Raw genomic sequence first — 57,671 nt, forward strand, 5'->3', positions numbered from 1 at the left:
CAGATAGAACAATGCACCTGTTCCATGTTCCACAATCATTTTCATCGACTGGTGGAGTTGAAATCCGCAATCACAACGCTTGCTACCAAAAATATCTCCAGTATGACAAATACTATGCATGCGAACTAATGCATTTTCGGACTGTTGGAGATCCCCGTACACCAATACACTTGATTGTTGTCCCTCCGCCAAGTTCAGTGTGGACAATCGCTTCACGATCGTCTCAGCATTGGCATTCAGTAAGTTCTGGCGATCTTCCTCGTCCCGTACAGGTAGCCAGCAATACCATTGAAAAACAACCGTTTCCCCTTCTAAATTAACTGGCAGCTTGATCGGTCCTACCAAAATTGTCGAGGATTGCTCTCCACGAACAGTTTGAATTTTATCGTTAAGTAGCGTAGCTACATCTTTAATATTCATCTCTCTGCACCATCCTTTATATAAACTCTATATATGAAATGCCTCACATTTCTCAGGCTAATCGTTGTTGTCGGGGTTTTATATCATTTAACTATGTGTAAGAAATGTTCATGAAACGTGGACTCCAAGATTAGTTGACGCTCCTGAAGCTCGGTGACAGCCTGCCGTCGTCCATCTTCGAAAGCCTTCAGGTCTTCTGCGGTATATACCTGCTGGCGTAAACGAAGAAGCTCACTGGCCAGCACATCGGCATCCTTCAAAGCAGCGTTTAAGCCAAAAGCTCCCGTAGGTGTCATGGTATGCGCCGCATCTCCAATCAGGACCAGTCCACTCTGTGCCCATGTGTCACTGCGGCTGCTGAAAATATCCAACGCTACGAAGTCCTTCCATGAATGAATGTGATCATGCACACTATGCTTTAAATCTGGAAAAGCCTCCGTAAACAGCTGTATAAATGGTTCAAAAGATTGCTTAAACAGGGTGGAAAAGCTCCCCTCCTCCACATTCCAGCCAATTTGAATATAGCCCTCAGCCTGCGAGAATAAAGCCAACTGACCTCCGTTGACCAGAGCCAGACGAGTGACGGGCTCCCACCCGGCAGGTGCCGTGATTTTGGCCCATAGCAGATCATAACCGTGGCGAATGTTCGTCACAGGCATCTGCGCCAGCTTGCGCACAGTCGAATAGCGTCCGTCTGCCCCCACAATCAAAGAACTGTGAATCGTAATCTCATGACCGTTCTTATCGCGGGCCGTCAAGCCCCTGTACCCCTGCTCGCTGTCACCCTCCAACGCAGTCACAGTTGTACCTGCCAGGTAACGGAAAGACTCGTAGGTGGACGCCTGCTTGAGCAGAGCTTCCAAAAATCGAGGTTGTGGAATATGCACCCCTACATTACCATGGATTGAAGCTGGCTCAACCGTCTTGACCTGCTGCTGATGCTGCCAATATTCGATTCTTGTGGAGGCGAGAATATGATCCTCATGAATTTGTTCGAGCAGTTTATGTTTGCGGATCACTTCCTGACCCTCATCGTTTAAAATTTCACCGCGGAAAGCCTTTCCGGGCACGCTCTGCCGCTCAACCAATATCGTTGAAACACCCTGCTCCGCCAGTAGACAGGATAACAAAGTCCCTGCGGGTCCCCCTCCAACTACGCACACTTCACATTCCAGCTTCATCCGACTTCCCCCTGCACCCAAACCATAACCTCAACGATTCGTCCGTATCTGTTCATTTAATTACATCATTAATCATATCAAATCAAGTTCAAATTTTAAGCATTTACATCTTAAACTCCGTATCAAAGCTAACAAGTTACTTTATGTAACAAAGTATATTTATATCATTCGATTTCGTCAAGTAATAAATTTATGTAAAGTAAAATCATTTACTTTTAACAGTGAATCATTAATAATAGGAGCATGAGGTGATCACATGAATATTCCGCAGATGTGCCCACGGTTTGAAAAGGCTATGGAGCTACTGAGCAAGCGTTGGACGGTGTTGATCGTATTTCAACTAACGAATGGTCCGCAACGTTTCGTCGCTATTGAGAATTCAATTCCTAACTTAAGTGGAAAAGTCCTTTCGGACCGTTTGAAAGAGCTGGAGGAAGAAGGAATCATTCAACGTATGGTTTATCCTGAAAAGCCTGTGCGGATTGAATACTCCCTTACGGATAAGGGACGCGATTTAGCTCCTTTATTTGACCATATTGGTACTTGGGCTACACGCTGGATTGAGGTTTTACCAGCACTTGAACAGCAATGATCCATATGGGCTACAGCTATTTTTCCTAGACTAACATGATCCACACACAGACTGCTAACATGCCAAAGAACGCCTTTGCTCTAGGTACAATTCGTACTCATCGTGCAAGGCGTTCTATTTTTTTATATGACGGAGTGTTAAAGGTCCATCTAAGATCGCATCCAAGATTTAAACATTTCCCTCACTGCTGCGTTGCATTTCCTCACGGATGGATTGCACCCGTTTTTTCCCCCAGTCATACATCATCTCCACAATCGGTAAAATCGTCATCCCCAGCTCAGTCATCGAATACTCCACCTTTGGAGGCACTTCGGGATACACTTCCCGGTGTACAATACCGTCCTCCATCAACTCCCGTAGCTGGTTGGTCAGCACTTTATGCGACAGCTTCGGAAACAACCTTTGCAGGTCACTGAACCGGTGCGGCCCTTCGACACCCAGATGCCATAAAATAACAACCTTCCATTTCCCGCTCAGCACAGATAGCGTTAATTCCTTTTCGCAGTTGTAGTCTCCGTTTACAATTTTCTCCCGTATTTCTTCTCTCAGCGTATCAGACATATATCAATTAACTCCTTCGAAATCATCATGATCTTCCACATGAATAGTAACCTGCAGGTAACCTCCGTACTTGAAAGTGCATTCTTCACAGCCCGACGAAGCCACCCTACAATAGTAAATAACGTTACACACTCAAGGAGGAATAGAGTATGAGTAAAAAAGCTCTTTTTATTATACCCCCAGAGCGCTTTAATGAGGATGAATTGTTTAAACCAAAAGAAGCGCTGGAGCAAGCAGGTGTTACTGTAACATTAGCCAGTACAAAAACAGGCGAAATCATGGGTGACTACAACGGTAAAGCGACGGCTGATCTTGTCTTTACAGATGCTGTGCCGGCTGAGTATGATGTGGTATCTGTAATCGGCGGATCAGGAACAAATGATCATCTGTGGAATAACGCGGATCTCCAAGCTCTGCTGAAACAAGCTCATGAGCAAAAGACTTTAGTGGCTGGCATCTGCGCAGGCTCTGTAGCTGTGGCTCAAACCGGTCTGCTCTCTGGCAGAACGGCTACATGCTACCCTGTGGATGTGCAAAAGGACCAACTCCAATCGCATCAAGCCGACTATGTCGCTCAGCATGTCGTCGCTCATAGCGATATTATTACAGCCGACGGCCCAGATGGTGCACAGGAGTTTGGTAAAGCACTCGTTCAAGCTCTGCAATAAGCATATTCTCGAAGTTCCAGATGGCACTTTAAGCAGCACTCCAACAAGCCGCATCACGTCCTTTCTATTGTATGGGACCTGATGTGGCTTCTTTGTGTCATTTTCATGCTTAAGTGATTAATTTAATTGTATGGTCCTGGATTTTCGTGTTAGCTTTAAAGAATCGACGTTTAGTATAGGAGGCTTATATGCCGTGTTTATGAAAGGCAAAATCCATTTACATCAGGTAACGTCCGAATCGTTACGACTGGGCGCCTTACTATCATTAGTAGGGGGCTTTTTGGACACATATACCTTTGTTGGAAGAGGCGGTGTTTTCGCCAACGCACAGACAGGCAATATCGTCCTGCTGGCTGTCAAAGTCATTCAGGGGCACTGGGTTCAGGCATTATCCTATATCCCGCCTCTGATCGCCTTTTCACTGGGGGTTTTTGTTGCTGAAGGGATTAAACGCAAATCAACCCACCGTTTAACTCCAGACTGGACCCGCACAATTCTTTTACTGGAAATCGCGATTTTTTTCATCGTGGGATTGATTCCGCAAGGAGTTCCCAATACGGTAGTAGTGGTGATCGTCTCATTCGTCGCTTCCGTGCAAATGACTTCCTTCCGCAAGCTCATTGATGTGCCGTACACCTCCACGGTCAGCACCGGTAACCTTCGATCAGCTATCGAGGCTGTGTATGTCGCTGTAACGACCAAGGACACGAACGCTGCCATTCGAGCGATGCGTTATGGTGTCATCCTGGCTGCCTTCTTGGTAGGAGCCTTGCTGGGGGGATTTCTGACTTTGACGATTGGGGATAAAGCCGTTTGGGGCGCTGTTGTTGCACTTATTTTTTCTTTTATTTTATTTACAGAAGAGGAAAAGTGGAAGCTACCGCTGCGTCACTAATCCTCCATTATATTAGCCCTGAATGAACTGCCGCTGGGCCGTTTCAAAGAAATTCAAGAGGTTCTCGCGGGACGAAAATGCTGCCTGAGCAGATTGGTTGCTACCGCCCCCCTTGCCCTGAAACGCGCCCAGATTCTCTTTCAAAAACGCTCCGCAGCTAACGGATTGGGTACCATTATGTGCCAGAATGATTTTGTTTTCGGCTGTTGTGGCAAATAAAACAAGCAAATCATGCTCAGCGGTCAGCTTGGCAGCCAATTGCTGCATCTCCTGAATGGATTTTTGTTCAAATACATGAGCAAGAACATGCCCCTGTACAGCAGACAGCAGCTCTTTCGCTTGGTACGATGCATTTTCCTCTTGTAGAAACTCCACTTGCGCCTTGAGCTGCTTATGCTCCTGCTCCCACTTTTCGAATCGAGTCAAAATATCCTTTCGCCCAGTATTGAACTTCGTAGATAACACGTCCAAAATCCGAGCACTCTCATTAAAGTCTTGGAGTGCGCGAGCACCACATTTGAAATGGATTCTCGCCATCCCTTTTTGCTTTTCCCATTTCAAGCATTTAATCATTCCAATTTCCCCGGTTTGAGCCACATGTGTACCGCCGCAAGCATTATATTCAATGCCTTCGATCTCAACAATCCGAATATTTTCTGTTACTTTAGGCATTTTCACAAGCGGAATGTCCTTCAATTGCTCATGGGTTACAAAATAACTTTTTATGCTGCGGTTATTGTAGATTTGCCGATTTGCTTCCTGCTCGATTGCCGATAGCTGCGCGGATGTTATATCAGAACAGTTGACATCAATTGTGGCGTACTCTTGTCCCAAATGAAAGCTTTCTGTACGCGCACCTAACAGTTCCAGACAAATCGCTGACAGCAAATGCTGCCCGCTATGCTGCTGCATATGATCAAATCTGCGCTCCCAATCCAATTGGCAGGCCACTTTCTCCTCCTCCGGCAAACGTTCTACCTGATGCCAAATGTCCCCATCCTCAAGAACCACATCTAATACACGGATGCCCTGAATCGTTCCTGTATCACATGGCTGACCTCCACCATGCGGATAAAAGGCCGTTTCCTTGAGCATAACAAAAAATGCTTCGTCTCTTTCCATGCTCTGTGTAATATGAGTGTCCCACTCCGTAAGATTTGGAGCGGTGTAATATAATTTTGTCGCCATGTCAGGTCCCTCACTTTTGGGTATCTTTGTCTCGTGCGATATCCACTTATTATCAAGCACTTCACTGTAAATATCAATGTAGTGGATAGCTTAAACTACTGCACGGACAACCTCCATATAGTGAAAAATCTGCATGACGATTAACAAAATTTAGCTTGAAATTCATTTTTGAATCGATTAAGATTAGTCGGCTAACTAATTTGTCGACTGGAACACAATGTAAGAAGAAAGGAGAACCTTATGGATTTTGATTTACGGGATTTGCCCACTCGTGAAGCGCTGCAAGAATTTTCTATGCGTATCCCAGAGATTGATGTAAGAGCGACAGAAGCGATGCTATTTTTTATGCGCGTATCCTCCAGTCTTTTTAAAGTGAGCTTTGAAGGCTTTGAGAAGTTTGGTATATCTCACGGAAAATTTTCAATATTAATTCTCCTGTATCGCAACATTCAAACAGGGTTGCTGGCTACAGAGCTTGCGGAGAAAGTAGGGGTTAGCAAGCCTACCGTTACCGGTCTGCTTGACCGTCTGGAACGCGATGGGCTTATTATGAGATCCGTTCACCCTTCCGACCGCCGTATGAGTATTGTTAAACTGACCGAACAAGGAACAGAAATGATGGAGAGACTGCTGCCTGTACATTTTACATGCACTTCCACACTGATGAGCCATCTATCCAACGATGAAAAAGAACTGCTCCTGACATTACTGAAAAAAATAGAAAGCGGCATCCCTCAAGCAAAAGAGATATATGAAGCAGCAAAGCCAGAGTAAGTTTTAATTTTTGCATTTTAGTTAGCCGGCTAACATCTAAATTATTAAATAATAGAATAAATAAAATGTACATAATCAGGATATTTATTCGAGTCTAGGTTGAATCCATTTTATGAACTTAAGGGACATATTACCCATGAATCGCACACAAGTCACCAGCTTTATCATCCCTGTCATTTCTATTGCCTGTCTGATCGGCGGGGGGTTCCTGCTTCAGACTAACGGACAAGATCAAGTCACTGCTTCGCGATCCGTTAAAGGCACAACGCTCAATGCTGATAGCATTCATGTATCTTTTGAACAAGTAGGCGGCAAAGTCCTAAACATCCCGGTAACAGAAGAAACGAAAGTGAAAAAAGGAACTGTCCTTATGGCTTTGGATTCCAAAGATGTGGATTTGCAAATTGAGCAGCTGCGGACACAAATCGCGCAGTTCAATACACAGATCAGCCAACAGCAACAATCCATCCAATTAGGGTACACACGAGCAACAACTCAGGAAAAACAAGCACAGCTGGATATCGCGCAAGCTCAAGTCACTGAGAGCAAAAGCCAAGCGGCACTGCTGCGGGCACAGGCAGCTGAGCGTCAAGCCACTGCTGCGGAACAACAGGTCAATAATGGTGCTCGGGATGAAGATGTTCAGCAGCAACGAATTGCCGTAGCTTCTGCCACCAAAAACGTTCAGACGTCTCAGACTAACTACAAACGTAATAAAGCACTTTATGATGCAGGAAGTGCATCCAAAGCAGTGTTGGATGATGCTGAATCCTCATTGACTTTAGCGACAAATCAGTTGAGCCAGCAAAAGGAGTCTCTTCAAAAGCTGCTCCATGGCGCTACTCCTGAAGAACGTATGCAGGCCAGTGAACAGACCACACAAGCAGCGGTTGCGGTAAAACAAGCCGAGGAGGAAATCCGTGGTGCCCAATTGTCCGTCGATCGTTCCAGAACCCAACTGGAAACCATTCAGCAAAGCCGTCAACAGCTGGCAGATCAGAAGTTGGCTATCGACCTTTTAAAGCAACAAAAAGACACACAGGAAGTTCAGCTTAAAACATTGTTGCTCAAAAAAGAGCGACTGGTATTAAAGGCACCACAGGATGGCAAGGTTACTTCGATTAGTACAAAAGTCGGGGAAAATGTCGCGCAAGGAGCGCCTGTGATTACCCTGGAAACCAACGATTTATATTACGATCTGTATGTCAATGAGGAACAAGCGGGTAAATTCAAGGCCACTCAAGAAGTGAAAACCCGAGTATCTGCTCTCAACAAGGACTTGAAAGGTACCGTACGTTATGTGACCGCTGCGCCGCAATTCGCTAATGTAAAGATGTCCCGTGAAAAAGGTGAGGCAGACACCGCCACATTCCAAGTACGTGTATATGTAACAAGAGAAGCCGCTTTGCTACCAGGCATGACAGTTGAGGTGAATACGAATGAAATCACTTCGTGATGAATGGACGTATCTGGTTCACTCCAAGTATCCGATCATAGCTATCATCTTCCCGCTGATTGCAGTGCTGGGGTACTCCCTGCTGCTCCCAAGCAGCCAAATTAACGACGCTAACGTGGTCGTGGTGGATCAAGATAACACAGCTTACAGCCGTGAGTTCATTCAGAAAATAGATGCTTCTCCATATATGAACGTAGCTGAGATTGTTTCGTATACGGACAACCCTGAACAGTATTTTTATCATGAGCAATATTTGGCTGTTATTTCCTTGCCGCATGGTTTAGAGGATAATCACAATCGTTCCCTTTCTAGCCGCGTGGGTCTCATTCTCGATAATACCAATGTTCAATCTATTACTTCCATTCGTACAGCTATGCAGGAAATTAGCGTTTCTGAGAATATGGAACTGTCTGTTCCAGCTATGTTGAAAACGGGGATGAACGCCGAACAGGCTCAGGGAGCTCTCAATGGTATTGCCTTGGAGGTGCGTTCCCTGTTTAACCCAACCAATGATTATCAGAATACGACGATACTTGCATTCACTTGTATGTTCTCTTTTATGATACTCAATATCAATAGCTTACCTATCGTCGCCAGACTAAGGGTTTCCAAGAGACTGGCTGCCGAACTGCAAAATCCGTTCAACATCCTACTGCGTATTCTTCCTTATACGCTGTTTTCGACGGCTGGCTTAATCTTCTCTCTCGGGATGCTTAAAATGTTTGGGGGAGGTCGTTTCGAAGCCAATCCGATCCTCTTCATGATTCCGGTTGTCCTGTATGTATTCGGTACCGTTTGTATCAATGTTCTGGTTGCATGGGGTGCTGCACATCCGGGAATAGCCATCGGCAGAATGGTGATGATACTCATGCCTGCTTTTGTTTTATCAGGGGCTGTTCTTTCCAGATCACTGTTTCCACCTTTAGCGATTCAAATCGGTGATTTCTTTCCCTTCGTATGGATGTACAAATTCCTCCGCACCATGGGACTGCGCGGTGCATCTTTTCAGGAGATGCTTCCGGAACTCGGATCTTTGTTACTATATGTCGGTGTACTCTCCATGCTGGTGATCGCCAGAGCACTGTGGGAAAAACAGAAGCTGACCAATCAGACTGCAGGCGCTGCTTCTGAAAAGGGATCGCCACATCCCGTTATTCCAGCAAGCTCAACTGGCGGCGGGTTATCTATGCAAGGGGCACCATCAGCACCTATGCACGAGCCTATAAAAGGATAGAGTCTCGTCTGTAAAATAAAAAGGGTTAAGTGTCGTCTAACGAGCTTTAACCCTTTTTCATTAACATGAAGATCTTCTATTTCAAAAATGCCAAACAAACACCGCCCTTTTAAGGAAGTATGCCTGAGTTCGCCCTTCCTAAGCCGTGTACTGGTTTATTCACCGGTCTCCGCAAATTTGCGAATACGAGCCCCTACTTCATCCCGTACACGCTGGAATACGCTCCATTTCTCTTCTTCTGTTCCTTGTGCTTTAGCCGGATCGTCAAATCCCCAATGTTCACGACGAACGTGCGGAGGTGTAGTAGGACATTTATCGGCAGCATCTCCGCATAAGGTCACAACTAAGTCCGCGCTATTCAGCAAAACAGAATCAATAATATCTGAAGTTTGACCGGAAATATCCATCCCAACTTCATTCATCGCTTGCACCGCTTTAGGGTTGAGGCCGTGTGCTTCAATGCCCGCACTGTATACATTCCAACGGTCTCCCAAGTATTGTTTAGCCCAGCCTTCTGCCATTTGACTGCGGCAAGAATTACCAGTGCACAAAAAATAAATTGTCTTCTTGTCCATCATCAGCGTCTCCTTCAATTGTCCATTATGAAATGATTAACCACAGATATAAGCCCAGTAGGGTAATAAAAAGTGTAGGAATAGTTAAGATGATGCCTGTTTTAAAATAAGTCCCCCATGAAATTTTCACGTTTTTCGAACGAAGCACATGCAACCACAATAAGGTAGCTAACGAACCAATTGGGGTTATCTTCGGTCCGAGATCCGACCCTATAACGTTAGCATAAATCAGTGCCTCTTTGACTATACCAGTTGTATGGGTGGCATCAATGGCAAGCGCATTAATCATGACCGTAGGTAAGTTATTCATACCCGACGAGATAATCGCCGCAATAAATCCCATGACCATGGTGGCCACAAACATACCTTGATCAGCAGCCGCTTGAATCACATGGGACAGCAGATCCGTCAAACCGGCATTACGCACACCATACACCACCACATACATTCCGATAGAGAAAAACACGATGGCCCATGGAGCGCCCTTGATGACTTCTTTCATGGGTACCACAGGGCTTCTTCTAGCCATCAGCAAGAAAAAGATGGCAATGATACCGGCCACCACCGAGACGGGAATGTCTAAAAATTCGCTTGCAAAGTAGCCAACCAACAATATTGTGAGAACAACCCAGGACATACGGAACATCTTTGGATCTTTTATCGCATTTGCAGGCGTGATTAACTGTGTCGTATCAAACGTTTTAGGAATTCTTTTGCGAAAAAAGAGATACAGTACCACGATACTAGCCAATAAGGAAAACAGATTAGGTACAATCATACGACTCGCATATTCCATAAAACTGATTCCAAAAAAGTCGGCTGACACAATATTAACGAGGTTGCTGACTACAAGCGGAAGCGACGTCGTATCTGCAATAAATCCGCTCGCAATGATAAAAGGAAATACCATTTTCTCATCCAATTTCAGTGCCCGAACCATCGCCAGTACAATTGGTGTCAAAATTAAGGCCGCACCGTCATTGGCAAAAAAGGCAGCAACTACGGCACCCAGCAGGCTCACATAGACAAACATCCGGGTTCCGCTTCCACGGGCTATCCGTGCCATGTGAAGTGCTGCCCATTCGAAGAAGCCGATTTTATCAAGGACTAACGAAATCAGAATAATGGCGACAAAAGCTAGTGTGGCATTCCAGACAATTTGAGTAACTTCCCAAACATCATGCAAATCCACTACACCTACCAGCAAGGCGAGTAAGGCACCGCCGCAGGCAGACCATCCAATGGACAGATGTTTAGGCTGCCAGATCACCAATACTAAAGTAACTAAGAATATAATGCATGCCAACAAAATCAATGTTCTAAACCTCCATTACATTACCTTATAAACATATACTTATATTAAAAACACCGTTATTCCACAAAGAGATAAACGGAATAGGCTTTAGGATGAACAAGCTGAGGCATCCGGTCCACAAGATGCGATCGGTTCCTCTTTATTTAGCGATTTCAAAATATGCTTGGAGCCTGGCATGCTCTCAAGAACAGCTTGAATATGCGGTTTGTCGTCTACGTTTAAGGAATAGTATACCCACTGACTTCGCCGTTCTTCTTTTACAATTCCTTGCGACTTTAATTTTCTAAGATGTTGGCTGATTGCTGGCTGCGACATATCAAAAATATCTACAAATTCGCAAACACACCATTCTCTTTCTCTTAGCAGGGATAACATGATCAATCGGGTTTTATCCCCCAATAGTTTTAAATGATCGGCTATACAACTTAGTTGATCCAATGTATGACCTCCTTCCAATTAAATATAACAATATGCTTATATACTAATAAATCTTAACTTTAATATCAAGAACGATCAATACTTATTCATTCACCAATTGCAGGAGCCAATCTTTTATGTCCACGATTCGCAGTGTTTTGGGCCGTGTATTCGTCCCAGAAATTATTAACGGGACAAGGGAATCTTGTTCATGCAGCGATCCATGAGCTCCCCCACCGATGTGGGTAGGAGAACTTTCGCTGACGAGTTCATATCCCGATTGGACCGTGACAACAACGTATCTTCCTTCATGTGAATTCATTGCCCCGTGTAGCCTCGCCAAAACGTCTGGATATTTTCCATATTTGATCCGGTTGTTATTGATCGTAATATCCACAAGATTCGTTTCGCCCGATAATGTCCATGATTGTCCATATTCATCGGTAAATTTCCCACCGGGATGATAAGAAAACAGGCTACCATTTCTCCCCTTTGTAACCTGGATATTATTTTTACCGTCTTTCATAGCAATAATGTCGAGCTTATTCTCATGCTGTAAAAGCTTCACCACGTCAGACAAATCTACGTTATTGTCAATTGCATAGATATAGGCCATCCGTTCATTAGCGGCAATCACGATTTGGTCATCACTTCTTACGGGTTGATTTAATTTTGCAATCCGGTAATGGCCCAAAAGAGGCCTTATATCAACAGTGGCTGCCTGTCGATCATTATAAACCGCACTTTGCCCACTGTCCCCCAAGACGATCCATGTAGCATTTTGTACAGCCTCTTCCCAAGAACCGTATGCGTTCAACACAGTTTGCAGTGCTTGATCGGCTTTTTCAATTCCCTCCAGTTGAGTCGGGCCTTTTCTATGCGCCAAATTATCATTCCCTGGAAAGTATGTGATGGTTAGGTTTGGAAGTTTTTTTTGATTGATTAGAAAAGCGGTTTCTTTTGCAGAAAATTCGTCGTTCATCCCAAGTTTTTTCCACGGAGAAGTATTCCAGCTATTCCCCGGATCCAGTTGAGCAAAAGTTGCATATGAAAACCATTTAGGTCCTGTTATTTTCACTTGTTCTGGCACACGGTTACTGTTTGCAATAAAACGAGGCACCTTTAAGGAATGTTCCGTTCTTCCTCTAAAAACAATAGCATTGATGGACGCGGATTCTTTTCCTTTGTCAGCTAATGCTTCATGTATTGTTTTCGTTTTTTTGTTCAATTGAACTTGGTTTAATTGGTAAATAGCATCATTAAATACTTGCAGTTGGTCGATTTTCAAGGCTTCTTTGGCACCATTGCCGTAGAGAATCATGCGTTTCTTTTGATCACTGTACCAAACGAGTCCAGGCACATGATGTTGGTCTGCATACGTCCCCGTTAATAATGTGCTGTCGATGGTCACAGACATTGTGGGAAATGAGCTGACTACCTGCGGGAAATATTGCCCTTGATGAAGGAGAAATCGCATGGCGGGTGCACGCCCCTCTTGAATCGCTTCTTGCAAAGGCTTATCCATTAAAGAATCAATCAAGATTACAATGACAGGTTTTTTGCCCATTTGATTTGCTGTGTGATGTGGGTTCACACTCTGTTGCTTTAGCTGTTGACTGGAGTCCGCTCTACAGCCCAAGATCAACAACAATAAACTTAACATTAGTACAACGGTAACTTTATTTTTCATGCTCATGTGTGTGTCCCCTTCTTAGAAAAACAGTGCCCTTGATCCTCTTATTTTTTCATATACAAAAAAAATTATTCCTACATTGGATCTTCGGGAAAAGAGAGAACTCCTGCATTCAAAGTTACAACTCCATGAATTTTTTGAATCTAATAAGCCAAATTTAAGATCAAAACCATTCAGGGAGAGAGCATAGCAATGACCACAACAAACATACACGAATATTTCATGCACTATATAGATTCCGGGGAAGGAACGGCCATCCTATTCATTCACCCTCCGGTACTTACAAGCTCAAATTTCACATACCAAATCCAAGGGTTATCGCCCTATTTTCGTACTATAGCTTTTGACATCAGAGGACACGGTAAAAGTCAGACTTCCAAACAAACGGTTACTTACCCTCTCATCGCCCAGGATATTAAATATTTGATGGATCGGTTGAGCTTGGATAAAGTATTTTTGTGTGGATATTCTACCGGAGGTTCAATAGTACTTGAATTTCTCTTGACTTATCCGGATCGGGCATGGGGAGGGATTGTTGTCAGTGGAATGTCGGAGGTTAACGAATGGCGACTAAGAAACAAAATTTCTTTGGGCATTGCGCTATCCAAAATCGGCGCAGTCGGTACGATTGCGCTTTCTAATGCTTGGTCACAAACGAAACAATTATCTTTGTTCCGCAAGTTACTCAACGACGCGAAGCAGGGAAACCCTAGGAATGTCGAACAATATTATCGTTACAGCTTGAAGTATAACTGTACCTCACGGCTAGGGGAAATCAATCTTCCTGTTCTGCTCGTTTATGGTGAAGAGGATAAACACTTTCATCCATATGCCAACATATTGCATCAGCATTTACCGAAGAGTGAGCTTGTTTTCATTAAAAAAGCCGATCACCGCCTTCCTACGAAGGCCGCTGGAACATTGAATGAACTGATCAAGCAGTTCATAGATCGCTTCAGCCTTTAAGGCACATCCTACAGGAAAAGTCGCATACACATCTACATCCCACTCCTGATCTTATATCTTTGTCTGTATATGGCCTTGCATATGAGTTGCTCATCAAAGTAAAAAAAATTATATAATATTTTATACAATGTAAATATACAAATTATGCTAAAGTCATATATAGTTTAGGTTGGATAGGTATGTAAGTTCTGCTTCTAAATCTAAAGGGGTGTAAAAATGAAATGCTAAAGCGTATTCAAAATCTTTTCTTTATCCCTAACTACCCACTATTCATGATCTGTATGTTATTGCAAGGTATGGCTATTTCCATAAGCGCACCTTTTTTAGCTGTATATTTTACAAGTACACTTGGCGTATCGGTGGGAACCTTTGGTGTGTTTACAGCGGTGACTTTGATTTGTGGTATATGGATCAGCTCCCTTATTGCCAAACGCTCCGATACCGGATTGGATCGCAAACAAATTTTAGTGATTTGTACGTTATTTAATGCTGTCGCCTTTGCAGGATATCTTGTAATCCAAAACTTTTATGTGCTTTTTATTTATATGACGGTCTTTACAGCGATTGGCGCCCCTGGGATGCCGCAGTTATTTGCCAGTGCACGTGAAGCGGTAGATCGCAGTAAATCTGCGGATCATGCCTTTGCGAATTCAACGCTTCGTTCTATGTTTTCTCTTGGCTTTATTACCGGGCCGCTCTTGGGTTCCTTCTTGATTGCACATACGGGCTTTAAAGGTATTTTTGTTGGTACGACCTCTATTTTTGTACTTATTGCCGTTCTTCTATTCTTTTTTATCAAGCAGCGTCCTGTTCAGGCTAAAAATAAGGATCAACTTTCACTTCATCACATTACATTACATAAAAATATGAAAATCCTGATCCCTTTTGTAGTTCTTACTCTGCTTTATACGTCTCACTGGATGAATAGTTTAAATATTTCCTTGTTCATCATTCACAATTTAAAAGGTGACACGAATGACGTTGCCCTCGTATCCAGTATTTGCGCAATCTTAGAAATACCCCTGATGCTCATGCTGGGCGTACTAGCAGCCAAATACTCCAACCGTTTGCTTATATTTTTAGGGGCTTTAACAGGCGTTGTCTATTACCTCCTCGTTCTTATGTCTACGGAGATGTGGCAACTATTTGCGGGACAGCTTCTCCTAGCCTTCTTTGTTGCAGTGATATCAGCCATTGGTATTAGCTATATGCAGGATTTGTTGCCATCTCTGCCCGGATACGCCTCGACACTGTATTCCAATGCGACAACGATCGGAAGATTGGCGGGGAGCTTGATGGGCGGATTGTTTGCTCAATGGATGGGTTATCGAAACTCCTATTGGATATGCTTATTCCTGATTCTCTGTTGCCTTGGTCTGCTGGCGATATCAAAAAAATTAGAGTTTGACCAATCGGCTGCTCTACAAGAAAGAAATCACAGCCTATAGAGCACCATCAATAAAAGAAACAGCACGTAATCTGGACGAGAACCTAAAGTCCGATTACGTGCTGCTTTGTTATGATTGTGCCACGCATAGCCCAGATTGATTAAAATCGTGAGCCTCCGCACACGCACCCTATTTTTTTATAGTAGAGAAACGGCTCATAATTGCATCGGCCGCATACGTATAACCGCCAGCCTGACGGAGTGATTCGCCAATTACATGCGCCTGTTGTTTATAGATGGCTTGATTTAAAACCTCTACCAAAGCAGCTTTTAAGATAGCAGGGGTAAGCTCATTTTTATTCACAGCAATCCCTGCTCCCAGCTCTTGGACCCGATTGGCCACAAGCGGCTGATCCGATGTCATGGGAACCAGAACCATTGGCACGTTGTAATACAAGGCTTCGCTTGCACTGTTCATTCCCCCATGTGTGATAAATGCATCTACACGCTGGAGCATTTCCAGTTGCGGAATATAGGGCTTGATCATAAAATTGTCCGGGATACCATCCGCCAATAACTCCATCTCCGCATATTGGCCTGATGAGAGTACAAATTGCACAGGCAAATCACGAAATGCTTCAAAGCAAAGCTTGTAAAACTCCAAATCTCTATTAAGAATAGTTCCCAATGATATATAAACAACCTGCGGATACAAAGCACGAAGCTGGTCGAACGGAAAAGAGGGCGCATCTTTACGAGGTACAATAGATGGACCTGCAAAAATATAGCTGTCATCCAGCTTTTCATCTTGCGGTTGAAAATAACGGCTTGTATACACGACCTTTAGGCTGTGGGAATGTGAATCGAGTTCATCAATTGCAGGGACGGCAACCTGAAACTCATCAGCTAATTGATGTACTACTTTCATCGTATCATCATAAAGCGCTCTCACTTTTATGTCATGATCATCCCCGCCTTGGTCAGAACCCAGAGGCTCTACGAAAGCAAACGAACAGACCGTACATACCGCAGGTATTCCCAGCCTCTCTGCTATAATTTTGCCTCCCCAACCCATCAAATAGTCATAAATCAAATAATCATACACCTTATTTTCAATTGCTTTCATAACCTTTGGAATAATCGGTTCAATCAAACCTTTAACGATCATATTCACGAATTGATAATGATGTTTATATTCAGCCGGCTTTAATACAGGATTGTGAATAAATGCATCCACACTAAATGGATAGGTGATCAGGTTTGCTCCCGTTTGTTGAATTCTCGTACCAAATTCCTCTGAACACACATAATCTACTTCCTCTCCCCTATCGACCAATTGCTTAATTAATCCTAATGACGGGTTAACATGGCCTTCAGCAGGCGTGATCACAACCAACACACGTGCCATCCTACACCTCCGACAACATAATGTATTTAAGAAAAAATGTTAGTTTTGTCCTTGATGATTTACACACTTCCCTCATTCAATATATAAAATATTTACCATAAAAACAAATGATTTCAATTTTAGATTATGTATGCATCACATCCAAAATTGCTCACAAACACGCACATAAGCGGGGGAAAACGCTTGAAGCGCATCCCCCGCTTATCTATTGAACATACAATTATAGACGCCAATTCCAATGATCTGTCCCGCTCAGAACAGCTTCAACAGTGTACTGGTTTGCTTCGTCAGCCGTAAGCTGTTTGGCCCAAGGTACACGCCCGCTGCTTTCTGCACCTGGTCCAAAGTTATCGTACTCTCCAAATCTTGCAGTCTGCTCATTGGATTCCTTACCCCAATTGTTCCAACCACCTGGCTTGATATGGTCATCCATATAGGTTTTCAAAAAAGTAACATGTGCGTAAGGACGCCATGGTCGCCCAAGATCCACCTTGCCTGTCAAGCCAGCTTCGGTTGTCAGACGACACTGAATAAATACAAAACCTGGCTGGTTCTCTTCCGTTGAAGCGGCTGTTACGTATCCGGCACGCAGGCTGTGTATGATCGAATTATCAAACACGGCAGGGGCATTGCCAAATATAAAATCTACACTGCCACTGATGTAACTGTCCTTAAAATATTGTCTGCCACGGTTCACGAGCAGTGTATCCTGTAGGCCAGTAATTTTGACATTGTGATACTTTCCACGATCACCTTCGGCATATAACGCTACAGCCTGCACCTGCCCGGTCCCTTCTGTGTTGGCGACCGTCACATTTTCCAACACAAAGTCAGGACTTTGCACACGCATAGTATAGCTATTGCTCGTTCCTAATTCTTTTCCGTCCACTACGGTCTTGGCCGTATCATCAAAAGCAATGATCGTTTTGTCCCGATCTTCCCCGATAATACTCAGATTTTTTTTGGAGGAATTCACCTTTATTTTTTCACGGTACGTGCCGTTTTTGAGATGGATAACAGTCCTTGTGTTGCTGTTGTCAGGGACTGCATCAATAGCTGCCTGGAGAGAGGTGTAGTCAGCAGGGCCATAGGTCGATACAACCACACTGGTGGGAGAAGTTCCTCCTGAGTCTGTTAGCTTGCGGACCTTAACATTGCTGAATTCCGACGTATTGTAATTCCACACTTCATTTTGTTGTTTGGATGCATCAGTAGCTAACCCGAACAATAGCGGTTGATGATCCGGCAAATCTATAACGGTTTCACCAACCTTCTCCCAGTTCGTCACACCGTCTGCGGATACCCATCCGGTAAGCTTTTGTCCCTGTCGCACCAGACGAACCGAATATGGCGTTGGAATAAACGTCTCCATTGACGCACGCGTGGTTTTACCATCTGTTTGATCACGACTGATAAGAATCCCCTGTTTACCATATTTAACAAATGCTAAAGACATAAAGGCCATTTTTGATCCAGGCTTCAGCGATTCACGAATCATTACCCCTGCCTCGGCATTATCATCCACAGGGGTAATCTTCTCCACACGAGCTGTAATTTCACCGTCTCCCTCCCATTTCTGATAAGCGTAATGGAAAAGATCAGCTTTTCCGTCAATATCCCCCGCGGATTTCAGTCGGATACTGCTGCCGTTTGCATCTTCTTTTAATACCTGAGTATGCCCTTTGATATAGCCATCGTTACCATCAGAGCCAACCTCTTCGCTGAGCCAGTTCCCCGTTGGTGCAGTCGTGTTGACATGGATGGTGACAGGATTGGAAAATGTAGCAGTCCCCTTGCGGTCTGTCACCCGTGCAATAATGTAATGGGTGCCGTCCGTCACATGATTCCAACTGATTTGATAAGGCGCACCCTCTACTTTTCCAGCAAGTTTACCGTCAATGACAAATTCAACGTGAGCAATGCCATCTTGATCCTTGGCCGTTGCAGTTATGGTCGCACCACGTCCGGCTTCCAAAATATCGTTATGCTTCAGTGAACGTCCACCTTCATCCGATACCTGAACGAAGGCCTCCGGATTATCCACCTCACTGCCATTGGACAGCTTCTCAATGAGATCATTTAAATAAACCTCTAAATTCGTATAGCCCTTGGCAAAATGAGCATACTCGCCTGTACCGGCAAGCTCCTGACCGTTGCGGTCGTCAGCATTATTGGGGTCCAGCCCATGAGCGCGTTCCCATTCATCCGGTATACCATCATGATCACTGTCAGTAAGCTCCGTGGTGGTTACGCTATAATCATCGTAAATCCAGCCTGCTTCACGCGGGGAGTTGATAAACGCACCCGTTCCATTCTTCACATCATTCATAATTCGAGCGTCCACCGCATCTCTTCTTGGCAGCGTGGCTCCTGAGCCGGCGAGCACCTCAGTATATGCGGTCTGCGCATCTGTCGCCTGATATGGTCCATACGCATCTGGTGAAATTCCGTTGTCGTATTCCCCTCTGACTTCAATCGGCTCTGCCAAACGAGTGGAAGGGTCAATAATCGATCCAATGGATGTTCCAAGCTGCCAGTTGTCTTGAGTAACCGATTCGTTGCCGTACATGTAGTTGCCACCAATATAAATGCGTGTTTTATATTTTTTACTCCCCACGTCTACAAAGATTTGACTACGCACGTCCTTATATGTGTTGGGGCCATACTTATAATAGTTATTCAGCACATTATACGATCCTTCACCGCCACCGTAGGAAGAGAAAAATCCCCAGTTATATATGACATTATTGGTCATTTCCACAGCGTCGATTTGTTTTTTATCGGTTGGGAACCGTGGATTGCGACTTGCATTGTGTGCCAGCAAGTTATGATGATAGGTGGAATTCCGACCACCCCATATACCGCCATAGCCGTGGCGGCCTTTCTGGTGCGTAGTCATTAGCATACTTTCGGATGCAATAGACCATTGTACTGTCGTATTTACGTTATCGTACAGACTTAGCACCTCATCCACCGACCAGCTAAAGGAACAGTGATCAATCATAATGTTTTTATGGTACCTAGCTCCTAACGCGTCATCCTCACTGGGGTAACGATCAGTTAATCGAAAACGCAGGTAACGGAGAATGACGTTATCTGCATCAATCCCTGTTGTGTAATCGCTTACAGTTATGCCGTCGCCAGGAGCTGTCTGACCTGCAACCGTCAGATTGTTGCCCAGGATTTTAAGTGGCTCCTTCAGATGAATGGTTCCACCCACCCGGAATACGACCGTCCGATTATCGGAGCTGACCGCTGCACGAAGAGATCCGGGGATCACCTGCTCACCTTTGCCGTAGTCTGCCAGCGTGGTAACTTCGTATACTTCACCTCCGCGTCCACCGGTAACATATTTACCGCCACCTTCAGCCCCCGGAAACGCCGGAATATTCGTCGCTATATTTTCTACTTTCTCCACTTTCCCCATCTCTGTCCCTACCGCAGTCTCTGCTTGGATCAATGGTGGGCACAAGGTCAACAACATTGAACCCACAACCACATTACATAGCACCTTTCTCCATGTACGCTGCTTGCTCATATTCTGTTTCCTCCCTAAGATTTTCTTTCACATCAGCGCATACTTTTATAAAAGAATGATCCGAGACGTTCAGAAGTGTCTTCACCTCCTTTCATCAATCTTTTCCGCTTTTACCGTGGGCAGGTGTCATATATACTATGGATATATGAATGCGCTTACTTATCTTAATTGGCAAAGGAAGAAGCACATGAATGAAATAAAGGAAGACAAATATGTCATCGGAGAACAACAATTCTCCATTCATCACATCTACCGTACCGGCTTCACCGTTATGCCCAGACCTCATGTTCATGACAACTATGAGCTGTATTTTTTGCTGCAGGGCGAACGCATCTACTTTATGAACGGCAAGGTATACACCGCTCGCAAGGGCGATCTGATATTCATCCTCCCTCATGACTTACACTCTACCGCCAGTACACAATTGGAGGAAACAGAACGCATTTTGATTCATTTTTCCCCGACGTTTCTCCCGCAGCAGGATCATGACATTCTGGATCTACCGCCGTACCAGCAATCTGCGTTGCTTCGCTTACCGGCTAGAGAGCAAGTCGAAGTTGAACGGCTGTTCCTACAAATGAATACCGAATGTAGGAATAAGCAGCCTCTGCATGACCGCTGTGTACAGCATTTGCTGCTGGAAATGCTTATCCTGGTGCACCGATCGGAAGCGGCCGAGCGTAGTGAACTTGTTTCCTCTCATCCCATGCATCAGAAAATCACAGAAATCTCGTCTTTTATTCAGGACCATTTCAATGAGCCGTTAACTCTCGAACAAGTGGCCGCCTGCTTTTTTATTAGTCCGGCTTACCTAAGCCGCATCTTTCTAAAATTGACTGGCTTTCATTTCAGCGAGTACATCCGCGTAGTGAGGGTCAGGGCGGCTCAAACCAGACTGCGAACCACCAAAGACAAAATCCAGCACATTGCGGAGGATGTCGGCTTCGGTCATGCCTCCCATTTTAATAAAATCTTTAAAAAAATAACCGGACTCTCCCCTCTTCAATACCGTAAACAGGTTCGATAGGTATTCAGTGTAAATAATTAGGCGTTAATTTTATACATCCACTCTTGTCTTGTTTTTCCATTTTTATATCTGCTTGCTCTTTCATGGAACTAAAGACAAGCCACTTGGATTAGGTAAATTACATAACAAAAAAGCCATACTTCGCTGCAATGTATGCAATGAAGTATGGCTTATTACATCATCTATTCTACAACTTCAAGATGATATTCATCGTTTATCCATGACCTTTATTGTAATGCTTTGATATCCTGTAGCAGCATTTCAATATTTTCTTTCTTTGTGGCCCAACTAGTGCAGAATCGAACAGCAGTATGGGTATCATCAGCCTTTTCCCAAAAGGAGTAAGTATATTTTTCGCTCAATGCCTGTAATATACGATCTGCTATAATCGGAAACTGCTGATTGGTTGTTGAATGATATTGGAAAGAAAATCCTTGCTCGGATAATCCTTTTTGCAGCAGCATGGCCATATCTATGGCGTGTTTGGAAATCTCAAAGTATAAACCGTCTTCAAACAGCGTTTCAAACTGAATGCCCAACATTCTCCCCTTAGCCAGCAGCCCTCCTTTTTGCTTGATCATGTATCTGAAATCTTGTTTCAAAGCATCATTTAGGATAACTACGGCTTCGCCCATCATTGCTCCAATTTTAGTGCCGCCAATATAAAATACATCGCACAGCTTGGCTATATCTGCCAAGGATGCATCACTATCCTCTGCAACCAAACCATAGCCTAAACGGGCCCCGTCTATAAACAGTGGTAAACCACATTCACGACACACTCCACTTAGCACTTCCAGCTCGGATCGGCTATAAATCGTTCCATTCTCGGTAGGTTGAGAAATATAAACCATCCCGGGCTGTACACAATGCTCAGGAGCAGAATCACCCCAGTGAGCGTCGTACAGTTCCTTTACCTGTTCACCCCGGATTTTCCCATCCTCGCTTGGCAATGTCAGTACTTTATGTCCAGTAGCCTCAATTGCTCCGGTCTCATGCACAGCGATATGCCCAGAAGTTGCCGCAATGACACCTTGATGCGGACGCAAAATCGAAGAAATGACCGTTGTATTGGTCTGTGTACCTCCAACCAAAAAGTGTACATCCGCATTTTCGGAGTCACATGCTTTTTTAATATAAGATTTGGCTTTTTCACAATGATCGTCCACACCATAGCCTGGGGTTTGTTCCTCATTCGTCTCCAGTAGTCGCTTTAAAATACGCTCATGAGCACCTTCGGTATAGTCGCATTCAAATCGTATCATTCTGTATCCTCTCCGAAATATCCAATTTCTTCTGAATTAACAACATAGATGCATGTAATTCTGTAATCTCTTCTTCTGAAAGTCCTTGAACTAATCTTAGAATTTGTTCATCAGATCTTTCATTCAATTGGTTGTAGAACGTTTTTCCTTTGGGTGTCAGACGAATTAGATTTGTTCTATTATCCAACGTTGAATTTTCCTTAACAAGAAAGCCCTCTTTGCAAAATTTAGCAATGATCCTGCTCATATAGCTGCGATCAATTTGAAGAGATTCGACCAGAGTATTCGCAATACACGGTTCGATCAACCCGATCTCTATAATGACACGTGCCTCGGTAAAGGAATATCCGCTATCCAGCACATGTCTATCTAAAACACCAAGTAAATTCGTATAGAACCGATTAAAACGCCTCATATCCGCTATGATATTAGCATCGATATTGACCATAACTCCCCCTATTTAGTGGACTTTTGCAACAATTATAGTAATGATATTTGTTGACTCTGTCAACAAATAAAAAGATCGTACATAAAGACATTCGCCTCATGTACGATCCGTATTTATAAGAAAAATTGCAGTATATTCTTATCTGTATTTACCTACATGGTCAATGAGCTATCGGTATTTATAGACTTTTCCTGCTTCTGCTTCCGCTTCAGCTTCAGATGAGCTACGACCATATACAGAGTCGGTACAACAAACAAGGTTAAAATGGTCGAAAAGATCAGTCCAAAAATAATGGTCGTTGCCAACGGTTTGAAGAGGATTTCCCCTATTGTGGCAATAGGGATCATACCCACAATCGCAGTTAGCGAAGTAAGCAAGATCGGACGGAAACGGGCAGAACATGCCATAAGAATTGCGTCTGTCAGTTCGGCTCCTTCACGCCGCGCATCTTCAATAAACTCTATCAACACAATACCGTTGCGCACGACGATACCGGCCAGTGAAATGATACCCATAATACTCATGAATCCAATTGGCATGCCTGAAATAAAGCTTCCAAGAATTCCACCTGCCGCTGCCAGATACACAGTGGTCATAATAATGAGCGGTGTGGAGACGGAGTAAAACTGCATCGTGATCAAGAGCAGGATGAGAAACACAACAATAATAGCTAACTTGCCCAAATCTGTAAAAATATCAGATTGCGCGGATGTTTCTCCGCCCATCTCCCAGGTATAGCCTGGTTCAAACTGTGTATGGGTTAGTTTGCTACGGATGTCATTAGTGAGTTCTGTAGCCGTACGCCCATTTGCATTGGCTGAGATCGTTACTGTCCGCTCCAAATCATAGCGGTGGATTTGCTGAATGGAAAAGTCCGGTTTCATCGTGACTAACTGGGATAAGGGAATTTGCTCTTTTGCCGCATTGGTTACACTTAATTGCTGGAACAATACCTCAGGATCATCGTTTGGTTTATTCATGTATATATTGATATCCAGTAGTTCCTTACCTGTATCAAAATCCGTTACATTAACTCCGTCACCCATTAACAGCAGCGTACGTGTCAAATTGGAATAGCTAACCCGATATTTATCCAATGCTTGTGGATTGACTTGGAAATTCAGATTATAGCTTTGCATTCCCATATTATCGGTCACATCAACAGCTCCGGGGGTCGCCGCAACCATTTCTTTGACTTTAGCTGTCATGTTTTGCAGTTTATCAATGTCTTCTCCCTTCATACGGATAGACACCGCACTGCCGACCGGGATACCTAATTGAGGAACCCGAATGCTGATCAATGCAGATGGATATTTGGCTTGAAGCGTATGAGTCCAGCTATCCACTGTTTTTTGGAGATCGAATAGCCCCTCTTTTCCAACGATAGCAAGTTGACCGTTGACCGCTCCCCCGGAGCCGTGACCGCCTGCAACATCGCTATACATCTGAGGCGCTCCTCCACCTGCCGTTGCCGACAACCGTTCTGTTTCTGGTTGTTTTTTGACCCACATGCCAATCTCGTTAATAACCCGATTGGTTGCCTGCAACGACGTTCCTTCGGGCATCGTTACGCTGATGGTGGCATCTGCTTGATCGGATTCTGGGAATAGTTGAATAGGAACAACCGCAAGTAGTCCATAAGCGGCTGTACCAATCATAAGACCAACCAGCGCTGTTAAAAGTGGACGCCGTAGTATTCTTGGCATCCAGTTTTTAGAGTACACATTGGATAGAGACTGGATTTGATGCCCCAGAAGCCCAGGTGGCTTAACGGTTTGGTTCCTCTCTTTTCCTTTACGACGTTGATCATACCATTGGCGGAAAATAGGAATAATCGTTAGCGACATAATCATGGAAGCCAGCATGGTTAACGAAATAACGGTAGGGATCGGTTTAATAAAGTCTCCGATATTACCCGGCAGAAATAGCAGCGGGGCAAATGCTGCAACCGTAGCTAGCGTAGCTGTAATGATCGATAAGGACACCTCTTTGGTTCCTTTAATGGCTGCCTCCGTAGCATTTTCCCCAAATTCAGAGCGTCGGCGTTCAATGTTGTCATTGACCACGACCGCATCATCAACCAATATCCCTAGCACGATGATGAGTCCGATGACTGATATTTGATTCAGCGTAGTTCCTGTCATGGGCAAGAAAATAAAGCCGATGGCGATGGAAACAGGAATGGCCAACGCTACAAATGCAGAAGTTAGCAAATTCAAACCTAAAGTACATATCACAATGACCGATAAAATAGCAATAATCATCTCTTTGGTCAGATTTCCAAATATTTCACTCACTCGATCATTTTGTGCAAAAAGCAGTTCAAAATGTACATTCTTCGGCAAACTGCTCGCAAGTTCATTGATTTTAGCTGTTGTTGCCTTGGAAACTGTAGGCACGTCTGTGCCTATATCTCCACTCACACTGATCGAAATAGCAGGCTTGGTATTCACATACGTATAACTAGCTGCTTTTTTAAAAACAAGCGAGGCAGTACCTATATCTTTCAAAGATATCGGAAATCCATCGTCATTGCTTGAAATCTGGACGTTATTCAGAATCGATGGGTCCGTTGAGGCATTTACCGTCAGCTGATAAGTACGCTCATTGAAATCCATACTTCCTGTAGGTACTCTATCATTCTCATCCTTGATCGCTTGGACAACCTGCTCCCAGGAGAGGTTATATTGTTGCATCTTTTGCGTGTCTAAACTAACTCGTACCTCTTGCTCGGGTACTCCTTGAATATTGACCTGCGAAATACCAGGGACTGTTTTTAATTGATCTTTCCATTTGTTCATTAATTCATTTAACGAATATAAATCCTCCACCTTATCAGAAGTAATCGCATATGAACCAATGAAAGAGCTAGTCATGCTATCATTGATCATAGGCTGCATCGCGTCCTCTGGAAGCTCAGATTGTGCATCCTGCACCTTTGTACGAAGATCAGCCCATACTTTGGTCGGGTCCGCATCATTCAAAGCTTCTATGATGATACTGGATTGGCCTTTCGATGAAGTAGAGGAAATCGTTTTGACACCTTGTACAGCTTTAATTTTCTGTTCCATGATCTTAGTAATGGTTTGCTCGATTCTTTCAGGTGAGGCACCCGGATAGATCGTTGTAACACTAGCTGTCATAGGAATAACATCAGGCTGCTCCTGTTTGGGTAATGATGTAAAATTGAAGAGCCCTAGCAGTATGCACATGCCAAAGAAAATAAGCGTAATTTTCTGCTTTTTAACAATATATTTAATCATTCGGACGACTCCTCCGATTTCCCAAGCACATCATTCCCAATTAAATCGCCATTAAATAAGGTTCCTGCTCCTTGTGTAACGATTTGATCGCCTGCCTGTAGTCCGGAGAGAACTTCGAATTGATTATTCGTCACTTTTCCCACTTTAATCGTGGTTTTAACAGCCTTACCATTCACAGCTTTAAATATATAAGGGTCACTTCCATTGCTAATCACGGCTTCCACAGGCACTAACAGTGCTTCCGCTTGATTCACACTTTTAGATGCGCTGATGACTTGACCAGGTTTCCAATTCAGTTCAGGATTAGGAATGCTAACTTCCACATTAATACTGCCCGTTTTGGTATTCGTGGATGGATAGATTTGAGTAACAGTCCCTGTTCTAATTTCATCATAGAGAGAAATATTTACTTTTTGGTTTTTCTTCCATGATAAGATTTCGCTGTCCGGTACGGGCAGAAGTACTTTTAAGGTCTTGATATTCCCGACAATGAATGCCTCACTTCCACTGGAGCCCAGTTGACCATCGGCTACTTTTTTTTCAATGACCACGCCAGTGATCGGGGAGGTTAAAGTCGCTTTTTTAAGTGACAAGGATGACTGTTCATAAGCAGCCAATGCATCCTCATAGGTAGCCTGCGCTTGAGCTTTACTGGCTAGCCCTTGCTGTTTCGTAGCAATAGCGGTCTCCAGCCCTGCTCTGGCCTGCTCTATACCAGCTGAAGCCTGGGTACGTTGTTCCTGCGAGGCGCCTGCAAGCAAGAGAGACAGCTGCTCTTGTGCGTCACTTAAACTTTTTTGTGCATTCGTTAATTCCAGCTGTGCATTCTCATTTTCCGACAATGATGCTGCGCCTGCCTGGAACAGGCTCTGTGTCCGTGCGGCATCCGCCTTTTTCTTATTGTAAGCATTGGTTGCCGCAGTAACCGCATTTTGTGACTGGGCAATTTCCTGTTTTTTGGCGCCATTGTTCAATTCCTGCAATTTCGATTGGGCCGCATCGACCTGGGATTGCGAACTATGGATACCCGCCTGTGCCGATTGAATGGAAGCCTCCGCTTGGCTAAGACCAGCCTTTGCCTTCTCCATGGTTGCCTTGGCCCGATCCAGTTGCAACTGGTAAGCAGATGTATCCAACTTCGCAAGGACGCTCCCTTTTTCTACGGAGTCCCCTACCTCCACCATAGTGTTCAATATACGTCCATCCGCTTCAAAGGAAACACTAGCTTCATTACTTGCCTGCAATGTTCCTGCCAAATTAAAATCATTGGCCAAAGGTTTCATTACAAGCTTCTCTACTTTTACCGGGTGACTGGCTTGTGTTACAGAGTTCTCCGCTGCACTGGAGCAACCGGAAGCTACTATAGCTAATGCAATCCCTGTAATCATGATCCTGATTTCTTTTCTCTTCAACTTCATGTCATCCTCCCTGATTCTCTCTTCTAAAGGTGCTATCAGCAACCCGTGGGTCAAGTAATTTTTTTCATTTCTTGTTTCATGTTATAACAATGAACACACAAAAAAATCGTACAAAGGGGCAAGCACCTTATGTACGACTGGGCAATGAAATAACATATATTTAGTTAACATCTCTAAAGCTGTAAAATACCACGCTCCAACGAAACGGCAACGGCTTCGGATCTAGAATCAACACCAAGCTTGTTATAAATATTCGTTAAATGCGCTTTGACGGTACGCTCGGAAATCCCCATATCAAAGGCAATTTCTTTGCTTTTAAAACCGTGTGCAACCGACTTTAATATGTGCCTTTCCTTATCAGTAAGAACTAAGCTACTTTCGTGCGGCTCTGGCTTGGCTTCTTTCTTATTCGTTGCAGCGAACACCCTAGCTGTTATTTCTGGCTGAAGCAACGTTTCGCCTCTAAGTGCTGACTCAATCGTGCGAAATAAGTTTTCCCGACTGGTATCTTTTAATAAATATCCCTTTGCCCCTAAAGAAAGTCCTTTAATCATGAGATCATCTTCGTTATAGGTAGTCAGGATAATGACTGGCGTTTCATTTTGTTTTTCTCTGAGGGCTTTCATAGTTTCCAAACCACTCATTTGTGGCATATATAAATCCAGCAATATAACATCCGGTTGAAGTTCTTCGATTAATTTAAGAGCTGTTATACCCTCTCCGGCCTCGCCAATAACTTCATAGCTGTCATTGGTCTCCAACACCAGCTTTAACCCTTCTCTAACGACCCAATGATCATCGACGATTAAAATCTTGTATTTCATGATAGGTCTCCTTTAGTAAGAGGCGCCTCTATTTTTATAGCTGTACCTTCTTGAACTATACTGTTGATATTTATGTTTCCACCCAGCATCCGTACACGTTCATGCATACCTATAATTCCGTAATGTCCTGTCTGCTTGGCAATAATATCCTTATCAAATCCTTTGCCATCATCGCGAATCTCGATTTCAATCTTGCCTTCGTTATCTAAAATATGAATCCATACGGTATTCGCATGTGAATGCTTTGCTACATTGGTTAAACATTCGCTTATTATAAACAATCCATGTTCGAACAACAGTCTGGGGACGGAAGCTTTAATTTTGATGTTGCGTATTACTCGAATGCTCGTAGCCATAGTAAATCGCTGTATTTCTTCCTCCACGGCCTCTGCAAAATCAACTTCCGAGATGGTTTTCGAACGCAGATTGTCTATAGCTCGTCTCGAATCAGACAACGTCCTTCGCACTTGTGACATCGATTGTTGGACGATCTCCTGAGCCCTTTGCGTACTTCCTTTGCTCAGATGAGCATCAATAGCTTCAAGCTGCATGATTAGCCCAGCAAGCCCTTGAGCCAGCGTATCATGCAGATCACGAGCCATACGTTGTCGTTCATTGGCAATTGTAAGTTCTTCCACCTTTTGATGTGCGGCTTCAAGCTCTTTCAGAACATTTTGCGTGCGGATTCGTGCTTTGACTTGTTTGAGAAAAAGAACGGCATAAGCTACTATAACAACGACAATTAGAAAAAATAACGGGATGAACAACACAAATTGCCTGCCCTCATTGTGAGAGACCACAGCCACACAAAAAAGCACATAGGAGATCAAAAATACAAGAATAACCTTGAGCGGCTTATAATAAATACCTATACTCTGACCCACCAAAACGGGCATTAGCCCAACCAGTACTATGGAGAAACTGTCAGGTAGAAGAAATGCACTTGCAAAGATCAAGCCCCCTTGTACAACAAAATAAGCCCATGAAAAATATTTTGCAACTCTATGAGCATGCAAGTACAAGAGGATGTGCAATATGATGATTACAGTAAACAAGGAACTTTGCAGCAGATATAAACCACCGAACAAATGTTGAAGAATGACAGACTCACTATAAATTATAAAAATCCATATAATAGTTAATATTTTCGAAATGTCCTTGTTCTCAACTTCACCTGCACTTATTTCCGGATCTAGATTTTGAACCTGTACATTGAATTCATCGTTCATAATTCCCTCCTACAATTCTGAATTCATGCTTTTCAACTTATTAGAGACAATGCCGCTATGAGCAGCGGGTCCATTTCGTTTGAACAGAAATCATGTATAACTTATTTTACAAAAAAACGAAAAGAAAAAAACGTACACACGGGCAGCTTCACTTGTACGTTTGGGCATTGAATACTTTTTGTTCGATACAATCCAATTATACGTCATATAAAAAGCACGCAACAGGTTATCCTGTGCGCGCTTGTCCACTCCCTATTCTTCTTCCAACTCATCTGGTACATCATATTTATTGATATGCGAGGTCATTGCTGCAACAGCTTCGCTGGCATCTGTTGTGGCCGGTACTTCTCTGACCACATCGTCCGTCTGATCACGAAAATTCAAACGATCTGCCTCGATCTCTTTCTGTTGATTGGGTTTCACTTTTCATGTCGCTCCTTTCTATTCAAGGGTTTGATCTCGTTCTGTTAACGCGTACAAAGGCACTTCCCGTTCCTCTTCCGGATTGTTCAGCGCATAGATCCGTGCCGTCTCACGTTGTTCGTTCACATGCTGAATGTAGATGGGTAACCCATCGCACAACACATTTGCCATGATGGAAGAGGACGCTATTTCTTGTGCTCTTTGGACATTCATTTAGAAAAAACCTCCCTCGCTAAATAGGTTCGTCTTTACTATGCACGAGGTAAATATTTGTTATACACATTTCATGCCAACATGTCCTTGTCTTATTCTTTTGAATTATGTTGACTGTTTTAAAACGCAATCATGAAAGGATATCATTTGAAAAAATAAATATTATTGTTATTATGGATTGAGAGATTCAGTTAAAACTGCATCTTAAATGAAAGAGAAGGAAAGGAGTAAGGATGGATGTTAAATGTATTAATGGTTAATTTTCCGGCAGAAGGACATGTAAACCCCACGCTTGGGATCACGCAAGCCTTTGCAGCACGAGGGGACCAGGTTCATTACATTACAACTGAGAAATACAAGAATAGACTCGAAGCAGTTGGAGCGAAGGTTCACCTGCATCCTGATCTGGTCAGGACTGCTTCCATTGATACCAACACTCCGGCAGGACTGAACGCATTTTTGAATATTCATATCCAGACTTCGATGGACATCTTAGCCATCACTCAGGAGCTGTCCGAGCGTATTCAATTTGACTTGGTGTTCTATGATCGATTCGGAGCTGGTGAATTAGTAAGAGATTATTTGAATATCCCAGGCATCTCTTCATCCCCATCTTTTCTCATTTCAAATCATCTGATGGCTGCCAATCTCTTCCGCTCCGACGCTAAAGTACCGTTTCAGCCTGATGAACAAGTAACGTCTTCACTGCAACTCATGAAAGAAAGGTTCGGTGTTGCTCCCAAAGATCTGGTTCAATTTATGAACAATTCAGGAGCTTTGAATGTCGTATATACGAGCAGATATTTTCAACCGAATGGTGAACAATTTGGGGACGAGCATCTTTTTATTGGCCCCAGCTTCCCGGAGCGCAAAAGAGAAAATTCATTCCCGCTAGACAGACTACAGGGTAAAAAGGTTTTGTATATTTCGATGGGAACTGTTCTAGACCATACTGAGGACTTTTTTAACACCTGCATTGAGGCTTTTTCCGATTTTGAAGGCATCGTCGTGATTGCAGCTGGCGAAAAAGCTGACTTTACGAAAATTAATCCTGCCCCTGGGCACTTTATCATCTCACCCTATGTACCTCAATTGGAGGTATTACGTCATACAGATGTATTTATTACTCATGGTGGAATGAACAGTGTGAATGAAGGAATTCACTTTAATGTCCCCTTGGTAGTGCTGCCTCAGGACAAAGATCAGCCCATGGTCGCACAGCGGTTAACTGAACTTCAGGCTGGCTATCGAATAACTAAAGATCAAATCAATGCACAATCGTTAAGAGATGCCGTACGTGAGGTCGTGTCAAACGCAGCGTATAAAGAGGGCGTACAAAAAATAAATAATAGCTTCCAGCAATCCGGCGGTACAGAAGAAGCCCTCATCAAAATTGATGCTTATCTTGATGCTTATCTGCAAAATAAGCGCGCCTAAAATCCCACGAGCAAAATGGCCACAAAAAACAGGAGCCTGACCATCAACGGTTAGGTTCCTGTTTGTGATGCGATTCTATGTGAGGATATCCCACTTCTGGAACGAGGACATCGTACATTTTCCGCTCGCAAACGCACGAATACCTGTTGATTCCATTCCGGGATACACTCTTCCTGTGAGGACGTATTCACCGTCACCGATGAATATTTCTACAGAGCTTTTATCGACGAAAATACGCAGCTCCAAACGTCCCTCTTGTAAGCCCAAGGGTACTCTTCTCTCTCCGCCCGGTCCGATACCAGCACGCTCACGGTTAAAACGGAATAGACCGTCATCGGGACGATACGACAGTACCGTTTCCTCTTCGTCGCCCACTCTCAGCTTCAAGCCGAATTCATCAGTATTACCAGCCTCGAACTCAAATACCGCCTTCAGTTCGTAGCTATCTCCGAACGTGTCCATGATCTGCTCGCCTGTCAGCAAGATATCCCGCTGCTCGAACAGATTGGATCGGTAATTTTCAACCTCATCAAGCGGACGGAATAGCAATCTGTCGTGATCGATCACGGCTTGTCGCGGAAGACTCATCGCACCTGCCCAATGATGTCCCTGCTGGGTTGGCATCTCCGACTCCCACATATCCATCCATCCGATGATGATACGCCGCCCTTGATCATCCAAGGTTGACTGCGGGGCATAGAAATCGAATCCGTGATCTACCTGAGCATACCGCTCTGCCGTAAATGTTCCAGCCTCCGCATTGAAATCACCTATACCGTACATGGTGGAATGCAGATTACGGTAAGCTTCTCCCTGAGCAGGCATGCGCTGTGGAGACAACATGAATACGTGCCGATCGCCGAGCGGGAACAAATCCGGACATTCCCAATTATCACCGAAGCGACCGTCACTCACAGCCAGCACATTGACATACGTCCAGCTTCTCAGGTCTTCAGATCGGTAAAGCAGTACAAGCCCGTTCCCTTGGGCGTCATTAGAACCAAGCACGACGTAGTATTGGTCCTCATGCCTGAACACCTTAGGATCACGAAAATCTTTGCGGCTGACCCTGTCCGGTATGGCGTCATAACCGATGACCGGGTTGCCCTCCCACTTTTCGAATGTCACTCCGTCTTCTGATACTGCAATTCCCTGTGACTGCTTGTAATCCTGATCTTTGTCGGGGCCGGTTACAACATGTCCGGTATACATCAGGACAAGCTTCCCGTCCTGCTCAACCGCACTGCCGGAGAAGCAGCCATCCCGGTCGAACTCACCGTCCGGGGCCAAAGCAACCGGTAGATAGTCCCACTTCATAAGATCGCGGCTGACTGCGTGTCCCCAGTGCATCGGTCCCCACACCGATTTATACGGATAATGTTGATAGAACAAGTGATACTGCCCGTTATATTGAATGAAACCGTTCGGATCATTCATCCAGCCAAATTCAGCCATTAAATGATAGTTCAGCCGATAATCCGGCCGAAGCATATGCTTGGATTGGGAAATAAATTGATCAGCATTTTCTCTCGTATACACTCTAGTATGTTTGATAAGGCATCCTACTCCTACAGTTATTTAATCGAACCTTGCATAACACCCTGAATAATATATTTCTGGGCGAACAGATAGATGATAATGATCGGAAATATCGTGAGTACCAAACTTGCCATCAATGGCCCATAATCCACTGTGTAGGTTCCATAAAAGTTGTATGTGGACAGCGGAAGTGTCCTTTGCTCAGGATCGACCAGAATGAGCGAAGGCAGCAGAAAATCATTCCAGATCCACAGTACATTGAGAATGGAAATAGTGGCTGTCGTAGGCATCAATACCGGAAACACGATGCGGAAGAAGGTCTGAATCCGCGTGCAGCCGTCAATCAGCGCTGCTTCCTCCAATTCCTTCGGAATACTCTTTACGAATCCATGATAAATGAAGACGGCCAGCGAGCTACCAAAACCGATATACATGTAAATCAGCGACCATTTGCTGTTCAGCAGATCAAGTGAGCCGTAAATTTTCACCAATGGAATCATGATGGCCTGGAATGGAATAATCATGGAAGCTACCATCAGCATAAATGTATATTGGTTGAACTTGGTGTTGTTTCTGACAAAATAATGAGCCGTCATCGCCGCAAACAGGGAGATAAACAAGACACTTAACACCGTTATGACCAATGAGTTAGTGAATGCAGTGATATAATTCATTTTATCAAATGCATTCATATAGTTGGTCATATTGAAGCTCTCTGGAAGCGATAACGGATTCGAGGTAATCGCCATATTTTCCTTGAACGAATTGATCAGCAGAAAGACGAACGGTACGATGAATAATATGAGTAGGACTGTTAGCACAATGAATTTGATCATGGAGGAAGCGATTTTTTTGTTTGCCATTACGCCTCCACCTCCAACTTCTTGCTAAAATAAACCTGGAGCAGAGTGATGAGAGCAACCATCAGGAACAGTACGAATGCTTCTGCCTGCCCCACACCATAGTCACGGGAAAGGAATGCCTTTTCATACACATGCATCGACACCATTTGAGTACTACTGAACGGTCCACCTTTCGTGAGCGCAAGGTTGACGTCATAGACCATAAATCCACGCTGCAGGGACAAAAATATACATACGATGAAAGAAGGAACCATCAAGGGCAGCACCATTTTCCGCAGTCTGGTCCAGCTGCTCGCCCCGTCAATGCTTGCAGCCTCCATAATATCATTCGGCACACCCGTCAAACCTGCAATATAAATGACCATCATGTAACCCGCGTTCTGCCACACGGTTACAATCACGAGTGTCCAGAACGCTTTGTCAGGATCAGCCAGCCAAGTCGTGCTGAGCGCCTGAATGTCGGCATGTTGTCCCAAATAGACAAGCACGTTGTTGAAGATGAACTGCCAGATAAAACCGAGTACAATACCGCCGACAAGGTTGGGCAGGAAAAACCCTGCCCGAAAAATACTCTGTCCTTTTAACCCTTTAGTCAGCACATAAGCCAGCATAAAAGCGATGACATTGATAAGAACAACGGTATAAAATACATATTTGAGCGTCAAGGCGAACGATTTCCAAAACTCAATATCCCGAAAAACGGCCAGATAGTTTTGGATGCCAACCAGCGTTAGTGTCGTGGAAATACCATCCCAGTTTGTGAACGTCAAATAAATGCCGTACAAAAATGGAATGATCATTACCGTTATGAAGGCAAACAAGGTTGGTCCGGTGAACAGCAGCCGTGTCCGTAGCCGGTTCCATACTCCTTTTTCCGCAATCATGGTGATCCCTCTCTTTGTTTCGGATTTCTCTCTCTATTTCCGGGTAATTTGAAATAAGCCTTATTTTACGCTTTTCCAGTAGTTTTCGATTTCCTTAGCCAGTGTTGCGCGATCGCCCTGCTTCGCCAGATATTTTTGCATGGAAGATCCTAGCTTAGACCAGTGATCGGCCGGCAGCAAGCTCATCGACTGCTCTGACTTGCCTTTTGCAATATAATCCTGAATGGATTTGCCAAGTGGATCGGCCGCAGGCAGTGTAATATTTTTGAACGCTGGGATAATGTTCGCTTTGTTTACGAGGAAATCCTGACCTTTCGCATCATAGACGATCCAGTTCAGGAACTTCTTCGCTGCCTCTTGCTGCTCCGGCGTACTCTTCTCCTTGTCAATGACAATACGTTTGGAAACAGCGGATGAAATTTCCTGATTGCCGTAGTCATCAGCATTGTTGCTGATGGGTACAGGCAAGAAACCATATTCTTTGTTAGCCGTATCAAAACCGCTGATTTGCGGCCATGCCCAGTTGCCCATGAACCAAATACCAACTTCGCCTTTGCCAAGCAGTTCTGGTCCACGCTCATAAGCGCCTGCCAGTGGGGAAGCCTGATCGATATTGTATTTCATCATGACGTCGAATGTATCCATAAGTCCGTTAAATACTGGATTGGTAGCCAAGTTAGCCTGGCCCGCTTTCAGTGATGCCATAAATTTGTCCACTTCAGCCATGTCTTTGTTCTGGCCTGCATAAGCAAGTGGCAAATAATGAGCGCCTAGGGACCAATCCATTGGTGAAATCACCAATGCTTTCTTCCCAGATGCCTCGATTTGCTGAAACAGCTTTTCAAGATCATTTCGGGTTTTAATTGTGGTGGGGTCAAAGCTTCCGCCTACCGCTTTATCAACAACCGCTTTGTTATAGATGAATCCGTAGCCTTCAACAGCCAGCGGAAACGCGTAATTTTTACCGTCAAACGTCGTCGTTGTGGTAGCGTTTTCAACAGTGTCCGCATTCCACTTTTCTCCGCTTAGATCGAGGATACGATCCTTGAATTTCTCCACATCACCTGTATCAAGCATGATCATGGTCGGCGGGTTTCCGGATGCATACAATGCAGAGGCACGCTCAAAAGGCGATCCACCGGCCGGAACCGGCTGGATTTCAACAGTAATGCCGGGATTGTCTTTCTGGAACGCCTTGGCGGCATCCTCAAGTTGTGAAAGGATTTCACCCTTAGAGTTCAAAAGTGTAATTTTCACATTTCCTGAATCCGCTGATCCCCCTCCAGAAGCTGAATTGCCTTCTCCTCCGGAGCCGCCGCATGCAGACACCACCATAACCAAAAGAAGCAGCATTACCATCCATTGAACTCTTTTGAATTTCCTCACTGTTGTCATCCCCCTATTTCTGTAATGGCTCTGAACGCTTAAATAAAACGCTTACAAACGGATTATATGTCAAAGAATCATTCTATGTCAATCGTTTGACATGTTAAACCTTTAACATTCTCTAAAAAAAATCTGTTCCCCTTGTTAGAGGAACAGATTTCATTCAGGTCGTTGCACGCTCAATCAGTTCAACAGGCAGCCGATTAACAGGCTGTACCTGCTCTCCCTCTGCCTGTCTACGAATCAGCTCGACCGCCAACCTGCCGATCTCTGCAATTGGCTGTCTTACCGATGTAAGTTCAGGCGTCAGCCAGGAAGCAGCGCTCACGTCATCGAAGCCTACAATACGCACATTCTCCGGTACATGCCGTCCGGCGCGGATATATTCTTTCAGCGCAAAAGCTGCAATAATATCGCTTGTTGCAAACACCCCATCCACATCTGGATGTTCATGAACGAGTTTGGAGATCAATCGCTCGTACTCCTTTTGGTCGAACACATTCAGGTCTGTTTGAACGATTACATGCTCGACACTATTCTTGTTCACGACATCCCGGAAAGCTGTGGTCCGCTCATTGGACAGCATGTTCAGCTCCAGATTTCCACATATATGCGCAATTTTCCGGCACCCTTTGCGAATGAGCAGTTCCGTAGCCAGCTCACCTCCGCGATAATTGTCCGAAGATATGTACGGGATTTGTGGATCAATCTGTCTGTCAAATGTCACAATTGGTGAATTCAAATGTCGGTACTCTTCTACTTCCAAGGTATGGCTACCCATAATGATGCCGTCTACCCGGTTTCGTTTTAACATATCGATATACACTTTTTCCTTCACAGGGTCCATATGCGAATTGCAGAGTAGAACCTTGCACCCCTGCTGATAGGCGTAATACTCCACCTGATTAGCAAGCTCACTAAAGAAAGGATGCGAGACATTGGGAATAATAAGACCGATGATATTGGACTGCTTGCGTAGCAGGGATCGTGCTATTTCATTTGGTTGATAATTAAGCTCTTCCATTGCATCGAACACTTTTTTGCGTGTAACTTCGCTGATATAGCCCCGATTATTCATTACACGGGATACTGTAGTGACCGACACGCCCGCTTTTAACGCCACATCATGAATTGTTGCCATATAAACCTCTTTCCGAGCAAAATACATACATATAAACTATACCCCCTCCTCATCTTTTCGACAACCTTAGGTATTGTGTGCTTCTCAGACATGAAAACAGCGACAGCCGTAGACGAGAAATCGTCCTCAACTGTCGCTGTTTCATTAACTACCGTATCCCTTTAGTCTCCGTAACAATCCCAACACCATTCCTTTACATTGCCAGACATATCGCAAATTCCTAATTCGTTGGGTTTTCGTGTACCGATCGATTTTGTTTTATTATTGTTGCTCTCTATGATAGCCCAGTTCCAGTTTCCAGATAAGTATTTGTCTCCCGCGTTATTACCTTGTTTATGTTGTAATACGGTTATGAGCCCTCATCCTGCTTTCCCCGTGACGAAATGCCAATCGCTCCCGTTCGTTGAACCGTTTGCAGTTGAGTGGTTACCACACCGTTACGTTAGAGCTTCCACTACTCTGATATCCTTCTGTTGCTAACACTTGGTAAGACCAGTTGTTCCCCAGATGCATTCCTTTGCTCGCCCATGCGTTCACGTGGTTGCTGAAAGTGATCGTGGAGTTGCCCCCGGTCGGTCTCTTCGTCTGTCGAACACTCCAGTACTGAATAAACGTCGTTTTTTGGCCTTCAATGGAAGGTGCGTCGTATCGCATTGTTGTGTAGATGTCATATGTGCCTCCATCACTGGTCACCGTACCTTTATACGTTCCGGTAGGTCGATAAGTTCCCCAGCTATCCACGACGTAGTATTCGATGAGTGAGTTTCTCGTCCACCCGTAGAGAGCCAAATATCCATTACCAGACGGCGCCCAGACACCGGCATTGTAGTTAATCGTTCTGTTGGGCGATCCAGTAGTCCAGCCTTTACCGACAACAAAATTCCCGGTATCCTTCCATGTTACGCTGTAATTACCGCCTGATCCATTAACAGCATTGACCGTCCCACCGCCATCGGTCCAATTTTGCCAATAGTCTGTCGCTGCACTTGAGGTTGTTGCAAACACCCCAAAACTCATGGAAGCTGCAAGAACTACTGTTAACATTTTCTTACTAAATTTAATCATACTTTACCTCCTGAAATTTTTATATTTGCATTCTACACCTGCTTTTCAGTCGATTCTCTGTTGCAGTACATCGCTTATGTGTACCATATTCCGTATTTTCTTACTTTCACCTCCTTTCTAAGTAAAATTATATAATGATAGCGTTTACATAAAAACTCGACAAATTAAACATTAAACTCTATTATGTTTAGATTTCCTTAAGTTTTATAGAGCCCGTCGAGCGTATATCCGATTCTACAACTTAGTAGAGAGTCTTAACTTTAAAGTGACTATTTTCTTGTCCTTCAACACTCTTGCATCTTTGGATTATGAAAACTAACAATGTATAACTAATAGTAAAAATAAAGAGACTGCTTTAAAAGAGTCTCATTATTTTGATAGGTTCTATTCTGAACGGTTTATTACTCGTTTACTCCATTATATGAAGATTAATTCTTTAACCTTATAGATTCCTATCTAATAAAATCTCCAATTTCTTTAGCCATGACTTGGTAGAAGGATGCATTCCATACTATAACTTCGTTTTTAATACTCCTTACATAAGCATTTAAGTGAATTTAACAAAAAACTTTTTTATTTAGACTATGTTTCTTTCTTTTATTATGTCCACTTCATTTTGAATTCCTCACGTTGGAAGCATCCATGATTAATATTGATGTTATGAATTAATAAGAAGCAGTTGTTGGTTGAGCACTCGAAATATATGATATTAGAATGAGCAGTAAGGGTGCAATATACGAATACAATAAACCATGTCATAACTGCTGAAAAATATTATTCTAAGGCGGCAATTAAAATTTGAACTCTTATAAAAAAATGCGTTTCCCTAGAAGAACTGCCACCTCGTTACGCGTAACTGAATTGTTCGTGAGACAAGTAAGATTGCTAGAAGGCTAAGAACACTAATGTCCACAAACATTAAATTTCAATGTATACTGTGGACATGATACGCCATTGGTAACTGTTACAATAATGAAAGGATAATTAATATCTCATTTTTCATAACCATTTTGTTACTTATGCTATAGCCCTTCTAAGCATGGTCGTCTGGTTCAACTCTGCAGTATAACCTAGTCAGGGTCATGTTTAGCCTCTTAGCTTCCTTCATACAGTTAGGCATAACTAAAGCCACTGAAATTTGAGATACTTCCGCACGAAGCACATTAACTCTATCGGTCTGCTAAATTGGGATAAAATCAGTCGCAATTACAGCAATTATTACGGCCATGTCATAGTCATAACAGGAAACTGACGAAATAAGCTAATGGAGAGGTACTAAGCGTATACAGGCATTAACGATTAATGAACATTAACGGATAGTATAAATTTCAAAAAAACTGCTGGGCATATAAAAGAAAAACAACTCAATAAATGAAAACAGATTATGTAGTAATATTAGGCCAGTGTTTATTATTAGCATAGGAAAGCATCAAGATGTAAATATTCTCAAACTATTATGATTTGCGGACTGTGATAAAAGCTTAACGAGGAGTTATTAAAAATTCGTTAGTAAGCATCGCCTTTAATATGCTTTTTAGTCTTTAAACTGAACTGTCATTAGCTTAATAATGGTAAGTAAATAAAAAAACCGATTGTCCTAATTAGGATAACCGGTTTTATGTCACTAAACTGTAACGCATAATTCTTAATCAACTTAATTTTAATTAGTGTTAGAAATGAATCTAAGCTTTTTCTATAATTATTTTGCTAAAAGATTCAACATTTGTTATAACATTTGAGAAAAGTAATTCTCTCTCTTTGCGCTTATTTTGAGCAGAATACTGTAATGAATACTTATATTGAGGAACATCTTTGTAAATATCAATAATTGCTTGATGATAGTCATAAGTAGTTATCCAATGATAGTTATTTATCTGTCTAATAGCTTTATATAAGGCTACATGGTCTTGATGACCAAATGAATTCGTGTACAAGTTCTTTCCTTGCTTATAGTAAGGAGGATCAAAAAAAACAAACGTTCTATTAGGATCAAGATATTTTATATGTTGATCGATTAATATTTTAGCATCAATATTATATAACGTTATATTGTCATACATGGAAGCAATATTTCTTATTTTTTTTATAAGATTTTGCTTATTATAGCGACAATCTAGTTTATATTTTCCTTCTTGATTCCTTCCACCTATAACACCTCCAGAAATAATTCCGCTTCTGTTAGTACGATTCAAAAAGAATGTTGAAAAACCATTTTCTATTGAATAGGGGTTATTCCTATATATTTCGTTTATCTCTTTTTGTCTATTCCAAGATTCCATTGTCACATCTGTATTTTCTATTAGTGAAATAAATTGCTCACAATAATTTAAAATAGAATACCAAAATGCATGTATGGATGGATCGATATCATTAATTACAATCTTGTCCACAAGTCCCCTTAATAATAAAGATATTGAAATTCCAGCCCCTCCGGAAAAGGGTTCAACATAAATTGAATTACTTAAATTATTTCTCATTAACAAATTACTAATAAATTTGAATAATTGCGTTTTTCCACCTGGGTATCTTAATGGGGTATCAGTTACTGGCATATTGTTCACTCTCAAATAAGTACTTTTTTCTTTTCCATGCTGAAGAAGGAATATTATAGGCTACAAAAGTTTTCCTAAAAACACTATGCAAATCATTATAAAAGTCTACTATTTCTTTTCTGTTATCTCGATCATTAAACCATTCCATGAAAATTATTTCGAAAAAATACTTATATTCACGATATATTTTTTTATTTTTTTGTCTTCTGATTCCCTTGATAGTACCTTCTTGTTCTCTAATTTTAGAGATATTATCTTCTAACTCATTTATTTTTTCGAGAATATCTTTTGCATAATCAAATGTATAGCCCTTTTTTACATGTTCTCGGTTTATACTCCAAAATTCTTGATATTTGGGTTCTTTAATAAGTCGCTTTAAATATAAAAAAATAAGTTCTTCAGGATTTTTTTGGCCTGGTAAAGTAATAATATTCCTATTCAATTCCTTTTGTGCATCTCCGTCAAGTATACAAATGGCCTTCAATACACTCTCAGTAAGCAGTGAATCATGAAAGATACTTTTAAGATTATCACAACCCATATTGCCATCTACTAAATGGAAATTACCCTTGATATTATTAAAATTCCCGTCTATATCTGAGTACATCATAAATAATATATTAAGCAAATCTCTTGCTTCCTGATCCTCTGTAAAGACGGGGATTTTATTGTTATCCATTTGCTCCATTGTAATTTGTCTTAAGTACATATTAATAGTAAACATATCTATGTCATTAATTATGTTTACTTTATTTTGTTCATTTAACAAATAAATAACCTGAGCCTTTTGCTTTAATCCATAATCAATTAAATTCAAACTATGAGTTGTACAAACTATCTGTATCCCAAATTCACTAGTGTACTTTTGAAATAGTTGAAATAATTTTATTTGATAAGAAGGGTGTAAGGTAGCATCGAGTTCGTCTATTAATAGTAGACTCTCTATTTTAGAGCTATTCATTCTACTACATTTTTGCAGTTCGTCATAATAATATTGAAGTGATACTAATGCAGTGATAATAATATATAAATTATCCTCACCTGCTGAAATAGTATTAGAATCAATACCCGTGAAACTTGTATTAAATTCCGCTCTTTTTTTGAGATTTCCAATACTATTATATGTTTGATGGCTAACTTCAATATTTGTAAATCCCGCGTATACTTTGTTAATAATTGAAATATACTTATCCGGCAGTTTTTTATTTATTTCGCTGATATAGTTATTTTTCAATTCTCTTTTTAAGATTGATTGTACACTTTTTAATGAAGTTTCATCTAACTTTTTGCTTAGTTTCTCAATAATACTTTCAAAATTAAGCTCATGATATTCACCATATGAAATTAAGCGAGACAACCCCAGATAAATTACAGGTAACTTAGGCAATGATTCTTTCTTTCTATTAGCATATGGTGGCTTGATAGCATATCTTGAATTCTTAGGTGAATTATGCTTTCTAAACTCTAATTTAGTACCGTCAAAATATTCGACTTCTAGTATTGTTCCCTTTGTATTGTTAGTTGGATCATTATACTCTTTATCCCCTCTACTCAATGATTCAATTTTAGGATTCATCAAATTATTAATATTATTAATTATATTTATGCAATCTTTGAGATTATGTTCTCCTTTTATTTCTTGATAAGAATTTGATAATAAGTATAATATTGAGCTTTTACAAGTACCATTAGTCCCAGAAATAATATTAATTGTTGGAGAAAGTTCAAATCCAACATCTATCAGCTTTCTATAACTTTTTACATACAAATGTTTACTCATTCTCCTAGCCCCTTTTTGATATATCAATCCCAATATATTCCTTTTCAAAATAAAAGATTAAAAATGATTTTTATATACTCTCTACTTAGACAAACCCAAAAGTCAAAATGGCATTCTGCTATTCTACTATTTTGGTCTAGCTTAGTCCCATGAAGTGAGCCTAATATACTCCTGTGGATGGCTAAAGGGAAAGCATATAAGAGATGCAGCTCCTCATAATAATACTACTGAAAGTCCCCTCCTTAATATACTATCATTTTAAACAGTAGCCTATTTGCATCAACAAAGAATTTGGTTATTAAGAACTATAATTAGAATTCAAGTAGGACACAATTATCCCGATTCTAGTTTCTGGCTTCATATGCTCCCCAAAAATAAATTTTTCGGTATTCTTAGTGCTTAACAATTGAAGACTATTCAATACCCCTAGCAATACGGCACTCGTGTCGCTAAGCACGAAAATCCATAGATAATCAACTGGTAAAAGTAAGAGCTAGAGCAACCACTTTCAAAATTAGGGAGAACTAAAAGTTTTGCTTTATATTTTTTCAGCGCTTGCGAGTTAGATTAACGTCTGGGGGCGGTTCCCCAGATAAATTAATTAAATAACTAGTGGGCATAATTTTTGCTTTATTAAACTAATAAATATTTGTTCAATGGAGAACCGAAGCAGTAGAAAGCTCTCGTTTCGTAGAATGTCTCCTGCAAGATGAGCAGCAGAAAAGAACTGACCGAGCAGCAATCAGCCGATAGTAACCTTTTTTAAAACACAATAACTATTGAAAATTCGATTTCAATAAGTTTATTAATTTAGGTTTATTTTTTATTTGTCTCCTATAAATTCCATTAACTATCCATATTCAATAGAACACAAGCAATGCCAATATAGAAGCATCTTATAAGAATGTTTGGGTTAAGAAACCATCTTAGCTTTCATGGAAAATTATGTTGTAATATATTTAGAGAATTGAAGGTAATATTATAAATTTACCAATTAATTTGGTTAATTAGGTAAATTCATCTAATCGTAATCATCCAACAGGATAAGTGTAAAAGCTTTTGACTGATATCACGACATGAATTAAGGAAATGGACAGCCTGTCTATATGTGAAAGAGAAGACTATGCGACAAGTGCTGTTTCGTCATCTTTCATCTCTGCCAAGTACATGTTCTCTACTTATATTTAACTAAAGCATTTGCTCCCTGTAAATTAATACAAAAGCCCGATGATACTTATCTCATCGGGCTTTGTTGAATATTTGATTGTCAGGAATGTCTTATTGCCTAACATTAATTAATTATCAGCACACATTTTTAATACTAAAATTCAATTACTTGTCAGGTGATAAAAAAGTCGTGAACCAATTTTGTTGATTTTACTGCGTTTGCCAGAGCACGTGATAAACACGAAAAATAAAAAGTCTGAAACCACCACAATTTACCATAAGAAGAAAAGTTGAAAACTTGTACTATTACGATAATACAAATTTCATAACCATTTCTTCAATATACTGAATGTCGCATATAACGTGCTTAAATGATCAATTTTCTTTTTCAAAGCATTATCTCTAATAATCTGTCCATCTTTAGTCCATTTAGTCCATTGTCCATATATTTGAACTAAAGTTAGGTTATTATCCATTTTTATTTTATTAAATTCTTCTATCAAATCTCTTACTAATTCATTATTCACTTCTTTCAATGAAGCCATTATATCTCTAGCTAGTTTATTAATTCTCTTTTTTTGTTCGAATGATAGCTTGCTTGATTTTACTTAATTCTTTAAATAGTGAACTTATGGAAGGTAGATTACTATTCCAGCCTCCTGATTCTAATACTGAAAAAAACGTTTCGGCATAAAACCAAAAGTCTTCTCCAAGAGCTTCACGTTTCCTTTTTATCTTCTGTTAGCCTGGAAATAAACATACTTCGGGTTGGACATCTTTGTACTCTAATTCAGCAGATTTAATGTTATAAACCAGTTTACCAATTGCAGGTGCACGTATTATATCCTCTTCGTCTGTAATCGTTCTAGCAAGGAGCAACGGTGGTAGAGTCGATAATCCGGAGTGTTTTGCGGTCTGCTATCGAACAGCCATGCCTAGACAAAAAGTAAAAACTCATCTGCAACGATCGGCAATTATTTCTTTTCGTTTTTCGGGTATTCGGATTTTATGGTGGAATTATCTCTGTTTAAATGGTTTGATTCTTAGTGTACCAAAGGTAAACTAAGATTTCTGTTGTGTTTTTCCCCTTTCATTTGGAAAAAAACACCCGGCAGGGTGCGTACCGAAAGAAATACGGCATACACCCAAGCCGGGTAAGGATTAGAAAATAATATCAATGGCCTCTAGCACATCTTGCTCCTGTTCGGATTGCCCGTTCAGGGAAATATCCTTCAACAGCACCGAAGGCTGTTCGCAAATTTGGGTGATGATTACGAGCAGGTCCTGAGCGAAATTGTCGATCAGATTGCGCGTAAACAACTTGGTGGCATATTCAAACTGCCCGTTCATTCCCTCATCCAGCAACGAAATGACCAAGGTAAGATCAAATTGGGAAACCGTATGAGTTTCCGGATAAGATTCGATCTTGATATCCCCGAAGCTTTGAACGTTATCTTCCTTGGTTTCCAGAGCAAACATGACATCGAATACAGGATTGCGGCTTTGATCTCGCGGCGCCTGCAGCTTTTTCACAAGCTCCTCGAACGGATAATCCTGGTGGTCGTAGGCCCCCAGCATCGTTTCTTTGACTTCGTTCAAGTAAGCGAGGAACGTCTTCTCCCCGGACGGATAATGACGAATCGCCAAAGTGTTGACAAACATTCCGATGAGCGGCTCCAGGTCGGCATGTGTGCGGCCCGAAACCGGCATGCCTACAATGAAGTCTTCTTGTCCCGAGTACTTGCTGAGCAGGATTGAATAGGCCGCCAATAACACCATATAAAGGGTAGCACCGTTCTTATCGGCGATGCGCTGCAAGCTGTCGGTCATCTGCTTGTCGATGCTGAAGGGCAGCACATCTCCCTCAAAGCTGCGAGCGGCAGGTCTGACAAAGTCCGTAGGCAGTTCAAGCGTCGGCAGTTCGCCTTCCAGCACTTCCAGCCAGTAGGCTTCCTGACGTTTCAGCCGCTCTTTTACAGGTTCTGACTGCTGCCAAGCGGCGAATTCCTTGTATTGAATCCGAAGCGGCTCCAGAGTCTCACCGTTATACAGGCGCAGCAGCTCTTCGACGAAGATGCCCATCGACATGCCATCCGTGACGATATGATGAATGTCCAGCATGAGTAGATGCCGTTCCGCTTCCCATTCGACTAAGCCCACACGCAGCAGCGGCGGCCGCTCCAAATCAAAGACGCGCACAAAGCCGTCTACGATGCTCTTCGTTTCACTTTCCGTCGCTTTCGTATACTCGACGGCAAACTTCAAGTCCGGATAAATCCGTTGTACCGGTTCGCCGTCGACCATTTCGAAGCCGGTTCGCAAAATTTCGTGACGAGCTATCAATCCATTGAGCGCCGCCTCGAATTGATTCCGTTCCAAGCGCCCGACGAGAACCGTCATGCCGGACATGTTGTAGCTAAGCTCGGCGCCTTCCATCTGCTGCTGGATGTACAGCCGTTTTTGCACGGAGGAAAGCGGATAGTAATCCCTCTTATCCAGAACCGGAATGGAGAGGTGTTCTTGCCGCTCCAATTGGCTGATCGCCTCGGCCATCGCTTCGATGGTCGAGTGCCGGAACACATCGCGCAGTGGCAGGTCCACACTCAGTTCCTTGTGCACCTTGCTGACTAGCGTCGTCGCCCGCAGGGAGTGCCCGCCGAGGTCGAAGAAGTTGTCCGTCACGCCAATCGTGACCGACCCGAGCACGTCCTGCCAGATGGCGACCAGTTTCGCCTCCAGTTCGGTGCGCGGCGCCACGTATTCGCGGCCTCCGCCTGCTCCCCCTTCCGGTGCCGGCAGCGCCTTCCGGTCGATCTTTCCGTTCGGCGTCAGAGGCAAGCACTCCAGCTCCACGAAGTACGACGGGATCATGTAACCCGGCAGCTCGCTGGAGATCGCCCGTTTCAGGTCTGCCACCGTCAGTTCGCCATCCGTTGTGTAGTACGCGCACAGCGCTTTCTGCCCGTTCGCGTCACTTCGAACCAGCACCACCGCTTCGCGCACGCCTTCCACCCGCAGCAGCTGCGACTCGATCTCGCCCGTCTCGATCCGGTACCCCCGGATTTTCGCCTGGTTGTCGATCCGGCCGATGAAGTCCACGTTGCCGTCTTCCATCCACCGCGCCAAGTCTCCCGTGCGGTACAACCGCTCGCCCGCGGCGAACGGGCTGTCTACGAACTTCTCTTCCGTCAACTCCGGACGGTTCAAGTACCCGCGCGCCACTCCGACTCCGCCGATGACCAGCTCGCCCAGCACCCCGACCGGCACCGGATTCAGGTGCGCGTCAACGATGTAGAACTTGGCGTTCAGCCACGCTTTGCCGATCGGCACATGGCCTGTCTGCGGCAGCTTCGCCAGCTCCTCGTCGTAGAAGCTGGAGTCGATCGCCGCTTCCGTCACGCCGTATGCGTTGATGATCCGGAACAACGAGCCGAAGCGTTCCTTCAAGGTCCGGTAATCCGCCACGCTGCAGCTGTCCGAGCTCGTGATCAACAGCTCCATCCCGCTCATATCCAGTTGATGCTCGTGCACGTACTCCAGGAACGGCACGATCAGCGCCGGCGTCGATTCGAAGATCGTCACTTGCTGCTGGCTGATCCAGTAGTGCAGACGAGACGGATCGATCCGGTCGTCCTTCGGCACAATCACCATCGTGCCTCCGTTGTACAGCGTCCGCGCGATATCTCCCACGAACACGTCAAACGAGAAGCTTGCGAGCTGCAGCAGCCGCACCGGGAACTGATCCAACTGGTATTCCCGCCGGTAGCCCGCCGCCGTGTTCACCAGGCTGCGGTGCTCGATCATCACGCCCTTCGGCTTGCCCGTCGTTCCCGACGTATAGATCACGTACGCCAGATCCTTCGGACGGGCTTCATGGAAGCTGTCGGCATTCGCCCGCTCCTCGCTGTACGACGCTTCGTCGTCCAGGTACAGCACCGCTGCCAGCGCCAGCTCCTCTTCGCCGAGCCAGGCTTCGGCGCGCTCTCGCAGCAGCGTTTGCGTCAGCAGCACCTTCGCTCCGCTGTCTTCGAGCATGAACCGCACGCGCTCCGCCGGGTAATCCGGGTCGAGCGGCACATACGCCCCGCCCGCTTTCCAGACGGCCAGCACGGCCACCAGCAAGTCCACCGAACGCTCGGCGAGAATGCCGACGATTGTCTCCCGGCCGATGCCGCTTGCGCGCAGCGTAGCCGCCAAACTGTTCGCCCGCTCGTTCAGCTCCGCATACGTCAGCTGGTCATTCTCGTACACGATAGCTGCCGCTTCCGGCGTGCGTTCCGCCTGTTCCTCAAACAGCCGGTGGAACGCGGCCGCAGGAGCCGCTTCCGGCTGCCCCGGGTTAAACGCGCCGAGAATTTGCTCTTTTTCCGACGGTGTCAAAATGCCCAGCTCGGCAATCGTCGCCGACGGGTTGCGGAGAATGGATTCAAGCAGCTGCAAGTAGTGAGCGGCCAATTTCTCCACTGTTTCGGTTTTATAAAGAGTAGTGGCGTATTCAAACAGATATTCCAAGCCTTCCTCGATCTCCGTGACGTCCAAGCTGAGATCGAATTTAGAAACAATTTCTTCGCTGGCATACGTCGACAAATGGAGTCCGGGAAGCTGGATTTCCAAATTCTCTGTATTCTGCAAAGCAAACATCGTATCGAACAGCGGATTGCGGCTTAAATCGCGAGCCACATTCACCTTATCCACCAGTTCCTCAAACGGATAATTCTGATGTTCAAAAGCGCCCAGCGTCGTCTCCTTGATTTCCTTCAAGTAGTCAAGGAACGTCTTACCGGCAGCCGGATAACTGCGGATGGCCAGGGTATTGACGAACATCCCGATCAGCGGCTGAACGTCGCTGTGATTTCTTCCTGCAATCGGCGTACCGACCACCACGTCTTCTTGCCCTGTATACTTATGCAGTAACATTGTATAACCAGCAAGCAGAACCATGTAAAGCGTTGCGCCGTTCTCGGCTGCAAGCCGTTTCAGACCCTCACTTTTCTCGCTATCCATAAACAATTGCAGCGTGCGGCCCTGGTAGCTCTGCATAGCCGGGCGCGGATAGTCCGTCGGCAATTCCAAAACCGGCAGTTCTCCGCGGAACATGTCGAGCCAGTAGGCTTCCTGCTTGGCAAGCTGAGCTTTCTGCTCGTCCGATTGCTGCCATACCGCATAATCTTTGTACTGAATGCGGAGCGGCTCCAACTGCTCCCCGCTGTACAAGCGGACGAACTCTTCGATCAGTACGTCAACCGAAACGCCGTCAGATACGATATGATGCGTATCGAACATTAGAATGTGCCGGTCCGGCGCCAGTTCAGCAAGGCCTACCCGCAGAAGTGGCGGCTTCGCTAGATCAAACGGACGAACGAATTGGCGCACCGTTTCTTCCGCCTGCTCCCCGCTGATCTGCACATATTCCACCTGGAAGGCGGCTTCTTCGTAAATCCGCTGAACCGCTTCGCCTTTTACCATCTCAAAGCCGGTACGCAGCGTTTCATGACGAGCTACGAGCCCGTGAAACGCTTCTTCAAACCGCTGCCGGTCGAGCTCCCCTTCGAGCAGCATAGCTCCTGGTATGTTGTAGCTCAGCTCGGCTCCTTCCAGCTGGTTCAAGATATAGAGACGTTTCTGAGCGGAAGAGAGCGGATAATACTCGCTAGGTTCCGCAGCCGGAATAGCCGTGAACGAGCCGATCTCCAGCCGCTCCATAGCCGCGGCCATTTCTTCAACCGTCGAGTAGCGGAATACGTCGCGAAGCGGGAATTCAACGCCTAGCTCCTTATGCATTTTGCTGACCAGCGTCGTCGCCCGCAGGGAGTGCCCGCCAAGGTCGAAGAAGTTGTCCGTTACGCCTACCGCCTTCTCCCGAACAAGCACATCCTGCCAAATGGCGGCCAGCTTCGCCTCCAGTTCGGTGCGCGGCGCCACGTATTCGCGGCCTCCTGCCCCCCCTTCCGGTGCCGGCAGCGCCTTCCGGTCGATCTTTCCGTTCGGCGTCAGAGGCAGGCGCTCCAGCTCCACGAAGTACGACGGGATCATGTACCCCGGCAGCTCGCTGGCAATCGCCCGCTTCAGATCCGCCGCTGTCAAGCCTTCTTCCGCTGTATAATAAGCGCACAAAGCTTTCTGACCTTCTTGATCTTCCCTGACGACGACGACCGCTTCCTTCACGCCACCTACACTCAGCAGCTTCGCTTCGACTTCACCCGTCTCAATCCGGTACCCCCGGATTTTCACCTGGTTGTCGATCCGGCCGATGAAGTCCACGTTCCCGTCTTCCATCCACCGCGCCAGGTCGCCTGTCCGGTACAGCCGCTCCCCAGTGGCGAACGGGCTGTCTACGAATTTCTCCGCCGTCAAATCCGGACGGTTCAAGTACCCGCGCGCCACTCCGACTCCGCCGATAACCAGCTCGCCCAACACCCCGACCGGCACCGGATTCAGATGCGCATCCACGATGTAGAATTTCGCATTCAGCCACGCTTTACCGATCGGCACATTGCCTGTTTGCGGCAGCTTCGCTAGCTCCTCGTCGTAGAAACTGGAGTCGATCGCCGCTTCCGTCACGCCGTATGCGTTGATGATCCGGAACAACGAGCCGAAGCGTTCCTGCAAGGTCCGGTAATCCGCCACGCTGCAGCTGTCCGAACTCGTGATCAACAGCTCCATCCAGCTCATATCGAGCCGCTGCTCGTGCACATACTCTAGGAACGGCACGATCAGCGCTGGCGTCGATTCGAAGATGGTGACCCGCTCCCGCTCAATCCAGTGGTGCAGACGAGACGGATCGATCCGGTCGTCCTTCGGCACAATCACCATCGTGCCTCCGTTGTACAGCGTCCGCGCGATATCTCCCACGAACACGTCGAACGAGAAGCTTGCGAGCTGCAGCAGCCGCACTGGGAACTGATCCAACCGGTATTCCCGCCGGTAGCCCGCCGCCGTGTTCACCAGGCTGCGGTGCTCGATCATCACGCCCTTCGGCTTGCCCGTCGTTCCCGACGTATAGATCACGTACGCCAGATCCTCCGGACGGGCTTCATGGAAGCTGTCGGCATTCATCCGCTCCTCGCTGTACGAAGTTTCGTCGTCCAGGTACAGCACCGCCGCCAGCGCCAGCTCCTCTTCGCCGAGCCAGGCTTCGGCGCGCTCTCGCAGCAGCGTTTGCGTCAGCAGCACCTTCGCTCCGCTGTCTTCGAGCATGAACCGCACGCGCTCCGCCGGGTAATCCGGGTCGAGCGGCACATACGCCCCGCCCGCTTTCCAGACGGCCAGCACGGCCACCAGCAAGTCCACCGAACGCTCGGCGAGAATGCCGACGATTGTCTCCCGGCCGATGCCGCTTGCGCGCAGCGTAGCCGCCAAACTGTTCGCCCGCTCGTTCAGCTCCGCATACGTCAGCTGGTCATTCTCGTACACGATAGCTGCCGCTTCCGGCGTGCGTTCCGCCTGTTCCTCAAACAGCCGGTGGAACGCGGCCGCAGGAGCCGCTTCCGGCTGCCCCGGGTTAAACGCGCCGAGAATTTGCTCTTTTTCCGACGGTGTCAAAATGCCCAGCTCGGCAATCGTCGCCGACGGGTTGCGGAGAATGGATTCAAGCAGCTGCAAGTAGTGAGCGGCCAATTTCTCCACTGTTTCGGTTTTATAAAGAGTAGTGGCGTATTCAAACAGATATTCCAAGCCTTCCTCGATCTCCGTGACGTCCAAGCTGAGATCGAATTTAGAAACAATTTCTTCGCTGGCATACGTCGACAAATGGAGTCCGGGAAGCTGGATTTCCAAATTCTCTGTATTCTGCAAAGCAAACATCGTATCGAACAGCGGATTGCGGCTTAAATCGCGAGCTACGTTCACCTTATCCACCAGTTCCTCAAACGGATAATTCTGATGTTCAAAAGCGCCCAGCGTCGTCTCCTTGATTTCCTTCAAGTAGTCAAGGAACGTTTTACCGGCAGCCGGATAACTGCGGATGGCCAGGGTATTGACGAACATCCCGATCAGCGGCTGAACGTCGCTGTGATTTCTTCCTGCAATCGGCGTACCGACCACCACGTCTTCTTGCCCTGTATACTTATGCAATAATATTGTATAACCAGCAAGCAGAACCATGTAAAGCGTTGCGCCGTTCTCGGCTGCAAGCCGTTTCAGACCCTCGCTTTTCTCGCTATCCATAAACAATTGCAGCGTGCGGCCCTCGTAGCTCTGCATAGCCGGGCGCGGATAGTCCGTCGGCAATTCCAAAACCGGCAGTTCTCCGCGGAACATGTCGAGCCAGTAGGCTTCCTGCTTGGCAAGCTGAGCTTTCTGCTCGTCCGATTGCTGCCATACCGCATAATCTTTGTACTGAATGCGGAGCGGCTCCAACTGCTCCCCGCTGTACAAGCGGACGAGCTCTTCGATCAGTACGTCAATCGAAACGCCGTCAGATACGATATGATGCGTATCGAACATTAGAATGTGCCGGTCCGGCGCCATTTCAGCAAGGCCTACCCGCAGAAGGGGCGGCTTCGCTAGATCAAACGGACGAACGAATTGGCGCACCGTTTCTTCTGCCTGCTCCTCGCTGATCTGCACATATTCCACCTGGAAGGCGGCTTCTTCGTAAATCCGCTGAACCGCTTCGCCTTTTACCATCTCAAAGCCGGTACGCAGCGTTTCATGACGAGCTACGAGCCCGCGGAACGCTTCTTCAAACCGCTGTCGGTCGAGCTCCCCTTCGAGCAGCATAGCTCCTGGTATGTTGTAACTCAGCTCGGCTCCTTCCAGCTGGTTCAAGATATAGAGACGTTTCTGAGCGGAAGAGAGCGGATAATACTCGCTAGATTCTGCAGCCGGAATAGCCGTGAACGAGCCGATCTCCAGCCGCTCCATAGCCGCGGCCATTTCCTCAACCGTTGAGTAGCGGAATACGTCGCGAAGCGGGAATTCAACGCCTAGCTCCTTATGCATTTTGCTGACCAGCGTCGTCGCCCGCAGGGAGTGCCCGCCGAGGTCGAAGAAGTTGTCCGTTACGCCTACCGCCTTCTCCCGAACAAGCACATCCTGCCAAATGGCGGCCAGCTTCGCCTCCAGTTCGGTGCGCGGCGCCACGTATTCGCGGCCTCCGCCTGCTCCCCCTTCCGGTGCCGGCAGCGCCTTCCGGTCGATCTTTCCGTTCGGCGTCAGAGGCAGGCACTCCAGCTCCACGAAGTACGACGGGATCATGTACCCCGGCAGCTCGCTGGCAATCGCCCGCTTCAGGTCCGCCGCCGTCAAGTCTTCTTCCGCTGTATAATAAGCGCACAAAGCTTTCTGACCTTCTTGATCTTCCCTGACGATGACGACCGCTTCCGTCACGCCACCTACACTCAGCAGCTTCGCTTCGACTTCACCCGTCTCAATCCGGTACCCCCGGATTTTCACCTGGTTGTCGATCCGGCCGATGAAGTCCACGTTCCCGTCTTCCATCCACCGCGCCAAGTCTCCCGTGCGGTACAGCCGCTCGCCCGCGGCGAACGGGCTGTCTACGAACTTCTCTTCCGTCAGCTCCGGACGGTTCAAGTACCCGCGCGCCACTCCGACTCCGCCGATGACCAGCTCGCCTAGCACCCCGACCGGCACCGGCTTCAGATGCGCATCCACGATGTAGAACTTGGCGTTCAGCCACGCTTTCCCGATCGGCACGCTGCCCGTCTTCGGCAGCTTTTCCAGAGGCTCGTCATAGAAGCTGGAGTCAATCGCCGCTTCCGTTACGCCGTAGCTGTTAATAATACGGAACTGCGAGCCGAAGCGCTCCTGCAAGGTGCGGTAATCCGCTACACTGCACGCATCCGAGCTTGTGATCAGCAGCTGCATCGAGCTGAGGTCCAGATCCTCGGCATGCACATGCTCCATGAACGGCACGATCAGCGCCGGCGTCGATTCGAACACCGTCACGGCGTAGTCGCGAATCCAGAAGTAGAGGCGGGTTGGATCAATCCGGTCGTCCTTCGGCACGATGACCATGGTGCCGCCGTTGTACAGCGTCCGCGCAATGTCGCCGACGAACACGTCGAACGAGAAGCTGGCGAGCTGCAGCAGCCGCACCGGGAACTGATCCAGGCGGTAGTCCCGACGGTAGCCCGCCGCCGTGTTCACCAGGCTGCGATGCTCGATCATCACGCCCTTCGGCTTGCCCGTCGTACCGGAGGTGTAGATGACGTAAGCCAAATCGCGCGGCTTGTTCACATTCGCCGGATTCGACGCGAGATCTGCCGCTAGTACGTTCTTCTCGGCTTCTGCCGTGGCGGACGTTTCGGCAGCAGCCGCTTGCGCCAAAGCCTCCGCCTCTGCGCCTGCTTCGCCCAAAGCTTGTACACCCACAGCCGCTTCCGCCTCTCCGAGGCTGTACGTCGCGGCGTCGTCAAGCGCAAGCACCGTTTGCAGCACTAGAGCTCCGTCGCTGCGCCAAGCTTCCGTCTGCTCCAGCAGGCGGGTCTGCGTAAGCAGCACCGACGCCCCGCTGTCCGCGAGCATATACTCGATCCGCTCCGCCGGATAGTCCGGGTCGAGCGGCACATAAGCGCCGCCCGCTTTCCAGACGGCGAGCACCCCGATCAACAGCTCCGCCGAACGATCGGCCAGAATGCCGACCACCTGCTCCGGCTTCAGCCCGCGCGCCCGCAGTGCATACGCCAGACGATTCGCTTTGGCGTTCAGCTCCGCATACGTCAGCTTGCTGTCTTCGTAGACAACCGCCAGCGCTTCCGGAGTGCGCTCCGCCTGCTCCTCGAACAGCTCGTGGAACGTTCTCTCTCTCCACGACTCATCCGCTTCCAAACCTGTACCCTCTGCGGCGGGTTGCTTCGCAAGAGCCGAAGACGACACGTCAAACCCGACCAGCAAATCATGTTTTTCGCTGTCCGTCAAGACATCCAAATCCGAAATCCGCGCACCCGGCTGAGCCAGGATCGACGTCAAAAGCTGCTCGTAATGACCTGCCAGCCGTACCACCGTTTCCTGTCTAAACAACGAAGTAGCGTACTCGATCTTGCAAACCAGTTCGTTATCGACTTCCACGATATCAAAGCTAAGGTCAAACTTTGCCGTCTTTTCCTCGATGTCGAACAGCGACCATTGCAAGCCTTCCAGGGTTAAATCCAAGCTTTCGTGCTTTTGCAAAGAAAACATGGTGTCAAACAGAGGATTCCGGCTTAAATCCCGGCTCACCTGAAGAGCTTCCACCAGCTCCTCGAACGGATAGTCTTGGTGCTCGTAGGCTCCAAGCGTTGTTTCCTTCACTTCCTGCAAGTAATCCAGGAACGTCCGCTCCGCCGCCGGACCCAAGCGAAGGGCCAGCGTATTGACGAACATGCCGATAATCGGCTGCAGGTCGGCGTGAGAACGGGCGGCAATCGGAGTGCCAACCACTATATCTTCCTGTCCCGCGTATTTATGAAGCAATACGGAGTACGCAGCCAGCAGAAGCATGTACAGCGTCGCCCCTGAATCGCCGGCAAGCCGTTTGAGAGCTTCGCTTTTCTCCGCATCCAGCGTAAACGTGAGCGTTTGACCGTCAAACTGCTGGACGGCCGGGCGGGAGAAGTCGAGAGGCAGCTCAAGAACCGGAAGCTCGGAGCTGAATACCCCACGCCAGTATTCCTCCTGCCGTTTGATGCGCTGGCGCTGCTCCTCGGATTGCTGCCAAACGGCGTAATCCTTGTATTGAATCCGCAGCTCCGGCAATTCTTCCCCATTGTAAAGCCGCACGAATTCGCGCAGCAGCACGTCCATGGAAAGGCCGTCGGAACCAATATGATGAATATCCAGCGCGAGCAGGAATTTCTCTTTCTCCAGTTCGATCAGCAGGGCGCGCAGCAAAGGCGGCTGGGTCAAGTCAAAAGGCTGAATGAAGCCTTCAAGAATGGCCGCAACCTGATCTTCGCTTGCTTGAAGCTTTTCGACCTTGAAAGCTACGAGCGGATGAATACGCTGAACCGGCTCCCCATTCACGATTTCAAAACCGGTGCGCAGCATATCATGCCGGGCCACCAAAGTAGTCAGCGCCTTTTCCACTTTGGCCTCGTTCAAAGCCCCTTCCAACTGCAAGGCACTTGGGAGGTTGTAATTCAGCTCCGAGCCATCCAGCTGGTGCAGGACGTACAGCCTTTTTTGCGCGGAGGAAACCGGATAGTACGCTTTCTCTTCCGCTTTCGGAATTGAGCTGTGCCGCGTTTCTTCCAAGCTGGCAATAGCCCCAGCCATCGACTCTACCGTCGTATAGCGGAACACATCGCGCAGCGGAAGTTCAACGTTCATTTCCTTCTGAATCTTGCTGACAAGGTTCGTCGCCCGCAAGGAGTGGCCTCCGAGCTCGAAGAAATTGTCCAGGACTCCAATGCCGGAGTAGCCCAGCACTTCCTCCCAGATCTTCACAAGCTGGGACTCCATCCGATTACGCGGTGCTACATATTCGACGCCCGTCTGCAAGCTGCCTTGCGGCTCCGGCAGCGCTTTGCGGTCTACTTTGCCGTTGGCCGTCAGCGGCATGCGCTCCAGCTGCACGAAGTACGACGGGATCATGTACCCCGGCATTCCCTGGGCCAGCGAGGTTCTCATTTCGCTGACCGTCAGTGTCCGATCCGCCACAAAGTAGGCGACAAGCGCCTTCTCGCCCCCGCCGTCCTGACGGGCAAGCACCACCGCTTCTTCCACGCCCTCGACGTTCAGCAGCTGCGTCTCGATTTCGTCCAGCTCGATTCGGTACCCGCGGATTTTGACCTGGTGATCGATCCGGCCCAGGTATTCGATGTTGCCGTCCGGCAGCCAAGCCGCCAAGTCGCCCGAGCGGTACAGTTTCTCCCCCTCCGCAAACGGGGAATCGACGAACTTCTCCGCCGTCAGATCCGGGCGGTTCAGGTATCCTCTCGCAAGGCCTTCCCCGGCCACGTACATTTCGCCCGCTACGCCGATCGGCACAGGCCGGCGGTTTTCATCAAGGACGTACACCCTCAGCGTCGGGATCGGCTTGCCGATATTGCTCTTCGCCGCCTCCATTTCGACCCACGTTATTTCCTTATACGTCACGTGAACAGTCGTCTCGGTAATGCCGTACATATTGATCAGCTTCGTCTCCGGGTACTTCGTCTTGAAGCCCTTGAGCAGCAGCGGACTCAGCGCTTCGCCCCCGAAGATGACGTTGCGAATCCGCAAATCGTACGGATGGTCCGTCAAGACCTCGCGCAGCAGCTGGTAGAAGTACGTTGGCGTCTGGTTCAAAATGGTAACCTGTTCGCGGCCCAGCAGCGCCAGGAAATCGGCCGGATTTTTCGCCGTGAACGGCGGTACGATGACCAGCTTGCCTCCGTACAGCAGCGCTCCGTACATTTCCCAAACGGAGAAATCGAAGCAGAACGAGTGGAACAGCGTCCACGTGTCGGACGGCCCGAAGTCGAACAGGTTTTTGTCATTGAACAGGAGGCGCACGACGTTCTTATGCTCGATCAGCGTTCCTTTTGGTCTGCCGGT

Annotated in this window: 38 protein-coding genes and 1 pseudogene (2 of these 39 only partly in view); 10 read left to right on the plus strand and 29 right to left on the minus strand. The window is 45.6% G+C overall.

The window, feature by feature from the left end; translation table 11 throughout:
• Together ACUC6J_RS21235 and ACUC6J_RS21240 are read right to left on the minus strand one after the other, a co-directional pair.
• A protein-coding gene (locus ACUC6J_RS21235) for a GTP cyclohydrolase II (RefSeq protein WP_016820395.1) crosses the window boundary here: on the minus strand, window positions 1-420 show its 5' portion. The gene continues 345 nt to the left of window position 1, outside the view; the window shows 420 of its 765 coding nt (coding positions 1-420); its start codon is at window positions 418-420; its stop codon lies off the left edge, out of view.
• An 83-nt stretch (window positions 421-503) separates the two neighbouring features.
• Complete coding sequence (locus ACUC6J_RS21240) at window positions 504-1,601, minus strand: FAD-dependent monooxygenase (protein ID WP_447249386.1); 1,098 nt, start codon at window positions 1,599-1,601, stop codon at window positions 504-506.
• A 256-nt stretch (window positions 1,602-1,857) separates the two neighbouring features.
• Here ACUC6J_RS21240 and ACUC6J_RS21245 point away from each other — a divergent pair, with 256 nt between their 5' ends.
• Entirely contained in the window at window positions 1,858-2,193 is a 336-nt protein-coding gene (locus ACUC6J_RS21245; RefSeq protein ID WP_013312049.1) for a winged helix-turn-helix transcriptional regulator, read from the plus strand.
• 168 nt (window positions 2,194-2,361) lie between these two features.
• Here the strand turns inward: ACUC6J_RS21245 and ACUC6J_RS21250 are convergent, their stop codons facing one another.
• Window positions 2,362-2,754 (minus strand): winged helix-turn-helix transcriptional regulator, encoded by a 393-nt coding sequence (locus ACUC6J_RS21250; protein WP_016820397.1) that lies wholly within the window; start codon window positions 2,752-2,754, stop codon window positions 2,362-2,364.
• Window positions 2,755-2,903: 149 nt separating this feature from the next.
• Here ACUC6J_RS21250 and ACUC6J_RS21255 point away from each other — a divergent pair, with 149 nt between their 5' ends.
• Both ACUC6J_RS21255 and ACUC6J_RS21260 read left to right on the plus strand, forming a co-directional pair.
• Window positions 2,904-3,422, plus strand: coding sequence for a DJ-1/PfpI family protein (locus tag ACUC6J_RS21255; RefSeq protein WP_017425587.1), 519 nt, complete (start codon window positions 2,904-2,906; stop codon window positions 3,420-3,422).
• Window positions 3,423-3,615: 193 nt separating this feature from the next.
• Complete coding sequence (locus ACUC6J_RS21260; protein ID WP_025365887.1) at window positions 3,616-4,317, plus strand: YoaK family protein; 702 nt, start codon at window positions 3,616-3,618, stop codon at window positions 4,315-4,317.
• 12 nt (window positions 4,318-4,329) lie between these two features.
• Here ACUC6J_RS21260 and ACUC6J_RS21265 read toward each other — a convergent pair whose 3' ends face one another.
• A complete protein-coding gene (locus ACUC6J_RS21265) occupies window positions 4,330-5,505 on the minus strand; it encodes an alanyl-tRNA editing protein (protein WP_447249387.1) in 1,176 nt (391 codons plus the stop codon).
• A gap of 240 nt (window positions 5,506-5,745) precedes the next feature.
• On the opposite strand from ACUC6J_RS21265, the gene ACUC6J_RS21270 reads away from it, so the two are divergent.
• From ACUC6J_RS21270 to ACUC6J_RS21280, 3 genes are all read left to right on the plus strand, one after another.
• Window positions 5,746-6,279 carry a MarR family winged helix-turn-helix transcriptional regulator gene (locus tag ACUC6J_RS21270; RefSeq protein WP_019688671.1) on the plus strand — a complete coding sequence of 178 codons (534 nt, stop codon included), beginning with the start codon at window positions 5,746-5,748 and terminating at the stop codon, window positions 6,277-6,279.
• Between the two features lie 136 nt (window positions 6,280-6,415).
• Entirely contained in the window at window positions 6,416-7,735 is a 1,320-nt protein-coding gene (locus tag ACUC6J_RS21275; RefSeq protein WP_447249388.1) for an HlyD family secretion protein, read from the plus strand.
• Window positions 7,719-8,969: an ABC transporter permease gene (locus ACUC6J_RS21280; RefSeq protein ID WP_447249389.1), complete on the plus strand. Its 1,251-nt coding sequence runs from the start codon at window positions 7,719-7,721 to the stop codon at window positions 8,967-8,969. The genes ACUC6J_RS21275 and ACUC6J_RS21280 overlap by 17 nt, the downstream gene beginning before the upstream one ends.
• Before the next feature lie 155 nt (window positions 8,970-9,124).
• Here ACUC6J_RS21280 and arsC read toward each other — a convergent pair whose 3' ends face one another.
• From arsC to ACUC6J_RS21300, 4 genes are all read right to left on the minus strand, one after another.
• Window positions 9,125-9,544, minus strand: coding sequence for an arsenate reductase (thioredoxin) (gene arsC / locus ACUC6J_RS21285; protein ID WP_447249390.1), 420 nt, complete (start codon window positions 9,542-9,544; stop codon window positions 9,125-9,127).
• Window positions 9,545-9,569: 25 nt separating this feature from the next.
• The gene (locus ACUC6J_RS21290; RefSeq protein WP_044786306.1) at window positions 9,570-10,859 is read right to left on the minus strand and encodes an arsenical efflux pump membrane protein ArsB; all 1,290 of its coding nucleotides are present in this window, start codon (window positions 10,857-10,859) and stop codon (window positions 9,570-9,572) included.
• An 87-nt stretch (window positions 10,860-10,946) separates the two neighbouring features.
• The gene (locus tag ACUC6J_RS21295) at window positions 10,947-11,297 is read right to left on the minus strand and encodes an ArsR/SmtB family transcription factor (protein WP_031462274.1); all 351 of its coding nucleotides are present in this window, start codon (window positions 11,295-11,297) and stop codon (window positions 10,947-10,949) included.
• Window positions 11,298-11,379: 82 nt separating this feature from the next.
• A complete protein-coding gene (locus ACUC6J_RS21300) occupies window positions 11,380-12,972 on the minus strand; it encodes an alkaline phosphatase family protein (protein ID WP_447249391.1) in 1,593 nt (530 codons plus the stop codon).
• A gap of 189 nt (window positions 12,973-13,161) precedes the next feature.
• Here ACUC6J_RS21300 and ACUC6J_RS21305 point away from each other — a divergent pair, with 189 nt between their 5' ends.
• Together ACUC6J_RS21305 and ACUC6J_RS21310 are read left to right on the plus strand one after the other, a co-directional pair.
• Window positions 13,162-13,935 carry an alpha/beta fold hydrolase gene (locus ACUC6J_RS21305; RefSeq protein ID WP_447249392.1) on the plus strand — a complete coding sequence of 258 codons (774 nt, stop codon included), beginning with the start codon at window positions 13,162-13,164 and terminating at the stop codon, window positions 13,933-13,935.
• A gap of 221 nt (window positions 13,936-14,156) precedes the next feature.
• Window positions 14,157-15,383 (plus strand): sugar efflux transporter, encoded by a 1,227-nt coding sequence (locus ACUC6J_RS21310; RefSeq protein ID WP_031462276.1) that lies wholly within the window; start codon window positions 14,157-14,159, stop codon window positions 15,381-15,383.
• Between the two features lie 129 nt (window positions 15,384-15,512).
• Here ACUC6J_RS21310 and ACUC6J_RS21315 read toward each other — a convergent pair whose 3' ends face one another.
• Window positions 15,513-16,730, minus strand: coding sequence for a macrolide family glycosyltransferase (locus tag ACUC6J_RS21315; RefSeq protein ID WP_447249393.1), 1,218 nt, complete (start codon window positions 16,728-16,730; stop codon window positions 15,513-15,515).
• Between the two features lie 220 nt (window positions 16,731-16,950).
• On the minus strand, window positions 16,951-20,268 hold the full coding sequence (locus tag ACUC6J_RS21320) for a pectinesterase family protein (protein ID WP_447249394.1): 3,318 nt from the start codon (window positions 20,266-20,268) through the stop codon (window positions 16,951-16,953).
• 187 nt (window positions 20,269-20,455) lie between these two features.
• Between ACUC6J_RS21320 and ACUC6J_RS21325 the strand changes: the two genes are divergently transcribed.
• Window positions 20,456-21,295 carry a helix-turn-helix transcriptional regulator gene (locus tag ACUC6J_RS21325; protein ID WP_017425601.1) on the plus strand — a complete coding sequence of 280 codons (840 nt, stop codon included), beginning with the start codon at window positions 20,456-20,458 and terminating at the stop codon, window positions 21,293-21,295.
• A 227-nt stretch (window positions 21,296-21,522) separates the two neighbouring features.
• Here the strand turns inward: ACUC6J_RS21325 and ACUC6J_RS21330 are convergent, their stop codons facing one another.
• From ACUC6J_RS21330 to ACUC6J_RS21365, 8 genes are all read right to left on the minus strand, one after another.
• On the minus strand, window positions 21,523-22,560 hold the full coding sequence (locus ACUC6J_RS21330; RefSeq protein ID WP_045244983.1) for a threonine aldolase family protein: 1,038 nt from the start codon (window positions 22,558-22,560) through the stop codon (window positions 21,523-21,525).
• On the minus strand, window positions 22,547-23,008 hold the full coding sequence (locus ACUC6J_RS21335) for a MarR family winged helix-turn-helix transcriptional regulator (protein ID WP_016820414.1): 462 nt from the start codon (window positions 23,006-23,008) through the stop codon (window positions 22,547-22,549). The genes ACUC6J_RS21330 and ACUC6J_RS21335 overlap by 14 nt, the downstream gene beginning before the upstream one ends.
• Window positions 23,009-23,160: 152 nt before the next feature.
• Window positions 23,161-26,271 (minus strand): efflux RND transporter permease subunit, encoded by a 3,111-nt coding sequence (locus ACUC6J_RS21340; RefSeq protein WP_447249395.1) that lies wholly within the window; start codon window positions 26,269-26,271, stop codon window positions 23,161-23,163.
• Window positions 26,268-27,689, minus strand: coding sequence for an efflux RND transporter periplasmic adaptor subunit (locus ACUC6J_RS21345; RefSeq protein WP_045244981.1), 1,422 nt, complete (start codon window positions 27,687-27,689; stop codon window positions 26,268-26,270). The genes ACUC6J_RS21340 and ACUC6J_RS21345 overlap by 4 nt, the downstream gene beginning before the upstream one ends.
• 173 nt (window positions 27,690-27,862) lie before the next feature.
• The gene (locus tag ACUC6J_RS21350; RefSeq protein ID WP_025365899.1) at window positions 27,863-28,513 is read right to left on the minus strand and encodes a response regulator; all 651 of its coding nucleotides are present in this window, start codon (window positions 28,511-28,513) and stop codon (window positions 27,863-27,865) included.
• A complete protein-coding gene (locus ACUC6J_RS21355) occupies window positions 28,510-29,742 on the minus strand; it encodes a sensor histidine kinase (protein ID WP_117289960.1) in 1,233 nt (410 codons plus the stop codon). Before ACUC6J_RS21355 ends, ACUC6J_RS21350 begins: the two co-directional genes overlap by 4 nt.
• 252 nt (window positions 29,743-29,994) lie before the next feature.
• Window positions 29,995-30,165, minus strand: coding sequence for a hypothetical protein (locus ACUC6J_RS21360; RefSeq protein WP_013373210.1), 171 nt, complete (start codon window positions 30,163-30,165; stop codon window positions 29,995-29,997).
• 18 nt (window positions 30,166-30,183) lie between these two features.
• Window positions 30,184-30,378, minus strand: a complete 195-nt coding sequence (locus ACUC6J_RS21365) for an H-type small acid-soluble spore protein (protein ID WP_016820419.1) — start codon at window positions 30,376-30,378, stop codon at window positions 30,184-30,186.
• A 237-nt stretch (window positions 30,379-30,615) separates the two neighbouring features.
• On the opposite strand from ACUC6J_RS21365, the gene ACUC6J_RS21370 reads away from it, so the two are divergent.
• Window positions 30,616-31,815: a macrolide family glycosyltransferase gene (locus ACUC6J_RS21370; protein ID WP_340865642.1), complete on the plus strand. Its 1,200-nt coding sequence runs from the start codon at window positions 30,616-30,618 to the stop codon at window positions 31,813-31,815.
• Window positions 31,816-31,890: 75 nt separating this feature from the next.
• On the opposite strand, the gene ACUC6J_RS21375 is transcribed toward ACUC6J_RS21370, so the two are convergent.
• The 11 genes and pseudogenes from ACUC6J_RS21375 to ACUC6J_RS21425 all read right to left on the minus strand — a co-directional run.
• The gene (locus tag ACUC6J_RS21375) at window positions 31,891-33,354 is read right to left on the minus strand and encodes a glycoside hydrolase family 32 protein (protein WP_447249396.1); all 1,464 of its coding nucleotides are present in this window, start codon (window positions 33,352-33,354) and stop codon (window positions 31,891-31,893) included.
• 35 nt (window positions 33,355-33,389) lie between these two features.
• On the minus strand, window positions 33,390-34,217 hold the full coding sequence (locus tag ACUC6J_RS21380) for a carbohydrate ABC transporter permease (RefSeq protein ID WP_277509934.1): 828 nt from the start codon (window positions 34,215-34,217) through the stop codon (window positions 33,390-33,392).
• Window positions 34,217-35,101, minus strand: a complete 885-nt coding sequence (locus tag ACUC6J_RS21385; protein ID WP_016820423.1) for a carbohydrate ABC transporter permease — start codon at window positions 35,099-35,101, stop codon at window positions 34,217-34,219. The genes ACUC6J_RS21380 and ACUC6J_RS21385 overlap by 1 nt, the downstream gene beginning before the upstream one ends.
• Before the next feature lie 60 nt (window positions 35,102-35,161).
• Entirely contained in the window at window positions 35,162-36,487 is a 1,326-nt protein-coding gene (locus ACUC6J_RS21390; RefSeq protein WP_016820424.1) for an ABC transporter substrate-binding protein, read from the minus strand.
• A gap of 163 nt (window positions 36,488-36,650) precedes the next feature.
• Window positions 36,651-37,655 carry a LacI family DNA-binding transcriptional regulator gene (locus ACUC6J_RS21395; protein WP_447249397.1) on the minus strand — a complete coding sequence of 335 codons (1,005 nt, stop codon included), beginning with the start codon at window positions 37,653-37,655 and terminating at the stop codon, window positions 36,651-36,653.
• Between the two features lie 137 nt (window positions 37,656-37,792).
• A pseudogene (locus tag ACUC6J_RS21400) lies at window positions 37,793-37,951 on the minus strand (SUMF1/EgtB/PvdO family nonheme iron enzyme); the annotation flags it as partial.
• Window positions 37,952-38,054: 103 nt separating this feature from the next.
• Window positions 38,055-38,693 (minus strand): glycoside hydrolase family 11 protein, encoded by a 639-nt coding sequence (locus ACUC6J_RS21405; RefSeq protein WP_016820426.1) that lies wholly within the window; start codon window positions 38,691-38,693, stop codon window positions 38,055-38,057.
• 1,682 nt (window positions 38,694-40,375) lie between these two features.
• A complete protein-coding gene (locus ACUC6J_RS21410; protein ID WP_447249398.1) occupies window positions 40,376-41,245 on the minus strand; it encodes a DNA adenine methylase in 870 nt (289 codons plus the stop codon).
• Window positions 41,232-43,025: an AAA family ATPase gene (locus ACUC6J_RS21415; RefSeq protein ID WP_447249399.1), complete on the minus strand. Its 1,794-nt coding sequence runs from the start codon at window positions 43,023-43,025 to the stop codon at window positions 41,232-41,234. The genes ACUC6J_RS21410 and ACUC6J_RS21415 overlap by 14 nt, the downstream gene beginning before the upstream one ends.
• Before the next feature lie 1,490 nt (window positions 43,026-44,515).
• The gene (locus ACUC6J_RS21420; RefSeq protein WP_447249400.1) at window positions 44,516-44,737 is read right to left on the minus strand and encodes a hypothetical protein; all 222 of its coding nucleotides are present in this window, start codon (window positions 44,735-44,737) and stop codon (window positions 44,516-44,518) included.
• Window positions 44,738-45,353: 616 nt separating this feature from the next.
• Window positions 45,354-57,671, minus strand: the 3' portion of a protein-coding gene (locus ACUC6J_RS21425) for a non-ribosomal peptide synthase/polyketide synthase (RefSeq protein WP_447249401.1). Its footprint extends 5,022 nt past the window's final position; 12,318 of the gene's 17,340 nt are visible here — the last part of the coding sequence; the start codon falls outside the window, past its right edge; it ends in the stop codon at window positions 45,354-45,356.

It is taken from the genome of Paenibacillus sp. JJ1683 (assembly GCF_053006485.1).

What these genes read in the sequence shown, in the direction of transcription:
- ACUC6J_RS21320 (WP_447249394.1), bottom strand. Translation starts at nt 20,268, where the DNA reads ATGAGCAAGCAGCGTACATGGAGAAAGGTGCTATGTAATGTGGTTGTG.
- ACUC6J_RS21315 (WP_447249393.1), bottom strand. Translation starts at nt 16,730, where the DNA reads ATGGCACGTGTGTTGGTTGTGATCACGCCTGCTGAAGGCCATGTTAAC.
- ACUC6J_RS21305 (WP_447249392.1), top strand. Translation starts at nt 13,162, where the DNA reads ATGACCACAACAAACATACACGAATATTTCATGCACTATATAGATTCC.
- ACUC6J_RS21405 (WP_016820426.1), bottom strand. Translation starts at nt 38,693, where the DNA reads ATGATTAAATTTAGTAAGAAAATGTTAACAGTAGTTCTTGCAGCTTCC.
- ACUC6J_RS21265 (WP_447249387.1), bottom strand. Translation starts at nt 5,505, where the DNA reads ATGGCGACAAAATTATATTACACCGCTCCAAATCTTACGGAGTGGGAC.
- ACUC6J_RS21370 (WP_340865642.1), top strand. Translation starts at nt 30,616, where the DNA reads ATGTTAAATGTATTAATGGTTAATTTTCCGGCAGAAGGACATGTAAAC.
- ACUC6J_RS21410 (WP_447249398.1), bottom strand. Translation starts at nt 41,245, where the DNA reads ATGCCAGTAACTGATACCCCATTAAGATACCCAGGTGGAAAAACGCAA.
- ACUC6J_RS21395 (WP_447249397.1), bottom strand. Translation starts at nt 37,655, where the DNA reads ATGTATTTTGCTCGGAAAGAGGTTTATATGGCAACAATTCATGATGTG.
- ACUC6J_RS21415 (WP_447249399.1), bottom strand. Translation starts at nt 43,025, where the DNA reads ATGAGTAAACATTTGTATGTAAAAAGTTATAGAAAGCTGATAGATGTT.
- ACUC6J_RS21420 (WP_447249400.1), bottom strand. Translation starts at nt 44,737, where the DNA reads ATGGCTTCATTGAAAGAAGTGAATAATGAATTAGTAAGAGATTTGATA.
- ACUC6J_RS21350 (WP_025365899.1), bottom strand. Translation starts at nt 28,513, where the DNA reads ATGAAATACAAGATTTTAATCGTCGATGATCATTGGGTCGTTAGAGAA.
- arsC (WP_447249390.1), bottom strand. Translation starts at nt 9,544, where the DNA reads ATGGACAAGAAGACAATTTATTTTTTGTGCACTGGTAATTCTTGCCGC.
- ACUC6J_RS21340 (WP_447249395.1), bottom strand. Translation starts at nt 26,271, where the DNA reads ATGATTAAATATATTGTTAAAAAGCAGAAAATTACGCTTATTTTCTTT.
- ACUC6J_RS21280 (WP_447249389.1), top strand. Translation starts at nt 7,719, where the DNA reads ATGAAATCACTTCGTGATGAATGGACGTATCTGGTTCACTCCAAGTAT.
- ACUC6J_RS21335 (WP_016820414.1), bottom strand. Translation starts at nt 23,008, where the DNA reads ATGGTCAATATCGATGCTAATATCATAGCGGATATGAGGCGTTTTAAT.
- ACUC6J_RS21275 (WP_447249388.1), top strand. Translation starts at nt 6,416, where the DNA reads ATGAATCGCACACAAGTCACCAGCTTTATCATCCCTGTCATTTCTATT.
- ACUC6J_RS21365 (WP_016820419.1), bottom strand. Translation starts at nt 30,378, where the DNA reads ATGAATGTCCAAAGAGCACAAGAAATAGCGTCCTCTTCCATCATGGCA.
- ACUC6J_RS21345 (WP_045244981.1), bottom strand. Translation starts at nt 27,689, where the DNA reads ATGAAGTTGAAGAGAAAAGAAATCAGGATCATGATTACAGGGATTGCA.
- ACUC6J_RS21330 (WP_045244983.1), bottom strand. Translation starts at nt 22,560, where the DNA reads ATGATACGATTTGAATGCGACTATACCGAAGGTGCTCATGAGCGTATT.
- ACUC6J_RS21325 (WP_017425601.1), top strand. Translation starts at nt 20,456, where the DNA reads ATGAATGAAATAAAGGAAGACAAATATGTCATCGGAGAACAACAATTC.
- ACUC6J_RS21240 (WP_447249386.1), bottom strand. Translation starts at nt 1,601, where the DNA reads ATGAAGCTGGAATGTGAAGTGTGCGTAGTTGGAGGGGGACCCGCAGGG.
- ACUC6J_RS21310 (WP_031462276.1), top strand. Translation starts at nt 14,157, where the DNA reads ATGCTAAAGCGTATTCAAAATCTTTTCTTTATCCCTAACTACCCACTA.
- ACUC6J_RS21300 (WP_447249391.1), bottom strand. Translation starts at nt 12,972, where the DNA reads ATGAGCATGAAAAATAAAGTTACCGTTGTACTAATGTTAAGTTTATTG.
- ACUC6J_RS21380 (WP_277509934.1), bottom strand. Translation starts at nt 34,217, where the DNA reads ATGGCAAACAAAAAAATCGCTTCCTCCATGATCAAATTCATTGTGCTA.
- ACUC6J_RS21270 (WP_019688671.1), top strand. Translation starts at nt 5,746, where the DNA reads ATGGATTTTGATTTACGGGATTTGCCCACTCGTGAAGCGCTGCAAGAA.
- ACUC6J_RS21250 (WP_016820397.1), bottom strand. Translation starts at nt 2,754, where the DNA reads ATGTCTGATACGCTGAGAGAAGAAATACGGGAGAAAATTGTAAACGGA.
- ACUC6J_RS21245 (WP_013312049.1), top strand. Translation starts at nt 1,858, where the DNA reads ATGAATATTCCGCAGATGTGCCCACGGTTTGAAAAGGCTATGGAGCTA.
- ACUC6J_RS21385 (WP_016820423.1), bottom strand. Translation starts at nt 35,101, where the DNA reads ATGATTGCGGAAAAAGGAGTATGGAACCGGCTACGGACACGGCTGCTG.
- ACUC6J_RS21355 (WP_117289960.1), bottom strand. Translation starts at nt 29,742, where the DNA reads ATGAACGATGAATTCAATGTACAGGTTCAAAATCTAGATCCGGAAATA.
- ACUC6J_RS21255 (WP_017425587.1), top strand. Translation starts at nt 2,904, where the DNA reads ATGAGTAAAAAAGCTCTTTTTATTATACCCCCAGAGCGCTTTAATGAG.